Source organism: Metabacillus arenae, from assembly GCF_014773385.1.
In the GTDB taxonomy this organism is placed as follows: Bacteria; Bacillota; Bacilli; order Bacillales; family Bacillaceae; genus Metabacillus_D; species Metabacillus_D arenae.
The window spans coordinates 1-57,671 of the sequence record NZ_JACXAI010000032.1; the positions used below are offsets into that span (position 1 = coordinate 1).

The 57,671-nt window shown below is 37.5% G+C and carries 45 protein-coding genes, 1 pseudogene and 1 other annotated feature (1 of these 47 running past the window's edge); of the genes and pseudogenes, 36 read left to right on the forward strand and 10 right to left on the reverse strand.

Annotated elements, in window-relative coordinates; all coding sequences use genetic code 11:
• Positions 1-150: 150 nt before the first annotated feature.
• Positions 151-1,917, reverse strand: a complete 1,767-nt coding sequence (locus IC621_RS19950) for a sensor histidine kinase (RefSeq protein WP_191160716.1) — start codon at positions 1,915-1,917, stop codon at positions 151-153.
• Positions 1,918-1,919: 2 nt separating this feature from the next.
• Entirely contained in the window at positions 1,920-2,651 is a 732-nt protein-coding gene (locus IC621_RS19955; RefSeq protein ID WP_191160718.1) for a response regulator transcription factor, read from the reverse strand.
• Between the two features lie 265 nt (positions 2,652-2,916).
• On the opposite strand from IC621_RS19955, the gene IC621_RS19960 reads away from it, so the two are divergent.
• From IC621_RS19960 to IC621_RS20070, 23 genes and pseudogenes are all read left to right on the forward strand, one after another.
• Positions 2,917-3,858, forward strand: a complete 942-nt coding sequence (locus tag IC621_RS19960) for a carbohydrate ABC transporter permease (RefSeq protein ID WP_191160720.1) — start codon at positions 2,917-2,919, stop codon at positions 3,856-3,858.
• Positions 3,859-3,863: 5 nt separating this feature from the next.
• Complete coding sequence (locus IC621_RS19965; RefSeq protein ID WP_191160722.1) at positions 3,864-4,697, forward strand: carbohydrate ABC transporter permease; 834 nt, start codon at positions 3,864-3,866, stop codon at positions 4,695-4,697.
• A gap of 41 nt (positions 4,698-4,738) precedes the next feature.
• Positions 4,739-6,142: a family 4 glycosyl hydrolase gene (locus tag IC621_RS19970; protein ID WP_191160724.1), complete on the forward strand. Its 1,404-nt coding sequence runs from the start codon at positions 4,739-4,741 to the stop codon at positions 6,140-6,142.
• 807 nt (positions 6,143-6,949) lie between these two features.
• Entirely contained in the window at positions 6,950-7,837 is an 888-nt protein-coding gene (locus IC621_RS19975) for a nitrilase-related carbon-nitrogen hydrolase (protein WP_191160725.1), read from the forward strand.
• A 174-nt stretch (positions 7,838-8,011) separates the two neighbouring features.
• Entirely contained in the window at positions 8,012-9,385 is a 1,374-nt protein-coding gene (locus tag IC621_RS19980) for an NAD(P)-dependent oxidoreductase (RefSeq protein WP_191160727.1), read from the forward strand.
• Positions 9,386-9,433: 48 nt separating this feature from the next.
• Positions 9,434-10,720 carry an NAD-dependent dihydropyrimidine dehydrogenase subunit PreA gene (gene preA / locus IC621_RS19985; RefSeq protein ID WP_191160730.1) on the forward strand — a complete coding sequence of 429 codons (1,287 nt, stop codon included), beginning with the start codon at positions 9,434-9,436 and terminating at the stop codon, positions 10,718-10,720.
• Between the two features lie 47 nt (positions 10,721-10,767).
• Entirely contained in the window at positions 10,768-12,186 is a 1,419-nt protein-coding gene (hydA, locus tag IC621_RS19990) for a dihydropyrimidinase (RefSeq protein ID WP_191160732.1), read from the forward strand.
• 246 nt (positions 12,187-12,432) lie between these two features.
• The gene (locus tag IC621_RS19995) at positions 12,433-13,905 is read left to right on the forward strand and encodes an NCS1 family transporter (RefSeq protein WP_191160734.1); all 1,473 of its coding nucleotides are present in this window, start codon (positions 12,433-12,435) and stop codon (positions 13,903-13,905) included.
• A gap of 26 nt (positions 13,906-13,931) precedes the next feature.
• Positions 13,932-14,162, forward strand: a complete 231-nt coding sequence (locus IC621_RS20000) for a hypothetical protein (RefSeq protein ID WP_191160736.1) — start codon at positions 13,932-13,934, stop codon at positions 14,160-14,162.
• 459 nt (positions 14,163-14,621) lie between these two features.
• A complete protein-coding gene (locus IC621_RS20005) occupies positions 14,622-16,223 on the forward strand; it encodes a PucR family transcriptional regulator (RefSeq protein WP_191160812.1) in 1,602 nt (533 codons plus the stop codon).
• Between the two features lie 195 nt (positions 16,224-16,418).
• On the forward strand, positions 16,419-17,885 hold the full coding sequence (locus tag IC621_RS20010; protein ID WP_191160738.1) for a CoA-acylating methylmalonate-semialdehyde dehydrogenase: 1,467 nt from the start codon (positions 16,419-16,421) through the stop codon (positions 17,883-17,885).
• Between the two features lie 730 nt (positions 17,886-18,615).
• Positions 18,616-19,968: an aspartate aminotransferase family protein gene (locus IC621_RS20015; protein WP_191160740.1), complete on the forward strand. Its 1,353-nt coding sequence runs from the start codon at positions 18,616-18,618 to the stop codon at positions 19,966-19,968.
• A gap of 171 nt (positions 19,969-20,139) precedes the next feature.
• Complete coding sequence (locus IC621_RS20020) at positions 20,140-21,393, forward strand: M20 family metallo-hydrolase (RefSeq protein WP_396653083.1); 1,254 nt, start codon at positions 20,140-20,142, stop codon at positions 21,391-21,393.
• A gap of 38 nt (positions 21,394-21,431) precedes the next feature.
• Entirely contained in the window at positions 21,432-21,653 is a 222-nt protein-coding gene (locus IC621_RS20025) for a DUF3311 domain-containing protein (protein ID WP_191160744.1), read from the forward strand.
• Positions 21,653-23,119, forward strand: a complete 1,467-nt coding sequence (locus tag IC621_RS20030; protein WP_191160746.1) for a sodium:solute symporter family protein — start codon at positions 21,653-21,655, stop codon at positions 23,117-23,119. The genes IC621_RS20025 and IC621_RS20030 overlap by 1 nt, the downstream gene beginning before the upstream one ends.
• A gap of 326 nt (positions 23,120-23,445) precedes the next feature.
• Positions 23,446-25,116: an amidohydrolase gene (locus IC621_RS20035; RefSeq protein ID WP_191160748.1), complete on the forward strand. Its 1,671-nt coding sequence runs from the start codon at positions 23,446-23,448 to the stop codon at positions 25,114-25,116.
• Between the two features lie 251 nt (positions 25,117-25,367).
• A complete protein-coding gene (locus IC621_RS20040) occupies positions 25,368-25,748 on the forward strand; it encodes a DUF3255 family protein (protein ID WP_191160750.1) in 381 nt (126 codons plus the stop codon).
• 23 nt (positions 25,749-25,771) lie between these two features.
• Positions 25,772-26,218, forward strand: coding sequence for a hypothetical protein (locus IC621_RS20045; protein WP_191160752.1), 447 nt, complete (start codon positions 25,772-25,774; stop codon positions 26,216-26,218).
• A 1,058-nt stretch (positions 26,219-27,276) separates the two neighbouring features.
• Complete coding sequence (locus IC621_RS20050; RefSeq protein ID WP_191160754.1) at positions 27,277-28,746, forward strand: glycoside hydrolase family 68 protein; 1,470 nt, start codon at positions 27,277-27,279, stop codon at positions 28,744-28,746.
• A gap of 160 nt (positions 28,747-28,906) precedes the next feature.
• Positions 28,907-29,116 (forward strand): annotated as a pseudogene (locus IC621_RS27250) (RDD family protein); the annotation flags it as partial.
• 453 nt (positions 29,117-29,569) lie between these two features.
• A complete protein-coding gene (locus IC621_RS20060) occupies positions 29,570-31,390 on the forward strand; it encodes a LysM peptidoglycan-binding domain-containing protein (protein WP_191160756.1) in 1,821 nt (606 codons plus the stop codon).
• Between the two features lie 329 nt (positions 31,391-31,719).
• On the forward strand, positions 31,720-32,385 hold the full coding sequence (locus IC621_RS20065) for a 5-bromo-4-chloroindolyl phosphate hydrolysis family protein (RefSeq protein WP_191160758.1): 666 nt from the start codon (positions 31,720-31,722) through the stop codon (positions 32,383-32,385).
• Positions 32,372-33,547, forward strand: coding sequence for a toxic anion resistance protein (locus tag IC621_RS20070; RefSeq protein WP_191160760.1), 1,176 nt, complete (start codon positions 32,372-32,374; stop codon positions 33,545-33,547). Before IC621_RS20065 ends, IC621_RS20070 begins: the two co-directional genes overlap by 14 nt.
• A 96-nt stretch (positions 33,548-33,643) precedes the next feature.
• Here IC621_RS20070 and IC621_RS20075 read toward each other — a convergent pair whose 3' ends face one another.
• Together IC621_RS20075 and brnQ are read right to left on the reverse strand one after the other, a co-directional pair.
• On the reverse strand, positions 33,644-34,036 hold the full coding sequence (locus tag IC621_RS20075) for a hypothetical protein (protein WP_191160763.1): 393 nt from the start codon (positions 34,034-34,036) through the stop codon (positions 33,644-33,646).
• A 457-nt stretch (positions 34,037-34,493) separates the two neighbouring features.
• Positions 34,494-35,828, reverse strand: a complete 1,335-nt coding sequence (gene brnQ / locus IC621_RS20080; protein ID WP_191160765.1) for a branched-chain amino acid transport system II carrier protein — start codon at positions 35,826-35,828, stop codon at positions 34,494-34,496.
• A gap of 46 nt (positions 35,829-35,874) precedes the next feature.
• Positions 35,875-36,119, reverse strand: a binding site (T-box leader).
• Positions 36,120-36,391: 272 nt separating this feature from the next.
• Between brnQ and IC621_RS20085 the strand changes: the two genes are divergently transcribed.
• From IC621_RS20085 to IC621_RS20135, 12 genes are all read left to right on the forward strand, one after another.
• Positions 36,392-36,622: an excisionase family DNA-binding protein gene (locus IC621_RS20085; protein WP_191160767.1), complete on the forward strand. Its 231-nt coding sequence runs from the start codon at positions 36,392-36,394 to the stop codon at positions 36,620-36,622.
• A gap of 249 nt (positions 36,623-36,871) precedes the next feature.
• The gene (locus IC621_RS20090; protein WP_191160816.1) at positions 36,872-37,708 is read left to right on the forward strand and encodes an NAD(P)H-hydrate dehydratase; all 837 of its coding nucleotides are present in this window, start codon (positions 36,872-36,874) and stop codon (positions 37,706-37,708) included.
• Between the two features lie 678 nt (positions 37,709-38,386).
• Positions 38,387-39,493, forward strand: coding sequence for a GerAB/ArcD/ProY family transporter (locus tag IC621_RS20095; protein ID WP_191160769.1), 1,107 nt, complete (start codon positions 38,387-38,389; stop codon positions 39,491-39,493).
• Positions 39,494-39,584: 91 nt separating this feature from the next.
• A complete protein-coding gene (locus IC621_RS26630; RefSeq protein WP_224752679.1) occupies positions 39,585-40,004 on the forward strand; it encodes a GerAB/ArcD/ProY family transporter in 420 nt (139 codons plus the stop codon).
• Positions 39,989-40,318 (forward strand): GerAB/ArcD/ProY family transporter, encoded by a 330-nt coding sequence (locus IC621_RS26635; RefSeq protein ID WP_318153095.1) that lies wholly within the window; start codon positions 39,989-39,991, stop codon positions 40,316-40,318. Before IC621_RS26630 ends, IC621_RS26635 begins: the two co-directional genes overlap by 16 nt.
• 166 nt (positions 40,319-40,484) lie before the next feature.
• A complete protein-coding gene (locus IC621_RS20105) occupies positions 40,485-41,579 on the forward strand; it encodes a GerAB/ArcD/ProY family transporter (protein ID WP_191160771.1) in 1,095 nt (364 codons plus the stop codon).
• A 149-nt stretch (positions 41,580-41,728) separates the two neighbouring features.
• Entirely contained in the window at positions 41,729-42,835 is a 1,107-nt protein-coding gene (locus IC621_RS20110) for a GerAB/ArcD/ProY family transporter (RefSeq protein WP_191160773.1), read from the forward strand.
• A 156-nt stretch (positions 42,836-42,991) separates the two neighbouring features.
• A complete protein-coding gene (locus tag IC621_RS20115; RefSeq protein WP_191160775.1) occupies positions 42,992-44,560 on the forward strand; it encodes a spore germination protein in 1,569 nt (522 codons plus the stop codon).
• 31 nt (positions 44,561-44,591) lie between these two features.
• A complete protein-coding gene (locus IC621_RS20120) occupies positions 44,592-45,743 on the forward strand; it encodes a Ger(x)C family spore germination protein (RefSeq protein WP_191160777.1) in 1,152 nt (383 codons plus the stop codon).
• Between the two features lie 26 nt (positions 45,744-45,769).
• Positions 45,770-45,934, forward strand: coding sequence for a hypothetical protein (locus IC621_RS20125; RefSeq protein WP_191160779.1), 165 nt, complete (start codon positions 45,770-45,772; stop codon positions 45,932-45,934).
• A 294-nt stretch (positions 45,935-46,228) separates the two neighbouring features.
• On the forward strand, positions 46,229-47,611 hold the full coding sequence (locus IC621_RS20130) for a tetratricopeptide repeat protein (protein ID WP_191160781.1): 1,383 nt from the start codon (positions 46,229-46,231) through the stop codon (positions 47,609-47,611).
• Between the two features lie 864 nt (positions 47,612-48,475).
• On the forward strand, positions 48,476-49,633 hold the full coding sequence (locus IC621_RS20135; RefSeq protein WP_191160818.1) for an MFS transporter: 1,158 nt from the start codon (positions 48,476-48,478) through the stop codon (positions 49,631-49,633).
• 841 nt (positions 49,634-50,474) lie between these two features.
• Here IC621_RS20135 and arsC read toward each other — a convergent pair.
• From arsC to IC621_RS20150, 3 genes are read right to left on the reverse strand one after another with little or no spacing between them, the layout of a single operon-like run.
• Positions 50,475-50,894, reverse strand: coding sequence for an arsenate reductase (thioredoxin) (gene arsC / locus IC621_RS20140; protein WP_191160783.1), 420 nt, complete (start codon positions 50,892-50,894; stop codon positions 50,475-50,477).
• A 19-nt stretch (positions 50,895-50,913) separates the two neighbouring features.
• Complete coding sequence (locus IC621_RS20145; RefSeq protein WP_191160785.1) at positions 50,914-52,209, reverse strand: arsenic transporter; 1,296 nt, start codon at positions 52,207-52,209, stop codon at positions 50,914-50,916.
• Between the two features lie 15 nt (positions 52,210-52,224).
• Positions 52,225-52,575, reverse strand: coding sequence for an ArsR/SmtB family transcription factor (locus IC621_RS20150; protein WP_191160787.1), 351 nt, complete (start codon positions 52,573-52,575; stop codon positions 52,225-52,227).
• Positions 52,576-52,916: 341 nt separating this feature from the next.
• On the opposite strand from IC621_RS20150, the gene IC621_RS20155 reads away from it, so the two are divergent.
• Positions 52,917-53,363: a MarR family winged helix-turn-helix transcriptional regulator gene (locus IC621_RS20155; RefSeq protein WP_191160789.1), complete on the forward strand. Its 447-nt coding sequence runs from the start codon at positions 52,917-52,919 to the stop codon at positions 53,361-53,363.
• Between the two features lie 404 nt (positions 53,364-53,767).
• Here the strand turns inward: IC621_RS20155 and IC621_RS20160 are convergent, their stop codons facing one another.
• The 3 genes from IC621_RS20160 to IC621_RS20165 form a co-directional block, all read right to left on the reverse strand.
• Entirely contained in the window at positions 53,768-55,144 is a 1,377-nt protein-coding gene (locus IC621_RS20160; RefSeq protein WP_191160820.1) for an FAD-dependent oxidoreductase, read from the reverse strand.
• A gap of 473 nt (positions 55,145-55,617) precedes the next feature.
• Entirely contained in the window at positions 55,618-55,749 is a 132-nt protein-coding gene (locus IC621_RS26915; protein ID WP_263576002.1) for a hypothetical protein, read from the reverse strand.
• 292 nt (positions 55,750-56,041) lie between these two features.
• On the reverse strand, positions 56,042-57,671 hold the 3' portion of the coding sequence (locus IC621_RS20165) for a pyruvate oxidase (RefSeq protein ID WP_191160791.1). Its footprint extends 71 nt past the window's final position; the window shows 1,630 of its 1,701 coding nt (coding positions 72-1,701); its start codon lies off the right edge, out of view; the stop codon is at positions 56,042-56,044.

Below are 57,671 nucleotides of genomic sequence, written 5' to 3' on the forward strand. Positions count from 1 at the left end.
TATCCATTATAAAGGACTTTTTCTTTGCACAAAATAATAAAATTGAACATTTTGAGTATTCTTAATAGTGAAAATTAATTAATGCAACACTAGTGAAACTTCTTAACTAATAAAAAAACCGTGACTGTTTAAAATGGTCACGGCTTTTTCCTATTTTGGAAGAATTGGATATTTAATTTTTACAGTTGTTCCCCAGCCTGGTTTACTCAATATTTGAAAGTGACTATTTGAGTCATACGTCAATTGGAGCCGTCTATAGGTATTCGATAAACCAATATGATTTGGATCGTTAGAGGAATCAATAATGTTTTTTTGAATGTCAGCTAAAGTGCTTTTATTCATACCTACCCCATTATCAGTTATTGATAAAACAATAAAATGATCCTTGCTTCGGATTTTAATCTTAATTAGTCCTTTTTCTTTTTTTGGAATTAACCCATGGCCAATACTATTTTCAATAATCGGCTGCAACAATAGTTTTAAAATACAATAATCATGGATTGTTTCTTCATAATCCCAAATGACATAGAATTTTTCTTTATATCTTACCTTCATTATTTCGAGATAATTTTTAGTATGATAGATTTCATCCTTTATACGAACTGTTTTACCTTCGATTCTAAGTGAATAATTCAGAATACCGGATAAGTTTTCAAGCATTGCAGTTGCTTCATTGGCTTTTCCGGTTAAACCGAATGTCTTCCAATAGATTGTTGCCAGCGTATTTGAGAGAAAATGAGGATTCATTTGACTTTGTAAGGCTAAAAGCTCAGCGGTTTGCAGCTCGAATTTCTTTTCTGTTAATTGATTTTTTAGCTGATTTTGCTCCACAAACGATTTAATAATATTTTCAATAATATAACGATATTCATCTTCTTTAAATGAAATATTTTGAGGGAGGGCAAAATCCCCCCTCTTGCCGGATTTGATGATCGAAATGATATTACTAACATGATTTATGTTTCTCTTTGTTAAATAAAAGATGATCACAACACCGATGAAAAAAGACAAAGATGCAAATAAAAAGGTTAATCTTTTTAACATAATCGGTACTTTGTAAAGACTTTTTGTTTGAGTAATAGAAATATATTTCCAGCCATGTGCTTCTGAGAATAGATGATTCGCTGAATATAAGGTGTCTTTATAAGTAAACTGAAATTCTGTATTGCTGCTGCTTTTAAGATTCTCAAGTTGAAGCTCTTTAAAAAGTTCAGCGTTTTGGTTTCCGAAGAGCAGGTTATTATTGCTGTCAAGGACCAAGATCGCTTGGTTTTCATACGTATTTAGGTTGTTAAGAATATTTTCAAAATAACTTTTATGAATATTAAGGGTTATAAGTCCTTGCGGTTCAATCGTATTTGACCAAAAAATATTACGATACAAAGTAATCACTTCCTCAGGGCTGCTGAAGGAGTATTCTTTAATCGAGCGATTTTGTACCCAAATCGTATGATTGGTATTATTCGTATTAAAATGTTCGTACCAATCCTTATCGAAAAAATGATTCAGCCGAACCATGCCTTTGTTTGAAGTTATAAATTGTTTGTTATCATTCTCATAATAAATGTAGATTGAGTGGATATAGGGCCTGGCTGTTGCTTGGGTGGTTAAATAGCTGGTTGTAAAGTTTAGATCAGAGCTTTGTTGGTAGTTAAAATTATTGGACCGTAGTAAATTTTTTAATGTTAAAATAATTTCTGAGTTGGTGCTGTAATCCAGATTTAAAGACTGCATTTCATTAAAGGCTAGATCAACATGCTGATCAATTTGTTTCAGGATATTGTTATTATTTATCGTAATGGCTTCTTTTACATGATTTTCCGAGATTGAGTATGCGAGTGCACCAAGTAAAGTTAACGGAATTAATAAGGGACACACAAAAAAGAGAACATTTTTTAGGAAAAATTTTTTACTCATATTTATCCACTTCGAAATTCTCTCGGACTTTTACCATGATATTTTTTAAACATTCTGGTGAAATTTTTTGCATTGCTATAACCGACCATTGTACTCACTTCATAAGTTTTATACCGATAATCTGATAGGAGCTCAGCAGCTTTTTCCATTTTAACCATGCTTACATAATCTGAAAAATTTTGTCCCGTTTTCTCTTTGAAATAAGTGCTGATGTAATTTGCACTCATATGAACCAGGCTTGCAACATCTTCAAGATTAACACTGTCATAATGCTCTTTTACATAAGCTTTTATAGTGGAAATAATATTATCACTATAAGTAAAAACCGTTTCTTCCTCACTATTCTTATTAGTCCTCTCTTGATCTAAATCTTTTTTCAGCCTGGTAAACAAAGTTTGAAGTTCCTCGTATTTACTGGGCTTTACAACATAATCATATACCCCAAAATTGATTGCTTTTTTAGCGTAATCAAATTCCCTGTATGCACTAAGAAAAACAATTTTTATTGGCAGTTCACGTTTTACAATTTCCTCCGCTAATTCTATTCCTGTCATCACCGGCATTCTAATATCACTAAATAGAACATCTACCGAGTTCGTATTAATAATATCTATGGCTTCTTTTCCATTTTGACATTCAAATGCGATCTCAAACCCCAATGTGTTCCATGGAAAATAGTTTATTAACCCGTACCGAATCTCATATTCATCATCAACAAGTAAAACTTTATACATGAAACTCCCTCCATTATAAAAAGTGGAATCATTAAGCGAAAAAAGTCACCCTATTTAAAGAGAAAAAGACACCTTCTTTTGAAAGCGCTTAATTACTGAGGTGTTTTAAAAGGTTAGGTCCCTATTTAATAGGTCCTTCTTTTTTTATGATAGAGAAAGAGAGTGTAAGTTCATTTTACTAAAGGGAGGGAAAAATAACAATTTTATTTTTTTGATAAACAATAAGATTCTGAATAGTCGATATATTAGTGAGGGGGAGGAATTTATGAGTTTAGTCAGGAGAGAAACTTCCGTCAATGCTTTCTTGAAAGTAAAAGAAAAGAAAGCGATGAAAAGAAAATACAATTATATGGGGTATGTGTTTATTTTACCTTGGCTAATAGGTCTTTTCCTATTCGAGCTTTATCCTTTAATTTATTCGTTTTATTTATCATTTACGGAGTATGATGTATTTAATCCTCCTAAATTTGTCGGTTTTGAGAATTACATTTATATGTTTACTAGAGACCCAGAATTTTATAATTCCTTAAAAGTAACGTTGATCTATGTTTTCATCGCTGTACCGTTAAAAGTAGTTTTCGCATTAATTGTAGCGCTCCTATTAAATTTAAATTTAAAAGGGATGAGCATATACAGGACCATTTTTTATCTGCCTTCCATATTAGGCGGAAGCGTAGCTGTAGCTATATTGTGGAGATTCCTATTTACTGAAAACGGTTTAATAAATGGAATTTTAAGCTTTTTAAATTTACCTACCGAGAATTGGCTCGGTAATCCAAATTTTTCATTGTTAACAATTAGTCTGCTTACAGTTTGGCAGTTTGGATCATCAATGGTTTTATTTCTAGCGGGGTTAAAGCAAGTCCCTAAGGATTTATATGAAGCGGCGAGGGTAGATGGTGCATCGAATTTAAGAGTGTTCTTTTCTGTAACTCTTCCAATCCTTACACCAATTGTTCTCTTCAACCTTGTCATGCAAACCATTAATGCTTTTCAAGAATTCACGGCAGCCTTTGTCATTACAAACGGAGGTCCTTTGAAATCCACATATTTATACGGAATCATGCTCTATGAAAATGCTTTTTCTTTTTTGAAGATGGGATATGCTTCAGCGCTGTCGTGGGTTTTATTTATCATCATTTTACTATTTACATCTTTACTGTTCCTTTCTTCTAAGCACTGGATTCATTATCAGGATGAGGAGTGAACCAAATGAAAAAAAGACAGAAGGTTATATTATATAGTTTTTTAACATTGTTTAGTTTGGTAATGTTTTACCCATTCCTACACATGCTGTCAGCCACATTTAAATCAAATGAAGAGATATTCTCAGGCATAGGGTTAATTCCGAATGAATTCTCATTTAGTGGATTTATTAATGGCTGGGCGGGGATGGGTGATAATACATTTGGTGTTTTTCTAATGAATTCTTTCAAATTGGTCATTCCCACGGTTATTTTTACGATTATATCAAGCGTTGTGGTTGCTTACGGTTTTGCGAGGTTCAACTTCCCGCTCAAAAAATTATTATTTACGATCATGCTTGCTACCTTAATGCTGCCGCAGGCCGTTGTCATTGTACCTCGGTATTTACTATTTAATAAGTTAGGCTGGCTTGATACGTACCTCCCTTTTTATATGCCGGCGATATTTGCAACCTTTCCATTTTTCACTTATATGTTAATTCAATTTATTAGAGGAATCCCTAAGGAATTGGATGAAGCGGCAACTCTTGATGGCTGCAATTCATTTACCATTTTAACGAGAATTCATTTGCCGCTATTAAAGCCTGCCATGTTTTCTGTAGGAATCTTTCAATTCATATGGGTATGGAATGACTTTTTTAATCCTTTAATTTATATAAATAGTGTGGATAAATACCCGCTTGCATTAGGACTGCGTCTATTCATGGATGCTGAAGGTTCAATAGTTTGGAATGAAGTAATGGCGATGTCTATAGTTACGATTATCCCTTGTGTGCTTCTCTTCTTCTTTGCTCAACGATATTTTGTTGAAGGCATTTCTTCTAGTGGATTGAAAGGATAGACAGATCATACAAATGAATTTATTGGAGGACTGGATTCTAAATGAGCCAAAAAACAGTAAACGATGTTCAAATAGCTTATATCGGCGGAGGGTCCCAAGGCTGGGCTTGGGGCTTGATGAGTGACCTTGCAATGGAGAAACAGATTTCGGGAAAGGTTAAATTGTATGATATTCATTATGATGCAGCTTATCAAAACGAGGTCATTGGAAATCAACTAAATGAACGAAGTGATGTTGTTGGAAAATGGAGATATGAAGCTGTAAGAAAGTTAGAGGATGCATTAGAGGGAGCAAATTTTGTCATTATTTCGATTCTTCCTGGAACATTTGAGGAAATGAAGTCAGATGTTCATCTGCCGGAAAAGTATGGTATCTATCAATCTGTTGGAGATACTGTAGGACCTGGAGGATTGATTAGAGCTCTGCGGACAATCCCTCTATTTGTAAAAATTGCCGAACACATACAAAAATACGCTCCAAAATCGTGGGTGATCAATTATACCAATCCAATGAGTCTATGTACGAGGGCTTTGTATCATACTTTCCCCGAAATAAAGGCAATTGGCTGCTGTCACGAGGTGTTTGGCACACAAAAGCTGCTTGCTCAGATGGTAGAGCTTCTGTGTGGGATTGAAAAGGTCAGTCGTGAAGAAATCGAAGTAAATGTATTAGGCATTAACCATTTTACATGGATAGATCAGGCATCATATACAGGAAAGGATTTACTTCCATTATATAGAGAGTTTGTTGATAAATATTATGAAACGGGATATGAAGGATCAGAAGAAGGACATTGGATGAACAATCATTTTGCATCGGCAGAAAGAGTAAAGTTTGATTTATTTAAAAGATTTAAAGTTATCGCAGCTGCGGGGGATCGGCATTTAGCTGAATTTATGCCGAATACGTGGTATTTGGAGAATCCTCAAAAAGTGAAGGAATGGAAATTTGGCTTAACTCCGGTACAATGGCGTATTGAAAATAAAAAAAGATTAGTAGAAAAAGGCTATCGCTTATCTAAGGGAGAAGAGTCATTTCAAATTGATCCTACCGGTGAAGAGGGTGTGGAAATAATAAAATCTTTACTCGGATTAAGGAAGATGATATCGAACGTGAATATTCCCAACACTGGTCAAATGAAAGATGTCCCGCTAGATTCGATCGTAGAAACAAATGCAATCGTTAGCTATAACAGCGTAAGGCCTGTTTTAGCAGGAAAGCTGCCTGCTCCTGTCCATAAAATGATTATCGAACATATTTATAATCAAGAGACTATTCTCCAGGCCGCTCTTACGAAGGATAAGGAAATAGCTTTACAAGCCTTTTTGCAAGACCCATTAGTTAGCAGCAATTCGCCAGAGCAGAATGCCGAGTTGTTTGAAGAGATGCTGTCTCATACAAAAAACTATCTTGAAGGGTGGAATATTCACCAAAAGGTTAATTAAAGACATATCCTAAATTAGGAAAAAAGTAATCATAAAGAGATCACTTTTATATGTATTCTGGGCTGCCGAAATCATTTCGGCAGCCTATTTTAAAATATATTTCACCCTGCCACAGATCTTGAAATTGTGGTATTTTTCGTGTAGTTACAATGGAAGGTTTAACTAATAATGTATCAAGTGAAAAAAAGTCTCGACTGTCCAATGTGTGGGTATTACTATAACAAGTTAAACGAAAAAAGGAAATATACCCAAAAATTCCAAAAAGGTTTTTAAGAATGATTCCGATGGGTATTAATTCACAAAAAAATTTAAAATTCTATTTACTAATAATAATTTACCTTTTATAATAGCTATAAATTACAATAATGTAATAAAATATAACATATCGCGATAAGATTTGTTTTTCCTAATTGTATGAACCACAGATCTAAACTCTTCTAAAAAAACCTACCTGAAATAACAGCTTTAATCAAAGAATTGCTTCATAGATTACTTTCACTATGCACTCCTATCACCTATACACATCGATCTATACACATTAATAATGTTACATAATGCATAACAAACACCTTACAACTTTTAACAAAATGTATAATGCAATCAGAAAAAGAAAAAAGTAAAATTAACTTAAACTTCTGATAATTCTGCATATTATATGTATACATATTTAGAAAATTGAGGTGTAGGTAACTAATAGATTAAGGCTTTACGAATTGACATTCAATCCAGCAATTTTTTGAAGACGGTAATAAAGAGCCATATAGTCATTTGCAGGATGGCTCTTTTAAATAATAAGGAGGTTTGCTTATGTCAGATAACGTAACAATTGGCCTTATTCAAGCTTCAAATGATGTAGATGGAAATCAACCAGTAGAGATTCACAAGCAAAAAGCAATTGAAAAACATATTAGCCTTATTAAGGAAGCGAAAGATAAAGGTGCACAAATAATCTGTTTACAAGAGATTTTTTATGGACCTTATTTTTGTTCTGAGCAAAACACAAAATGGTATGATGCAGCTGAAGAAATACCAAATGGTCCGACGACAAAACAATTTCAAGACTTAGCTAAAGAACTCGGTGTCGTAATTGTTTTGCCTATTTATGAGAGGGAAGGTATTGCAACCTACTATAATACGGCCGCAGTCATAGATGCGGATGGATCTTACTTAGGAAAATACCGTAAAACACATATTCCGCATGTAGGAGCAGGGGATCAAGGGTACGGATTCTGGGAGAAATTTTATTTTAAACCAGGGAACCTTGGATATCCAGTGTTTGACACAGCTTTTGCAAAAGTAGGGGTGTACATTTGCTATGACAGGCATTTTCCGGAAGGAGCCAGATTACTAGGATTAAAAGGTGCAGAAATTGTTTTAAATCCTTCTGCTACAGTTGCTGGAACCTCTGAATACTTATGGAAGCTCGAACAACCTGCGCATGCGGTTGCTAATGGATACTATGTTGGTGCGATTAACAGAGTTGGAACAGAGGGACCTTGGAATATGGGGGAATTTTACGGCCAATCTTATCTAGTAGATCCAAGAGGTAACTTTGTCACGATAGGAAGCCGGGATCGTGATGAAGTGATCGTTGGGGAAATGAATAAAAGACTAATTAGAGAGGTTCGTGATGCATGGCAATTTTACCGGGATCGAAGACCGGAAACCTATGAAGAAATGGTTTCATTACTATAAAGAATTATAGAAAGCTCCTTCATGAGGGGCCTAAGCAAAACAAAATCAAAGTCTAAAACTATTTTTCCTGCGAGAGCTTTACATAACAATTTGTATTGAAGCTCTTTTTTTATTATTTGGGTTATTTTTAGGTATGTAGTCTTTTATCATCTTCCCTTAAGGAGGTTTTTGATTTTGGGTAATGTAAATCCTTCAAGAATATCAATCGAAAACTTAAATGAAAATTTCCAGGAGGTAGATCCTGGATTAACGAGGCAGGAAGCAGTAGAAGAATCGAATCGCTGCCTCTATTGTTACGATGCTCCTTGTATCACCGCATGTCCAACTGGAATTGATATTCCATCATTCATCAAAAAAATTGCTTCTGGCAATGTAAAAGGATCGGCCAAGACTATTATGACAGCTAATCCCATTGGAGCCAGCTGTGCTCGCGTATGTCCAACCGAGGAATTATGTGAAGGAGCCTGTGTCCTTAACCATTCGACAAAACCAATCATGATCGGAAACCTGCAAAGATACGCAACAGACTGGGCCATCAAGAATGAGCAGCTGTTATTTGAACCAGGAAAGAGAAATGGTAAATCAGTTGCCATTATCGGTGGAGGACCTGCTGGTTTATCTGCTGCCAGGGAACTTGGGCTTTTAGGCTATAAGGTTACGATTTTTGAAGCTGAAAAGAAGGCGGGAGGACTTAACACATATGGGATTGTTTCCTTCAGGCTTCCTCAAGAAATTTCTTATTGGGAAGTGAAGCAAGTAGAGAGCCTGGATGTAGAAATTCGGACAAATACGAGGGTAGGCAACGATATATCGGCAGATGAAATTATGAATAGCTATGACTCGACCCTGCTGGCAATTGGAATGTCACATGTACCGGAATTAGGAATTCGTGGTGAGAATTTAGATGGAGTATTTGATGCTATCGAATTTGTTAAGGAAACAAAAACAAAACCGCTGTCGAATAAGTTTCTTGGAAAACGAGTAGTGGTGATAGGGGCTGGAAATACGGCTATTGATGGAGCCACTTGTTCCGTTCGCTTAGGTGCAGAAAATGTAAAGATCCTATACAGACGTACTGTAGAAGAAATGACAGCTTATGAGTTTGAATATGAATTCGCTAAGCAAGATGGGGTTGAATTTAGATGGCTTACTGCTCCAAAACAGATTATTGGAGATGATCAAGGATGCGTAACGGCTATCGTATGTATCAAAATGAAGTTAGGTGAACCTGGAGAAGATGGCCGCCGTCGTCCTGTCCCAATTGAAGGATCGGAATTCACTCTGAAAGTCGATGCTGTCATAAAAGCAATAGGTCAATCTAGATATATTGAGCTCATTGAACAATTTGGGTTAGAACATAATGGAGGAGTCGTAAAAATTGATCCGAAAACCTACCAAACATCAAATCAACAGGTGTTTGCGTGCGGGGATGTCATTTTTGGAAAAGGACAAGGAGAAGCAATGGTTGTATCTGCTGCACAGCAAGGAAAAGAGAGTGCACATGCCATTCATCAACTACTGTCCAATTCTATTGTCAAACCAGCATAAAGCTAATCCGAAAAGTTTTCAAGAGAGAAATAACAGGGAGGCAGGATGATGGCAAATTTACGAGTTAATTTAGCAGGAATTGAATCACCTAACCCATTTTGGTTAGCTTCTGCTCCTCCAACAAACTCAGGGTATCAAGTCCAGCGAGCATTTGAGGCTGGTTGGGGAGGGGCTGTTTGGAAGACATTAGGAGACCCGATCTTGAATGTTTCATCAAGATTTGCAGCAGTTAGCATTAACGGCCAAAAAGTAGCCGGATTTAACAATATCGAATTAATCACAGATCGTCCTTTAGAAGTGAATTTGAAGGAAATTTATGAAACGAAAAAGCGTTTCCCCAACCATGCAATCATCGCTTCGTTAATGGTTGAGCCGAAGCAGGAAAAATGGCAGGAGATTGTCAAAAAAGTAGAAAACGCGGGGATAGATGGTTTAGAGCTCAACTTTGGTTGTCCTCATGGAATGGCTGAAAGAGGAATGGGGTCGGCTTCAGGGCAGGTGCCAGAATTAGTTGAAAAACAAACGTATTGGGTAAAGGAAGCAGCGAATACCCCGGTGATCGTAAAGCTTACACCAAATATAACAGATATTACTGTAACGGCTGAAGCGGCTGCAAGAGGCGGGGCTGATGCGATTAGTATGATAAATACGATTAACAGTTTGGCAGGTGTTGATCTTGATACTTGGAACACGATTCCCCATGTGGCTGGAAAAGGAGCACATGGCGGTTACTGTGGTCCAGCTGTAAAACCAATTGCTCTTCATATGGTGGGAGAGTGTGCAAGAAATTCGAGAATAAATATCCCAATCTCCGGAATTGGCGGCATATCAAACTGGCAAAATGCTGTTGAATTTATGTTAATGGGCGCAACAGGCGTACAAGTGTGTACAGCGGCTATGCATCATGGTTTTAGAATTGTTGAGGACATGATTGAAGGATTAACGAACTATTTGGATGAAAAGGGAATTTCCTCTGCGATGGATTTGGTTGGAAAATCTGTTCCTAAATATTCTAATTGGGGTGACCTTGATCTCAACTATAACATCGTTGCTCGAATTAACAATGATGTATGTATTAATTGTAATAAATGCCATATTGCTTGTGAGGATACATCACACCAATGCATCGATATGTTGAAAGACGGAAGCGGAAATAGCATCTTAAAAGTAAGAGAAGAGGATTGTGTTGGTTGTAATTTATGTTCGATTGTTTGTCCAGTCGATGGTGCAATTGACATGGTAGAAATACCGAGTGAACTTCCGCCAATGACATGGAATGAACGCCAAGCAGCGCTCGGGGCAGCTACTTGCTCAGTGGATATTGTAAATAAATAAGTCGGAATATTTATTATAATTCGAAAATTAAAGCTGGAGGTATTAACATGAAAAAAGTGATAAAAAACGGAATCATTGTTACAGCAACGGATACCTATCATGCAGATGTATTCATTGAAAATGGAGTCATTAGCCAAATTGGAGAAAATCTTTCTATAGATGGGGCAGAAGCTATTGATGCAAAAGGATGTTATTTGTTCCCAGGTGGCATTGATCCACATACTCATTTGGAAATGCCGTTTGGCGGGACAGTAACGAAGGATGATTTTGAAACGGGTACAATTGCAGCAGCCTTTGGCGGTACAACAACTATCATTGATTTTTGCATGACAAATAAAGGGGAACCGCTGAAGGGCGCAATTGAAACGTGGCATGAAAAATCAAAGGGAAAAGCCGTCATTGATTACGGATTCCATCTTATGATTGGAGAAATGAACGATTCTGTATTAAACGAGCTTCCTTCCGTTATAGGCGACGAAGGTATTACATCCTTTAAAGTGTTCATGGCTTATAAGAACGTGCTCCAAGCAGACGATGAAACATTATTCCAAACATTAATCGCTGCAAAAAATCTTGGTGCACTTGTCATGGTTCATGCGGAAAATGGTGATGTGATCGATTATCTAACCAAAAAAGCCTTAACAGAAGGGAATACAGATCCGATCTACCATGCCTTAACAAGGCCGCCGGAAATTGAGGGGGAAGCAACTGGAAGAGCAGCGACCTTTACAGGTCTTGCAAATTCTCAGCTTTATGTCGTACATGTCTCCTGTGCAGATGCAGCTAGAAAGATTGCTGAGGCAAGAAATAGCGGCATCGACATATGGGGTGAAACCTGTCCGCAGTATTTAGTGCTAGATCAAACCTATCTAGAAAAACCAAATTTTGAAGGGGCAAAATATGTATGGTCACCACCTTTACGTGAAAAATGGAACCAAGAAGTGTTATGGAATGCACTAAAAACCGGACAGCTGCAAGCGGTAGGCTCTGATCAATGCTCTTTTGATTTTATTGGACAAAAGGATCTTGGGAAAGATGATTTTTCAAAAATTCCTAATGGGGGGCCGATCATTGAGGACCGAGTGAGTATTCTTTTCTCAGAAGGTGTAAAAAAAGGAAGAGTCACTTTAAATCAGTTTGTTGACATTATTTCAACAAAAGCTGCCAAATTGTTCGGGCTGTATCCAAAAAAAGGAACGATCGCGGTTGGGGTTGATGCTGACATTGTCATCTTTGATCCTTCAGTAGAAAGGACTATTTCAGCAGAAACTCACCATATGGCAGTAGATTATAATGCGTTTGAAGGCATGAAAGTTACAGGAGAACCTGTTTCTGTCTTATCCCGGGGAGAATTTGTCATCCGTGATAAAAAGTTTGTAGGCAAATTAGGTGCAGGGCAGTATTTAAAACGGGCCAAGTATGGAGAAAATCAACAAAATAATGAAAATAAAACACTAGTAATTTAAAAGGTTAACCTTTCAGAAGAGATTAATAGCTGAGGGAGGAGATCATTTGGATCCTTCCCATCAACTTTTGAGTTAGTTTTTGCTATTAAAAAAATGGAATTGGCGAATCGCCAATTCCTTCTAATTCCCACCTCCAACCTCTCACCTCAAGCGCTCAGACGTCTCTTAAAATCATCATTTTGTTTTAACAGCAACAAGCAACAATGCATGCGAAAACAGAAAAAAAATCAACAAAGGGGTGTTTTAATGAATAAGGGCGGCAATTATTTGAAGTCTCCAGATTTACTTCCAATTGCTCATAGCGACAGAAATATAGGGACTCTAGGGTTTGCAGTTATTTGGATAGGAATGGCAGTTGTTTTAGCTGCATTTGCCATTGGCGGGGCTGGGGTGCAAAGCTTACCCTTAGGATGGGTAATCGTTGCAACGATTATCGGATCTGTTGCAATTGGATTTTTCATGACCATTATCGGTGATATCGGGGTGGAGCATGGGCTTTCCTTTCCTGTTTATATGAGAGCTCCGTTTGGAACCATTGGTACTCATATTCCATCTTTGGTGCGTGGTATAACAGCAGCCTGTTGGTTTGGCCTTAATACGTTTTTCGGAGCAACGGCGATAAATGGAATCTTAAATTTACTATTTGATTTTGATGGCTGGTTCATTTGCTTCCTCTTATTTGCTACCTTACAATTAGTTAATACAGCACTTGGGATCAAGGCAATTGAACGGTTTGCCGATTTGGCTGCACCGATCATTATTCTAATATCTGCATGGATGTACATCTCCCTCTCTGATAGAGCAGCGGAGCAAGGGAAGGAAATTTGGACATGGGTGGAAAGCCCGGTAACAGGAGGTGCTGCGTTTACAGCATTTATGGTTGTAGTCATGAGCAATATGGGCTTTTGGGCAACGCTTGCAGCTGATATGCCATCTTTATCCAGGTTTTTTAAAGCACCAAAAAACGAGAGAAACTGGTTTAAGCGGAATAAATCGCAAATAGTCGGCAGTATCATCGTCATGCCATTGGTGAACACTTTTATAGTCGCCATTGGTGCTGTTTCTTATATTGCTGTTTCTAATAGCGACCCTGTTGTCGCCCTTCAAGAGGCTGCCAGTGGTTTTATCCTTGGAATTCTTTTATTAATGATTGTTCTTGCACAGTGGTCTACGAATACTTCAGCAAATGTCATTCCAGCGGCAACGATTTTCTCAAATGTAGGCGGTCCAAAGGTCCCTTTTTGGGTTGGTGTTATCGTTGCAGGAATCATAGGGATAATCGTTCAGCCATGGAGCTTATTTGGTATCATTGTGCCGGCACTGCTTGTAATTGGAGGTATTTTATCTGCCATTGTTGGAATTTTATTTACAGACTATTATTTGCTTCGGAAAAGACGAGTAAATGTTTACGAATTATATGAAGATAATGGCCAATTCAAATATTTGCATGGATTTAACATGGCTGGGATGATTGCTTGGGCTATTGGAGGTTTTGCAGCCTACCTGTTATCAGCCTATTCCTTTTTCGTTGGTTTTGGTGTAGGTGCTGTTGTTTACTATTTTTTAGCAAAATATTGGTGGTTTAAGAAATACAAACAAGCAGAGATCGAACACCCTAGTGATGAAAAATATTTGGGAATTACAGTCGGACGTGATTGGGGTATTGTTGACGAGGACGAAGCTGTAGTCGTACCTGAAACGGTAAATGAACAGATATAAGCCATCATTTGAAGGAGTGGGAGAAAATGTCGGAATACAATCAATTCTTGCAAGAGAGAGAGCGAATCGACTTTCTATTACAAAAGGGATACAAAATAAAAAATATTACAGAGAACCTAAGCGGTGCGTTTGTTGAATTTGAAAAAATTGAGGAACCTCACGAAGAAAATGAAACCTTACACATTTTAACTCCTGATGCACGAAAATACTTTTCTGTCGTTTTGATAAAACAACAAAGAGGTGGAATTATAAATTGAGGCATCGTACGGCGATAATATGACTCTCCTAATCAATGATTAATTCAGATAAGATTCTTAAGTTTAAGTTCTAAAAGGTAAATGGCGCCAATTTAACCTTTAACAAGACAATATCACTCTTGTCTAGACAATAATTTTTCTAATCGGCAAATAAAAATTCGCTTCCAGACAATAAATCTTCAGAATCGGAAAGTAAATATGGAGATAAGGCTCGAATAAGGGGAGTTTCAGACAATAAAACTTGCATGAAGACAATAATATAAGTGGACCTCTCACGTTAGCTCCAACCAGATCAATTAAAGGAGGATAGAATTGAGGTAATTAATTAGGCTGGTATTTAGTAATTTGATTACCAGCCTATTGTTTTAATATTCTAAAAAAATAGAAAATTCCCTTACAAACTCCATTTTAATCCCTATAATAGAAGTAATACTTAAATTCAATATTAGGGGAGCTTCTATCTTGAGATCTTATATAACTGTAAGAGACATTTTACAAAGAAAGCATTTTGAAAGGATCAAGGTAATAGCAGGCAATCAAGGGCTCACTCGTTTAGTGAAATGGGTTCATATTGTCGAAGTAACCAATATTCGTAATCTATTAAAAGGGCACGAATTAATCTTGTCAACTGGAGTTGCTTGGAAAGAGAAAGAAATATTCATTTCTTTGTTAGAGCAATTAATTGACTCTCAAGCAGCAGGACTATGCATTGAAATAGGCACATATACCTCTTCGATCCCTGAAGAAATAATTGATATTGCCAACAGGTCACAGTTTCCTATTATCCTATTTCTAAAAGAGGTGCCTTTTGTAGAAATAACCCAAGACATCCATGCCCTTTTAATTAATCGGCAATATCAAATGATTTCAAGCTTAGAGAGTTATTCACAAGTATTAAATAAAAAACTTCTAACCATCGAAAACTACGGCGAAATTCTTAAATATATTCAAGAATATTTACATATCCAGGTGATTATTTTATTTAACAGTAAAGAAATTCAATTTTTCCCGGAAGCAGCTGAATATGAACGAAAAGCACTATTAAATGTAATTGAGAGAAGTGAAAAGGTTTCATCAAGCAGCTCGATTGCTAGGATTCCTATTGATTTGCTAGGTGATAACTATGCAGAATTAATCATTATTTCTAATGACAGGTCTTTAACTGAATTTGATCAGCTCATTCTGGACAGAACGGCAACGGCTCTTGCCCAATTCTTTTTACGGGAACTATACGTAGCAGAAAAACGAAAAGTAGAAGAAACAGAGTGGATTTCCAGTTGGTTAGACGGTGATCAAAGTGAGGATTCGATCTCCGAGTATCTGTCTTTTCATATGCCTGCCATTAAGCCCAAAGGCGGTTTCGTATGCCTGTGTAAATTAGATTCCTTTGAGGAGTATTCAGATTTAGATTTAACCTATTTCAAGCTGTATTTCAGAGCAAATTTAGAGCAACGAGGCTTTTCTCTTTTTGCGATTGAGAAGAGAAATACCATCATATTTATCATTCTTAATGAAAGAAGTGTTAGTACTTGGAAAAATAGGATGAAAGAAGGGATTGAAGGTCTCTTAGGGTCTGAAGTAAAGATTGGAGAAAATAAATTAAATCCCTTAATAGGGGTGGGAAGGTATGTAGAAGATTTAGTAAATATACATTTTAGCTATCAAACGTCAATTGAAACGATTCGGATAAAAGATCGGCTATCCTCCACTCAAACTGAGAGTTATTTTTATGATGATTTACATATTTTTCGTTTAATCTCCCTATTAAATCGCCATTTAGACTTAAAAGAAATTGTTCTTGAATATCTAGAGCCCGTTATTATTTATGACAATAAGTATAATGGAAAGCTGTTGGAAACTTTAAAAACATATTTATCCTGCAATGGTTCAAAACAAGAGACAGCTGATCGCCTGCACATTGTTAGACAAACTCTTTATCACAGATTGCAAAAATTGGAGACATTACTTGGTCATGACTTTATGAACCATGAGAAAAGATTAGCGATTGAATTTATGATTTTGTCAAATGAATTTCTGATTTCTTCAAAGCATATCAAATAAAGGAGCATATTTATTATAAAGATCTTACATGAATTACTCTGATAATCTCCGCGGCTTACAATAGATCAAAATGTAGTATTAAGTCAAACAGTTATTTTACGAAATGTCTAATGAAAAGCGCCTCAAAATAAGTGATACTATATATGTGGGAATATTCTAATAATTTAGAAAAGGGAATGAGGAGGTTGCGTATTCATGACCGTGATCAAAGAAGAAACAGTTTTACTAAAGAACTATATTGATGGTGAATGGGTAGATGCACGGGGTACGGAAACTCTAGAGGTACCAAACCCGGCTACTGGTGAACTACTAGCGAGGGTTCCAATTTCCTCGAAGGAGGATGTAGATCTAGCTGTTAGCGCCGCTAAGACAGCATTTAAAGCTTGGAAATACACCCCTGTTCCAAAACGAGCGAGAATCCTCTATAAGTACCATCACTTATTATCAGAAAATCATGAGAAACTAGCAAAATTAGTTGTCAAAGAAAATGGTAAAGCATATAAAGAAGCCTATGGAGAAGTCCAAAGAGGAATTGAGTGTGTTGAATTTGCAGCAGGCGCTCCAACTCTAATGATGGGTGAAACCTTATCAAATATTGCAGAGGATATTGATTCTGAGATGTTCCGCTATCCCCATGGTGTAGTTGGCGGGATTACACCATTTAACTTTCCTATGATGGTCCCTTTATGGATGTTTCCTTTAGCAATTGCATGCGGGAATACATTTGTGTTAAAGCCTTCTGAACGCACTCCAATTTTAGCAAATGAACTTGCCCGATTATTTACACAAGCAGGTGCTCCAAATGGGGTCCTAAATATCGTCCATGGGGCTCACGATGTTGTGAATGGCCTGCTTGAACATGAAGATGTAAAAGCGATTTCGTTTGTTGGTTCGAAGCCGGTTGCAAAATATGTTTATGAGCGAGCTGCTGCCAATGGAAAACGAGTTCAAGCGCTATCTGGTGCAAAAAATCATCATATCGTGATGCCTGATGCTGATATAGAAAAGGCAGTCTCCCATATTATCAGCTCTTCTTTTGGAAGCGCCGGCCAGCGGTGTATGGCGTGTAGTGCAGTAGTTGTTGTCGGGAACGGGGACGAATTTGTTCACACATTAAAGCAGAGGGCAGACGATCTCATTATGGGAAACGGTCTTGATGAGGATGTCCTTCTAACTCCACTCATAAGAGACTCACATCGGACAAAAGTATTAGAGTGTATCGAAAAAGGTCTTGAAGAAGGAGCTTCATTAGTAAGGGATGGCCGAAAAGAAATCGATCAATTAAAAGAAGGAAATTTCTTAGGTCCAACTATATTTGATCACGTTAATCCGGACATGATGATTGCAAAAGACGAAATTTTCGCTCCAGTGCTTAGTTTATTACGTGCAAAGAATTTAGATGAGGCACTCGAATATATTCATAAGTCACGCTATGGCAATGGTGCGACGATTTATACAAAGGATGCAAAGGCTGTAAGGCAATTTAGAGAAGAAGCTGATGCAGGAATGTTAGGGATCAATGTCGGTGTGCCGGCCACAATGGCTTTCTTCCCATTCTCTGGCTGGAAGGATTCCTTCTATGGAGATCTTCATGTGAATGGTAAAGACGGAGTTAACTTCTATACCCGTAAAAAGATGATTACTTCTAGGTATGACTATTAGTTTCTTTATTGTTTCAGAAAGTTTCAAAAAGTTTAAGTAGATTAAATATTAGAGCATTAAAGTTAGTAATAGTTGTCCAGCTGCAGCGCCTAGCCCGCCTGAGGTCACCAGCGAATCTCCAAATAAAAGGAAAAACGCCTTTCTGTGAAGCTCGCCCGAATGCTTGCCGCCGAAGGATTAGCGCCCCTGAGCTTTTCGTTCTAATATAAGAATTTATATAGTATCTCATTATTGGCGGTTTAATAACAATATATGTAATCTGTACACTACTTAGTTTTGATGATTTATGTCGAATAATCGATATTTTGAGATTTTCGAAGATAAGTCTGCCGATTTCGTAGATAAATTTCAGATTTCGAAGATATAAGGGGAAAAATCGAAGATAAGTAAACGATCGGTGGGTGATCAAGAGCAAAAAGCTAGAAATCTTTTGAAATATGGCCAAAAAGAAAAGAGCACCCTAAAGAACTAGTTAAAGAGTATAGAAAAAAATCAGCTCTTTCGCTGATTTCATCAAATTCCACCTCCGACCTAACACCTTCAGAAAGAAGCGTAGCGCTTCTTACTAGGAGGCCTTTAAATAAATGTTTCGGTGGAATCTCCGATTACTGCTAGTCTCTCAGGCTGATATCTCACTTCAAGAGATACATTACTTTTGAAATGAGAAACTTTGTTGCACTGCATCAAACATGCGAAAATGCAAATTAAATAAAGCGGAGGAGAGAGAAGAATGACAGAGATAAGAGAGAATGAAGACTTACTTACAAAGGATAGAGATTATGTTTGGCATTCAATGAAGCCTTATAGTCCTGACACAACCATAATTGTGGAAAAAGCAGAAGGGTCCTGGGTGACAGATCATAATGGAAAGCGATATTTAGATGCAATGGCCGGGCTATGGTGCGTCAACGCAGGGTACGGCAGAACAGAACTTGCTGAGGCTGCCTATGAGCAGTTAAAAGAAATGGCATATTTTCCGCTTACCCAAAGTCATACGCCAGCGATTAAACTCGCAGAGAAATTAAATGAGATGCTGGGAGAAGAATATGTCATATTTTTTTCCAATAGCGGATCAGAAGCAAATGAAATGGCATTTAAGCTTGTGAGGCAGTATCATCAACAAAAAGGTGATCATGCTCGTTATAAGTTTATATCAAGGTATCGCGCCTATCATGGGAATTCAATGGGATCCCTTGCTGCTACCGGGCAAGCACAGCGTAAATATAAATATGAGCCGCTCGCTCCAGGATTCATCCACGTTGCACCGCCAGATTCTTACCGTTCTTCAGACAATAAAGACTGCATGCCCCATGAATTGCAATCAGTAAAAGATATTGACCGTGTAATGACATGGGAATTAAGTGAAACAATTGCTGGTGTCATCATGGAACCGATTATTACTGGCGGCGGTATCTTAGTTCCGCCTGATGGATACATGATGGGTGTAAAAGAAGCTTGCGAAAAGCACGGTGCCCTGCTGATTGTTGATGAAGTTATTTGTGGATTTGGCCGGACAGGAGAACCATTTGGTTTTATGAATTACCATGTTAAACCTGATATTATTACGATGGCCAAAGGCATCACAAGTGCCTATTTACCATTATCAGTGACGGCTGTGAAAAAGGGAATTTATGAGGCATTTAAAGGAACGGAGGAATACGATTATTTCCGCCATATTAATACATTTGGGGGTAATCCAGCAGCATGTGCTCTAGCTTTGAAAAATCTTGAAATCTTGGAAAAAGAGCATTTATATGACCGATCAAAAAAATTAGGTGCACATTTAAAACAAAGCTTAACCTCGCTCCTAAGGGAGCACCCATGCGTCGGAGATGTAAGAGGTAAAGGGTTATTAGTTGGAATAGAACTTGTAAAGGATAAGACAACAAAAGAACCGCTTGAAACAGAAATTGTAAATAAAGTCATCGCAGGATGCAAACAAAAAGGGCTCATTATTGGGAAAAATGGCGCGACGGTAGCAGGGTTTAATAATGTGTTAACTCTAGCTCCCCCGTTAAATATTGAAGAAAATGACCTTGATTTTATAATTAAGACGTTAACAGAAGAGCTAAAAGCTATATAGAATTGGTAAACACTCGTAATCTCATAAATGTATTCATGAATTACGAGTGTTTTCAATCCTTTACCTAATCCAAATGCTGTTTTTGCAGGCTTTGGTGTTATTCCGACAAATTGGATCGTGTATGGTGGTTTTAAAATTATTAAAATCAAAAAAGTTAAAGGAGAAATGATAATGGTCATGAAAACTTTAACCATAAATATGAAAAGATTGGAACAAAGAATCAACGATCTATCACAAATAGGGAAAATTTCAGGAACAGGTGTTTGCCGGCTTGCTTTGTCAAGTGAGGATAGAGAAGCGGTTGAAACAGTAAAAAAGTGGATGGAAGAAGCAGGTTTAGCAACAAGAATTGATCATTTTGGAAATTTAATTGGCAGACTTGAAGGTGAAAATCCAGAAGCCCCGATCTTAATGCTTGGCTCACATATTGATTCCCAGCCATATGGCGGAAGGTTTGACGGTGTTATTGGTGTCCTGGGAGCGCTCGAAGTTGTCCAAACCATGAAAGAGCAAAACCTTATGCCAAGCATGCCAATCGAAGTGGTTTCTTTTTCAGATGAGGAAGGTTGTCGATTTAATAAGGGATTGTTCGGTGTAAGAGGTATTCTCGGAAAACTAGAGGACGGGGAATTAGACCGGACAGATAAAGATGGGATTACAAGGAGAGATGCACTAGTCCAATTTGGATGTGACCCAGCAAAATTCAAGGAATCCGAATATGCAGCAGGCAAAATCCGCGCATTTCTTGAAATGCATATTGAACAAGGACCAATTCTTGAAGCTAACGACACTCCAGTAGGAATTGTTACAGGTATTTCAGGGCCATTATGGTTAACTGTTGAATTAGAGGGCTTTGCTGGTCATGCCGGCTCAGTGCCTATGAACATGCGGCAGGACGCCCTTGTGGGAGCCGCTAAAATCATTACTCAGCTAAATGAATTAGCAGGACAAGATGTGAACGTCCCAACCGTTGGGACAGTAGGGAGCATGAAGATTTTCCCAGACTCGCGCAACATCATTCCAGAAAAGGTCAGCTTTACAATCGATTTAAGAGATATTGATATTGATAGACGAAATAAACTTGAGGACCAATTACGAACAAGAATAAAAGAAATTACGGATGAGCACCGATTAACGTGTACCATATCTGAAGATACAAATAGTGAACCACGCTATTGCTCCGAAACGATTATGAACGTCATGAGGAAGGAAAGTGAGGAAATGGGATTAAACTCAATTGAATTAATGAGTGGTCCGTTTCATGATTCCTTAGCTAGGTCATACGAGTGTGAATATGGAATGATTTTTGTACGCTGTAAGGATGGAATCAGCCATAATCCGAAAGAATTTTCAACCTTTGAAGACATCTCGTTAGGGACTGAGCTTTTGTATCGGACAACGGTTAAGATGGCGAAAGGTTTATAGCAATTAATCCCTAAAAAATACATAAAAGGAGAGGAAGCATGAGTAATCGTAAATTTAATACACTTTTTATTGTAATTGTATTAGTTCCCTTTTTGATGCTGGTTTTTCCGTTTTTTGAAATTGGAAATCGCGCTACCCCTATTATTATGGGTTTGCCATTTTCATTTTTTTGGGTCATCTTGTGGATTGTGATTACTTTTGCAGCTCTTCTAGCATTATATTACCTTGACCCAGAAAAAGAAGAAGAGGGGGATGTTTAATGCCAGGCTGGCAAATTGCTTTATTCATGATGATAGCTTACTTAGTCATCGCTTTAATTGTAGGAGTGCTGGCAGGTAGGGGGCGAGATGGCGGTTCTCTTGATGAATTTGCGGTTGCAGGCGGAAAACTTAGCTTATTTGTCATGTGGTTTCTAATGGGTGGAGCAGTATTTAGTGCCTTTTCATTTTTAGGTGCACCAGGCTGGGCTTTTTCGAAGGGTGCTCCTGCTTTATATATTATTACGTATACGGCATTTGCTATTTTGCCATGGTATATAATTGGTCCAAAGATCGGGAAAATTGGGAAAAAACATAGGCTATATACGGTTGCGGCTTTTCTTAAAGGGAGATTTAACAGCCCGGTATTAGCGGTTATTGTAGGTTTAATTGCATTGTTTGCCTCTATTCAATACTTGGCAACACAGATGTCTGGTATGGCGATTATTTTCAATATTATGACAGAAGGACGTATTCCGTTTTGGTTAGGTGCCCTTGTATCATACGGAATTGTGGTAATCTATGTTGCAACTGGCGGATTGCGGGCAGCTGCATGGTCTGATGTGTTTCAAGGTTTATTAATGATTATCGTATCCTGGGTTGTTGGTTTAGCTATTGTCTATCAATTACACGGCGGCACTGCAAATATGTTTGTCGATATTGTACAAGACCAACCGGAATTCCTGCAAATTGGTAAGGAAGGCTCAACAATGGGGACCATGGCTTATACAACAACGATCTTAGTATCCGTAATCGGCTTCTTAATGTGGCCGCATTTATTTTCAAAATCGTATGCCTCTAACTCTAAAACTATTAAAAAGACTGTTCTTGCCTACCCTGTTTTTGCATTGTTCCTTGTTCCGCTATTATTAGTAGGATTCGCAGCAATAGGTGTGGTAGATTCAGGACAACTTGAGAGCACTGATCAGGTGTTGCCTTATTTAATCACAACTGTAATGAATTTACCCGGATGGCTTTATGGACTTGTAGGTGCAGGCGCCCTTGCCGCAGCAATGTCGACGGCTGATGCCATTACTCATAGTGCTTCTTTAGAAGTAACTGATGGTGTGATTAAAAATATTTGGAAAAACCTTTCTGATAAAAAGACGTTATTAATTATGCGAATTGGTGTCTTTGTGATCGGTGCGTTAGCTTATTATATTACAGTTTTCGGTGGACAAGGGTTAATTGCTTTATTATTGGGAGCGTATGGATCAATTGTCCAATTTGCCCCTGGTGTATACAGTGCCCTATATTGGAGACGTGCAACTGCCCGAGGCGCTATTTCCGGGCTTGTTATTGGAACGATTGTGAATTATTATTATCAACTTGTTGCGAGCTCAACACCTTTTGAAATCCATGCAGGAATATTAGGATTAATAGCTAATACCGTAGTGATGGTTACGGTAAGTTATTTAACAAAACCGCAAGAAAAAGAGGATGTCAATAGATATGTTGATGTAGCTTAATTGAACAAAATTTTAATCGTCGGTCCCCACATACCTTCATGAGGCCGACGGTTATTTGTTTAACTAAATTAAAAAGATCGGGGACAAGAAACCAAAATGGAAAAACGGCCCCGTAAACGAACAATCTCGCTCAATTCCACCATCATTGGAGAGGGATTGGCTCAATAAAAATGTTAGTTGGCCCCTAACCATTGTTAGAACCTTTTACCCTGCAGATCACAATGCTCATTAAACGAGGTTTGTGAAAATTCATCTAAGAATCGGGCTTCTTCTGTTAATCTACTGACAGATTAATTTAGGCTAATTTTAATGAAAGGAAGTATTGTATGAAAGCAGATCTCGTATTTGTTAACGGTGAGGTTGTTACGATTGATCAAAAGAATAGAGTGGTAGAGAGTGTAGCTGTAAAAGAGAATCAGATCATCGCCGTCGGTTCAAATAGTGAGACTCGGCAATATATTTCAGATGAAACTGAGATCCTTGATCTTGCCGGAAAAACACTTCTGCCTGGCTTTATTGATGCCCATCTGCACCTAACTATTTATGGAACAAATTTATTAGGCGTAAGCTGTATTGCCCCTCATATACAATCATTAGAGGATATCTTCACTGATCTAAGAAAAAAGTGTCAGGATACCCCAAAGGGTCAATGGGTTCGCGCATGGGGATTTAAAGAAACTAAACTGGTAGAAAATCGTTTCCCAACTAAAGAAGAACTTGATGAAATTTCGACTGAACATCCAATTGTTATTATACGAACATGTAACCATACATCTATTGCAAATAGTAAGGCATTAGAAATAGCTAATATATCAGAAGCTGCGGATAATCCTGAAGGAGGTATCATCGAACGAAATCAGGATGGCAGCTTAACTGGAAAGTTGATCGAAAATGCTCACATGCAGCTTTTTCAATTTGCTAGTTATTCGAATGATGAATTAAGAAAGGGAATGCGATTGGCTTCGGATGAATTTATTAAAGCTGGAATAACCAGTGTACATGATGCCGGAGCTTATGGGGAAGGGGCGGAAACTTTTCGGGTTATGCAGGAGGCTGTAAAATCCAGCGATATTAAGGTGCGAGTTTTTGCAATCATTGGGTCTTTAACGAATTCGCATGATTTTGTCAAAAAAATGGTTGATGCTGGTCCCATATCAGGACTTGGTGATGATCGGTTTAGAATTGGTCCAGCAAAACTGTTTACAGATGGAAGCAGTGTTGGGCCGACGATTGCAACCCGAGAGCCCTACTCTCATAATCCAGAGGACTGCGGAATTATTTATTACAGCCAAGAAGAGTTAAATTTGATCTTAGGGGATGCTCATAAGAAAGGATTTCAAATTACTGCTCATGCACAAGGAGATCGCGCGATTGAAATGCTATTAAATTGTATTGAAAAGGCGTTAGCTGAACATCCGCGGGAGGACCATCGTCACAGAATCGAACATGCGGGAATTGCCTCGTTCGACTTACAAGAAAGAATGAAACAGCTTGGTGTAGTTGTTATTCCAAATCCAGTGTTTATGTATGTAAATGGAGACAGATATATTGAATACTATGGGGACCGGGTAAATGTGATGTACCCTGCTCGTGATTATATTAATAAGGGAATAATTGCTGCCTTTGGATCAGATGCACCAGTTACATTTCTTGACCCGCTGCTCGGTATCCATGCTGCTGTAAACAGGAAGTCATCAGATGGATATTCAGTAGGAGAAACTCAATGTATTGAGGTAATCGAAGCTATAAGAGCATACACCTGGAATGGTGCCTATGCTAGCTTTGAGGAAAATAGTAAGGGCAGTATTGAGGTTGGTAAATTAGCAGATCTTGTCGTATTAAACGATAGCATTTTAAGTGTTAATAAATCTGAAATAAAAAATATGAAGGTAGAATTAACAATGATAGATGGGGAAGTTTTATACGACACAAATCTCTTTTTAGAGAAGATGAAGATAGCTCTTCCCAGATTCCCGCAGAATCATACAAAAGAGTAAGTTGCCGATTTAGGCAACATTGATTTATGCTTTTTAATCATGAAAGAGCATTTGGACTTCTCTCAAATGCTCTTCTTCACATTCACATTTAACTCTTTAACTTTTAAAACTTCTTTCCCAAACAAAAACTGATAGAGACAAAACAGCTAATATTTGAAAAATATAACAGCTTAGTTTAATTAAAAAGTAATCTCTGATAAACTAGTGTTATTCTCTATATTTGGTAAAAATTTAAAAGAAAAGAGTTTAATATGATAAAAAAATTAACTATATTCGCAGGCTTATTAATGACAAGCTTCTTAGTAGGAGGATGCCAATCTAATGAGAAAAGGTTAGATGATACGCCCTTTTTTTATGGCACATGGGATGCGGGTTTTTTTGACGGGTACGAACCGTCCACAGTTACATTTGATGAAAACACTATCACTACCAAGCAATCGATTGATGGAAGACAAGTCGAACTGCCAAGAACTTACGAGATTGTTTCACAAAAATCAGATGGTTCAATTGAGATGATCTTTACAGGCCGTCCTAACCCTGTGACAAGCACCTTAATTAGAAACACCGATAATACTCTCACTTGGAACGTGTTTGGACAAACAAAAACAATGAAAAGGGTTGAACCAAAATAATGATCCATAAGGAGTAAAGATCTATGCAAAATAAAACTGCACAAAACCTGGTCTTAATAGGAATTGGTCTAAATATTATTCAGTGGGTCGTTGTTTTACTGGCGTTTCTCAAAATAAAAAGTCTTTTTGGGTCATATACAATAACGAACCCAAATGTGGTTAATGGTTCGATGCAATCTTTTTCATTTTGGCAAATGCTAGAATCAATGATTTATTCAGGAGCACCAATCAATATTATTGCTTTTACGGTTATCATTGTATGTATCTTCTATTTAGTGCTAAGTGCAATCTTTATCTTTTTAGAAATTATCGCGTATTTTAAAATCAGACAAAATAACGTTGCCTGGTCTACCTTTATTTTAGCCATGGGCTTTAAAAATATTTTGTTAGATATCTCAGGTGTGCCTTTTCTAGTTGCTGGTTTAATGATGTATAGAGGAAATAGAACGAAACAAATAGGGGAAGAGTAAACAGATTGGAATGCTCGATAAATTGTTTTCAAAGGTTTGAAAGTGATGTGCTTGAAGAAGTCTTGATTGCAATGGTGAAATATTGTTTGCAACCATTCTGCATTTTTTGGGAACAGATCCGATGAATCCGAAGGTGGAATTTAATACTATTTAAGAAGAGATGACTATTGGTTTCATCTTCTTTTTTTGTTCTTTACTACGATCGCATGCTGGAACAAAGAGGGAGGATGAAAGAAAACAGCAGGAGATGGATAATAAAAACAACTGTTTAAGAAACTTTGAGCCATTTTTACCCACTATTGGTCACATTTAGATTTCTTCGATTATTTATTACGATTTAAATAGGAAATTTGTTCCATTAATTTATAGAAACAGATTAACTTCAGCATGCTAAAAGTATCGTTATTGGCTTTTTTTTTATTTCAATCTTTTATCCTATATTCATTAATAGTCATGTAACAATTAAATATCTATGTAATATATGAAACGGCTCTATAGCAGGAATATAGGTATTTTCTTCCTCATATTCTACCAATATGATCCATTTATTATATAAATAGAACTTCAAAAATTGTTCATAAATAATGCATAGAAACTTATATTTAAACGTTTTCAAGCTATTAAATGAAGTTAAATAAACGATAACTTTATAAAAGTAAAAATTTAAATAAATAAGAAGGAGGGTATTCTTTACTTGTTTGAAAAAGTAAGGATAACTTAAGTCTTAGTTATATTTGGGCATAAAGGGGATGTTTATGTATCTGGTTCATTTGGCCTAGTTGACTTTAAATCATTCTTAAAGTAGTGTTGGTGTTGAAATTGGAACCGGTTCTCTTATTTCGAATTTTCGCTTTTTTTCATACGCAAATTATTTCAATAGATTTTTGAATGATTTGTTCGCTGAGTTTGATGCTTTGTCCAACTTAAGATTAAGGCAGTAGTTAACTCTCACTACTTCTTGGATTCTTCTAAGTTCGTGTAAACAGGGACAGAAGCTTTTTCAAAAATCAAACACTATTCATTTTAAAAAAAATATATCAAGGAAGAGGGAGAAAATTGTGAACTTCAAAAAAGTTGTAAAACAAGCAAGTGTGGTAACCTTTGCTACAACAATACTAGTAAGTGGCGGATTCCAAGCTTCTGCCAAAGAAAAGGACTTTAGAGATTACAATAAAAGCTATGGTATTTCACATATTACACGTGAAGATATGAGTGAAATGGCTTTACAACATGGCAATGAAAAATTTGAAGTGCCAAAATTTGATGAGAAAACAATAAAAAATATCCCTTCTGCAGAAGGATTAGATGTATGGGATACTTGGCCTCTGCAAAACGCTGATGGAACAGTAGCAGAATATAAAGGCTACCAAATCGTTTTTGGTCTGGCAGGAAACCCTAAAGACCCAAATGACACGTTTGTTTACATGTTTTACAAAAAAGAAGGCGACAATTCAATTAAAAACTGGAAAAATGCTGGTAAAGTATTTAAGGCTAGTGATAAATTCGGTCCAAATGATCCAATTCTAGACAAACAATCAGAAGAATGGTCAGGTTCTGCAACCTTAACATCTGATGGGGAAGTTCGCTTATTTTATACAAGCAGACAGAAAATGGAGCCAGAGGCAGGATATTATGGCAAACAAACCTTAACTACTGCTCAAGTCAACTTATCTCAACCAGATTCTACTACGCTGAAAGTTGAAGGTGTAGAAGATTACAAAACCATCTTTGATGGAGACGGAAAATACTATCAAACTGTTGATCAAGCTTTCGGTAACGGGGACTACTCTGATAATCATACATTAAGAGATCCTCACTATGTTGAAGAAAATGGTCGTAAATACCTTGTTTTTGAAGCAAACAGTGGAACGGAAGTTGGTTACCAAGGAGAGGAATCTCTGTATAATAAAGCATACTACAGTAAGAGCGAAGCTTTCTTCCAAGCAGAAAAAACTAAATTGCTGCAAAGTGATAAAAAGGACGCTGCTGAGTTAGCGAACGGTGTACTTGGGATTATTGAAATCAACGACGATTATTCGGTAAAAAAAGTAATGAAACCGTTGATTGGATCTAATACCGTAACAGATGAAATTGAAAGACCTAACATCTTTAAAAAAGATGGAAAATGGTACTTGTTCACTAGTTCAAGAGGATCTAAAATGACCATTGACGGGATTGATTCCAAAGATATTTACTTGTTAGGATACGTGTCAGATTCCTTATCTGAAGGATACAAACCTTTAAATAAAACGGGAATTGTGCTGCATCATGATCTAGATCCTTATGATGTTACTTGGAATTATGCACACTATGCGATTCCTCAAGAGTCAGGTGATAATGTAGTTGTCACAAGTTACATGACCAACAGAGGTTACTTTGAAGATCATAAATCTACCTTTGCTCCAAGCTTTTTACTTAACATTAAAGGATCCAAAACTTCTGTAGTGGAAGATAGTATCCTTGAACAAGGGCAAATATCAGTTAATGATGATGAAGATGATGACGAAGATGATGATGACAAAGAATAATAAAGTCTATCAAGCTGTTTAATTCCAAAAAATGTAATCTATATTTAAGAAGATAATTAAAAATTCATCCTCAGATTGAGGGAAAAGAAAATGGTGATAGTGTATCGCCATTTTCTTTTTTTACGCAATTTAAATGATGGAACAATGAACCCTTGGAAAAACAGCCCTCGGTCTAAAAATTACGGATGAAAATGGAAATCGAATTGGACTTTTGCGATCACTTGTAAAGTTTTTCAGCACATTTCTCAGCACTATCATTCTATTTATAGGGTACCTTATGGTAGCTTTTCATCCAGAAAAAAGAGCACTGCATGATTTGATCGCTGGTACCTATGTTATGAAAAGTTCAATAATAATTACTCGTACTTAGACTCCTTCCTTTAATTAAGCCTGACCTGAATTCTTTTAGGTTGGGCTTTTATTTATGAAAATTATATACCTGCAATCTTAAAGCCTATGCTTTTCTACTGCAAGTATTAACATGTTATAAAAAATTTATCTCGCGTAGTCACCATTCTCCATCTACTTCTTTAATATTTTTTGAAAAGCCTTCGCTTGAAAGGCAATTTTCTCGTACAGCTATTTCCATAAAGCAAAACAATAATTTAATTAGGAATCGACATAGGTTATGGTATTCTGACTATTTCCAAAGAAATAATTGTTGAAAAATCGATATTTGTAGAAAACTTTCTTGGAGTTTTATTAATTCAATGAATCTCAGACTTATACGAATAGTATATAGGTTTAGAAAGAGGTGCCATGTGTGAAAACAGGTCATCCTTTCTGGAGATTATTAATGGAATTTATATAAGGAAGTGGTAGGATGCAATTTTTTTATACAGTTCGTTCTGGTGATACGTTGTATCAGATTGCCAAGAGGTGGGAGCTTCCTGTAAGGTCGCTTATTGCTGCAAATAATTTACAGTCTCCTTACACAATTTTTGTTGGCCAGCAGTTGTCCATTCCACCAGGTGTAAATAAATACCGTGTGCAGGCTGGAGATTCAGTATTTCGGATTTCACAATTATTCGGGGTGCCTGTATCTGTGATTGTTGATGCTAACAAGCTTCAGATCCCCTATGTTATTCAGGTTGGCCAGCTGCTTGAAGTTCCACCTGGGGTTCCATATTATATTGTTCAACCAGGAGATACACTGTTTCAGATCGCCAGACGATATAATGTGATAACCGATGGAAATGCTAATCATGAGCTGATAAGGCAAGTAAACCGACTGCCCTCAGCTGATCTTTTCCCAGGAATGAAATTAATGATCCCTTATGCTCCTCCCGGTGATCATGGTTTGATTGCATATACTTCAGATCAGAGTGGCCATTACGATATATGGTTATATAACCCTAGAAATGGAGTAACGGTTCAACTGACAAATGAATTGGGAGAATCCTTTTCAGATCCGGAATGGTCACCAGACAGCACCAGAATCGCATTTATAGGAGAAAACAGAATTCTCTATGTCATTCATGTCCCAACAGGTTCCATCACCCGTATTGATCAATTGGAAGAAGAACCGGAATTTAGGTTAGATTGGTCACCTGGCAGCACATGGCTGGCTTATGTGAAGCGAGATCATATTGTCTTATATAATGTATTGACACACGAATCACAGAGCATCAATCAACCTGACGCATCAGATGTCAACTGGTTTCCAAACAGTTTAGAACTATTGTTTCAAGCACCAGATGCATCTGGCATTAGTCAACTGTTCAGGATTCGAACAGACGGAACTGGGAAGCAGCAAATAACAAGCAATACGGAAGGCCCTCTTCATAATGTTCATTTATCTTCAGATGGAACATTTGCCCTTTATACAACTCCAGGTGTCAGTATCTCAATTATTCATACAGTCGAGCTCGCAACAGGTAATATATTTGAGGTAAAAGGGGGACCGCTTGCTAAAAACTATTACCCTGAATGGTCCCCGGATTCATTGCGAATAGCCTATAGTGCAACTGCTTATGAAGAAAGAGGATATTTTTCTCAAATCAGAACTGTTAGAAGAAGAGGGGAAAATGACAGGGTATGGGCAATTTCTGATTGTTTTGCGACGCCTGTCACATGGTCGCCTGACGGAAGAAAAATTGCTTATCTATCGGGCTGTGAGGAACAAGAATTTGCTGATGAAATGTGGGTTATTGATCTAAATCATCCTGTACCAATTCGGCTAATAGAGGGAGTTACAATCATGGCTCTACAGTGGTCACCATCGCCGATCATTGAATTACCTAGAAAGCGATATACGAATCTTGTCTACAAGGTTAACTTTCAATATCCAGCATATTGGCAAAGAGTAAACAATGAACGATACGAAGGTGTTGACGGCTTTTTTCAAATTTCAGCTATTTCTGCAGATGAGAACATTCAAGAAGTGTGTCAAGCGGAAGCTTTTCATCAATTAATGCCTTATGGTTCAATGCCCCGAATAGTGAACACACAGATTCAAAACCAAGAGGCATGCTTCATTTTCCCATCCGCAGACCAGCCTGCAGAAATGAGGAAACAGGCAGCCCTGATTGCACGCTATCCAAAGCCTGTTGAAATACTAGAAACAGTTTACAATTACTTTATCTTATGGGCTGATCAGCCTCATATAAATGAAATCGCCTTGACACTCAATTTTATGGAATAACAAATGGAAGGGAAAAGTAGGAACCTTTTTAGGGCTTTCTGCTTTTTTTTGTAAGATCAAAATATTAAAGCACTAAAGGGTATATAGCTAATTCTTTCAATTGATTAAAAGTATCAACTGCCATAGAAAACCACCATTAACTCTTCAACAAAAACTACGACCTAAGCCCTAGAATATTTTACTTTCACAGTCTATAGAAAAAATAGCCATTTTCGTGTATTGTGAAAATAAGAAAGCCTATTTTCCCATACCTTTTGTTGAAAAACGAAACCTTAGGTCTATTCAATACGTAGTTTTAGAAAAGAGTTTATGTCAGGAGTCGATATACGATGAACTCACTTTTAACCTTTGTGGTTGGAATGATTATTGCTATCCCAACGGCAGTCTCTGTATGGCTGGTAAGCTATTTTGCTTTCGATCAAACCTTAATGCTTCCCGTTGCTCTTTCTTTTGGAGGAGGGATCCTTAGTTATGGATTAACCTCAGTTTTATTGAAGTACAATTTTTTGAAAAAACATCGTTTGACTAGAAGTGAATATCGCTATATAAAGAAAAATTTAGATGAAGCTAAGCCAAAAATTGATCGTTTAAATAAAGCCCTTTTCTCTATTTGGAATATCTCGTCATTAAAGCAAAGAGTTGATTTAATTAGAATTACAAGAAAAATCTACAGCTTGACTAAAAAAGAACCGAGGCGATTTTTCCAAGCAGAACGATTTTATTTTTCCCATTTGGATTCAGCAGTAGAGCTTACAGAAAAATTTGCTTTCCTATCCTCTCAACCGAAAAAAAGCCGTGAGCTTGATCAATCATTGCATGAAACAAACCAAACATTAAAGGAACTCCAACATACGATTGAACAAGATTTATATCAAGTTATTGAAGATGACATTAATCATTTGAATTTCGAAATCGATGTGGCCAAGCACACAATAAAATCATTAAAGGAGTCCCAATACCCAAAAAAGGCAGGAGATCTTAATGAACGAAAATAAACAAACTTCGTTTAATAATAAAAAAGATTCCGATTTAATGGATGATCTGCTTTCAAATCCATTTGGTGAAAATCAAAAAGCAGTGAATATTCAAACGGAGACCAACACACCAGTTAGACTTATTGACGTCATTCCAGAAGAAAATAAGGCCAAGGCTTATCAACTAGCAGAACAGATTGATCCAAAGAATCATCAAGCGATGATCACCTATGGTGCTCCTGCGCAAACGAAGCTATTGTCTTTCTCAAACACAATGCTTGAGCATGTCAAAAAGAAAGACATTGGTGAGGTAGGAACGATTATCAGCGACTTAATGAAGAAGCTGGATGATGTGAACCCAGATGAATTAAAAGCAGGAAAGCCATCCTTAATTGGACGCATGTTTGGGAAGATTACTGGTTCTGTCCAAGAAGTCCTCTCAAGATATCAAAAAACAGGGGCACAAATTGACAGAATTAGTGTGAAGCTTGATAGCAGTAAAGATGTCCTATTATCAGATATCGTTATGCTTGAAAAGCTTTATGAAAACAACAAACAATATTTTCAAGCTTTAAACGTATACATTGCAGCAGGTGAATTAAAGCTGGAGGAATTGAATGGAAAGACGATTCCAGAGCTTAAACAGGCAGCAGAGTTAGCAAATGACCAAATGAAGGTGCAAGAAGTAAATGATATGGTTCAATTTGCTGAACGATTGGACAAACGTCTCCATGACCTAAAGCTGAGCCGGGAGATTACCATTCAAAGTGCGCCGCAAATTCGACTTATTCAAAACACAAACCAGGCGCTTGTTGAAAAAATTCAATCTTCCATCATGACAGCTATCCCGCTGTGGAAAAATCAGGTGGCGATTGCACTGACACTAATCAGGCAACGCCATGCAGTTGAAGCCCAAAAACAGGTTTCCAAAACAACGAATGAATTATTATTAAAAAATGCCGAAATGCTAAAAACAAATACAATTGAAACGGCAAAAGAAAATGAACGCGGCTTAATCGACATTGAAACATTGAAGAAAACGCAAGAAAATTTACTTTCGACATTGGAAGAAACATTAAGAATTCAAGAGGATGGGCGTAACAAACGCCGTCAGGCCGAGAATGAACTAGCTTTAATGGAAACTGGTTTAAGACAGAAGTTGCTGGAGGTTAAGGGGAAATAAAGTAAGATATTCCTTCAGAGAATTAAACTTATGAATTCAAAATAAAAAAAGCAGCAGAGTCCTTGAGGCTCCTGCTGCTTTTCATTTTCCAAGGAATTAAAAGCCATCTTCTCCGCCTGAAAACGAAATGTTAAGTCTGTTTTCTACTGTACGTAATCTTTGATTTAATCTGTTTAGACGGCGTGTATGGCGCTCATCATTTTGATTTAGTCGGTTAACCTCTTGGTTAAGCCTTGTTATTTCTCGATTCAATCGAGTAATTTCCTGGTTTTGACGGTTATTTTCTCTGTCTAGTCTATTAATTTCCCTTGCTTGCTGCTCATGTTGCCTTTCAAGCGTCCTAACCCTTCTTTCAAGTGCCTGAGTTTGGGGCTGCTGTCTATCCGGAGTATATTGCTCTTGTTGATGGATATAAGGATTATAGTGATATTGCATATATGGTTGAGTTTGTTGTTTGATATTTTCATGGTAATAATTATATGGATACATTTGACCAACTCTCCTCAATTTTTTGTTGGGATAAATACCCTATAACTTATGTAAAAAACCCTATAGTGACAGGGCAGACGCCTAAAAACCTCTCCAAAAGTATATTTGGAAATTAAGATGCCATTATAGTTCAGTGAAGAGAGTTTTAGGGAAGTCTTTTACATGAACTTATACCAGCTTTAGATAGGAATAGACACATAGCTTCAATATTGTAAAATTATTGCTGATTTCCCGAGAAATAATTGTAGAAATATCAATATTTGTAAAGATGTTTGTTGTAGTTATATTGATTTATTGAAATTCTGCTGTTATTTGACAAGGTTTTTATACAATTAAAAAGTAGAGCGCAAAAAAGTCGAATTAGCTTTGAATGTCACCCATTGAGCTCACTGTTGTGTAAAGGAGGATAGGGGATGCAGCAATCCCCCAAGTAGATCCCAAGTCTATTAGTAGCTATCTATGAAACTTTAGCATCCACTTCTTCGACTTCATCTGGTTTCTTGCTGAAATGGCTTAAAGCCATTCCAATCCCAGTACCAACAATCGCCGGGACAACCCATTCCAACCCAACGGAGGAAAGGGGAAGGACATTTCGCACTGTTTGAAGTGGTCCAAGATTGAAGCCGAATGCATTTAACCCTCCGATGACAGCAAAGACCCCCGTGAATCCAATCGCACAGCCATAAACATTTTTAGAATTCTTAAAGAAATGATTAAAAAGTGTAAGTGTAATAAGCACAATTGTTATCGGATATGCTGTAACAAGAAATGGTACAGATACCTTCAAAATCTCAGCTAGACCTAAATTTGAAAGTGTAAATCCGATAAGTGTGACGGCTAGGACAATGGTTTTGTAGCTTGCTTTTGGAATAAGCTTTGAGAAGTATTGGCCGCAGGCCGTTGTTAAGCCGACTACTGTTGTAAAGCAGGCCAATGTAAAAATAAAGCCGAGCAAGGTTTTTCCGCCTGCACCTAATAATAGAGTAGACGCTGAAGTCAAGATTCTCGTACCACTGTCAAAAGAACCTTCTGCTGCCATTTTTCCGCCAATTAATCCTAGACTGATATAAACCAATGATAGTAATACGCCAGCAATCATACTTGCTTTCAGTGTAAAGCTTGTTAACTGTTTTCGGTCTGTTACGCCTCTTTTTTGAATGGATGTGAGAATAACAATACCGAAGGCTAAGGCAGCGAGTGCGTCCATAGTAGAATAGCCTTCAATAAAACCTTTGAAAAAAGCTCCGTTTTCATAGTCTGCTGATGGCGATTGGTATGGCGCATCCAGCTTTATAAAGCCTGATACACATAAGACAATAATGGATAAAAGCAAAACCGGAGTTATCCAGCGTCCCATGTATTTCTCCATTTTGGACGGGTTTAAGCTGATCACATAAACAAGTAGAAAGAAAATAGCAGAATATAAAAGTAAGGTGATAGGTGAGTTCCAAGTTTCATTTATAAATGGCTTTACACCCATTTCATATGCTACATTTGCATTTCTGGGAATTGCGAGAAAGGGACCAATCGATAAATAAACGATCACTATAAACACTGTACTGAAAAGGGGATGGACACGATTTCCAATCGTTTGCGCCCCGCCTTTCACAAGTGAAACAGCAAACAAAACAGCAAAGGGCAGCCCAACCCCGGTGAGAATAAAGCCTAAGATGGAAAGCCAGAAGGATGTGCCAGATTGGACTCCTAAGTAAGGAGGGAAGATTAGGTTTCCTGCTCCAAAAAACATAGAAAATAACATGAATCCAATAAATAAAGTGTCTAATTTCTTCATTGTAATCTCTCCTTGTATAGTAAGAAAATAAAAAACCCGTCCCTAAAAAAGGGACGAGTTTGTGCTCGCGTTACCACCCATTTTCTAGCAGTGTCAAAATACACTGCAGCTCTCAGTCAACGTACATTCATACGTAGTCCATTGTAACGGCGGAACCCCGTCAAAGCTTACTATTTTCAGCTTTGCATCTCAGAGATGACTTTCGGACAAGTTCTGATCACGGCTCTCACCAAACGCCGATTCTCTGTAAAAACAGATTTCTTATCTTACTCTTCTCGTCATTAATTTTTATTATTATAAAATAATTTAATCAGAAGGAAATAAATGTGTCAATTCATTTTTTATCACTTCTGATAAATCCTCTATTCTTTGCACTAGAGCATCTTTTGCAAACACGTCATCTCATCCATGTTTCTACTACATTCAGCCTTAAAATATAAAAAACCGCTTTCTTTGTAAGTTGAACAAATTGAGAGGAGAGCGGATAATGAGAATATCAAATCTAATTTTCTTATTAGCTCATAAAACCGTTAGTCATAAATTTTATAAAGGAATGATCTGAATTGTACCTTACTATAAAAGAAGCCGCCGAGTACTTGGATCTCTCAGAATCCAATATTGAGAACCTTATATTGCAGCGAAAAGTCCGGGCTGTTCATGATGGGGACCAGTATCTAGTTTTCAAGGACCAATTCAAAAGTCATCTAGAACAGGTAGAAAAATATAAGAAGCTGGTAGAAGAGGTTTTAAATGAACCAATCCCTGAGGATATAGATGTGAAGGATGAAGACTGATATAGAGATATAATGAAAAGAAAGCGTTTTCATGTTAACATTATCTGATTTAAAGTAATTAAATATTAATATATCCATGTTTATGTCCCTGTTCAATCAAAGAGCCTAACCTGATCTGAAGGGCTCTACCTAGATGGACACACCTTGGACTTTTTGTTCATTTTATAGGGGGCTTTTTTATGTAGTCGTTTAAAACATCTCATTAATTGGAATATGAAAAGTAAGTAGAAAGGAGGGGCCATAATCTTGATAGAGAACAAAGCACAATATTGGACAAACGAACACGTTCATTCTACTCTGCCAAAAAGAGAGGAATCCAGTCATAAAGGAACTTATGGAACAGGGCTGTTACTAGCAGGAAGTGATGATATGCCAGGTGCAGCGTTATTGTCCGGGCTGGCAGCGATGCGGAGCGGGATTGGCAAGCTTGTCATTGGCACAACAGAAAGAGTCATTCCTATGGTTGTTCCTGCGTTGCCTGAAGCGACATATTGGTGTGACGGCTTTACAAAAGCTGCAGATGAAGAATCTTCCTTTGAAGACTATCGGGCAATCGCTGTCGGTCCTGGATTAGCCGCCGATAGGAAGATGGAAAATACGGTCCAGCAATTATTAAAAGCAGGTTGTCCAGTCGTTCTGGATGCTGGAGCACTGTCTAATCGATCCTACCCTAAAAGGGAGGACCCTACAATCCTAACTCCTCATCCTGGTGAGTTTGCAAGAATTACTGGGGTAGAGGTCGCCGACTTTCAGCAAAAAAGAACCTATAATGCTTCCAAGTGGGCTAGAAAACTTGGAGTAACAATCGTGCTTAAAGGAAATGAAACAGTTATTGCTTTTCCAGATGGAGAAGCTTGGAGAAATCCAACTGGAGGCAGTGCGCTCGCAAAGGGAGGTACTGGTGACACCTTAACGGGAATGATTCTTGGCATGCTTTGCTGCCATGAAAACTGGAAACATGCTGTCTTAAATGCCATTTATCTACATGGAGCATGTGCGGATGAATGGACGAAAAGTCGATCAAGTCATACACTTTTAGCGCATGAGCTTTCAGACCTATTGCCTGAAGTTTGGGGAAAGTACTGATAAAATTTAAGCCCAACTAAACAGCAAGTTTGTAGTTGGGCTTTTTAAGTGATTTTCAATTTCTTCACATCCAATCTCTAGTTGTCAGGCTTTTGTTCTTTTGTTTCGATGACTGACTGCTTTTAAAATAAATAATTTGTCCTGTTTAGTCAGCATTCGCCAGCTTCTTACTCGAATTCTCATCGCAGTTTCCTCCTCCTTCTATGTCTATTATTTTGACTCTTTTCTTATCTATACCGCTTTTTCCTCTCAATAAAACAAATAACCTTTCTGCATAATGTTTATATTTTCGATTTTTTCTTAGTAATTTAGAGAGAATTCTTTGTATTTGTTGCCAAATTTTGTATAAAGCACAAATTTTGTTGAATTCTTTTTTGATTAAATCAAAAATATCCTCGTTCCAACAGATGCGGATTAGAGGGACAATTCAAGATCCAGCTTCTAACTCGATACTGAAGGTCTCAATCCTTTTCGTCCCCAAGGAGCTTCTAAAGCTTTTCGTGACTCGGCCTATTTATAAAGAATGCAAACTCAGCTTGAATAACAACTCTTTATCGGGAAACAATAACCAAAAGTTAAATGTTTATAAAAAAATGCCAATGATTATTTTTTTTACCGAGCCGGAAATTCACTAATTCTATGTTTACTTAGTGATGCTGACTAAGCAGGGAGCGGACCATGAAACAGTCAAAAATAAGTGCACTCCAACTTTTTTATGTCATGATTGGTTTTGAAATAGGAAATACGATGATTTTTGGAAGAGGACTTAAAGCAGGGCAGGATGCCTGGTTAACGACTTTGATAGGTATGTTATTCGGTTTGATTTTAATGTTTGTGTATATAAAATTAACTGAGTATTATCCAGGTGATACATTAATCCAGATGATTCCAAAGATTATTGGGAAATTTCTTTCATTCCCGCTGATTTTGATTTATATTTGTTATTTCACCTTGCTTGCTTCAACCGCTTGCCGAGACTTTGGGGAACTGATTGCCTCAACAATTTTAGTTCAAACTCCAATTGTTATCGTAATCGGGTCCTTTATGGTGTTAATGATTTATTGTCTGCGCGGTGGTGTTGAAGCCTTTGGCCGAATGGGGGAAGTGGTGTTTCCTATATACATTCTTTCTCTATTGGTGATTTGGATTCTTGTAATAAGTTCTGAGCCATTTAATTTAAAAAATATGACTCCTATATTAGGAGATGGTATAAAGCCAGTATTGGAAGAGGTATTTCCGGATGTCATCACTTTTCCATTTGGAGAAACAATTATCATTACAATGTTTTTTCCCGCGTTAAACAAGAATAAATATATCAAATTGGCAGGGTTGTCTGTCATCCTTATTGGAGGCATCATGCTAACTATTAATGCAATCCTTAACATTGCAGTTTTAGGGCCTGAAGTATACAGTAAATATCAATTCCCCCTCCTTTCGGCTACAAGGATCGTTTCGATTGCGGATTTTCTTGAACGGTTTGATGTCCTTATCATCCTAATGATTGTAGCTGGGGTGTTTTTTAAAGTTGGGGGTTGGACATATGGTGCTGTAGTCGGTATCTCCCAATTATTTAAACTAAAAAATCAACGCTCTGTCTTTCTAGGGATAGGAACCATTATCATCCCCTTTTCGTTAATTTACGCTTCGAACTTTGTTGAATTCACAGGAAATTTGCGGATTTTTATTACGAACTATTTACATGTGCCCCTGCAAATTGTCATACCGATTTTATTGTTATGCATTGCCTTTATTCGAAAAAAATTAAATTCTAGTAATTCCTCTTAACCCAAATAATTTATCATGCTGTCAAATACCACCAGGATAACAAATAAGTTTTTAAGAAAAAAGCGTTTATACATACCTACGGGGGATGATAATGAAACAGGCAAAAATAAGTACACTCCAGCTTCTCTATGTAATGGTAGGGTTTGAATTTGGAACTGTGATGATTTTGGGGGCAGGGGGAGAAGCAAAGCAAGATGCATGGGTTGTAATAGTGACGGCAATGATCTTCAGTTTGCTCTTAATGGGCATCTGCACAAAATTAGCCGCTTTTTATCCAGATGATACATTGGTTCAGATGATGTCTAAAATTATCGGGAAATTTTTTTCTTTCCCATTGATTTTGATTTATATTTTCTATTTTACATACCTTGCGGCAAGAGGATGCAGAGATTTTGGGGAATTAATCGTCTCAACAATTTTAGTTGATACTCCGATCGCTGTCGTGAACGGAAGCTTTATCGTGTTCCCCTTCTCTCCGCTACAAGGATTAATTCTATTGCCGATTTTCTAGAACGCTTTGATGTTCTAGTCTTCCTAATGATTTTAGCTGGTGTATTTTTTAAAGTTGGAAGCTGGACATTCGGAGCTGCTGTTGCCATCTCACAATTATACAATTTAAAACAAACTCGGTCTGTACTAATCGGCATTGGGTTAATTATTACTCCGCTATCACTAATAATAGCTAGTGATTTTGTTGAACACTTAGAGATTGGTTTGGAAATAATTATGTTATATCTCCATGTTCCCTTACAAATCCTTCTCCCCCTATTACTGTTATGCATCGGAATTATTCGTAATAAATTCCATCCACGAAAGAACTCTTAATTTGTAATTTTTTTCAAATTGCACAAATGACCTCTTCATTTAACTTTCAACTATTCAGAAATCATTTGTATAACAAATTCACCTATAGAAAATAGTAAACAGAAGAGAATGCTTCAAATGTGAAGTGATCAGAGGCTTTTTTACGCAGCATAAGGGAGAATAAATAGTGAAACAGGCTAAAATAAGTGGACTTCAACTTTTTTATGTCATTCTTGGATTTATGTTAGGAACCACAATGATTTTGGGATTAGGTGCAAAAGCAAAGCAGGATGCATGGTTGGTCATTTTGATTAGTATGCTGTGCGGTTTGATTTTGATGGGGATTTTTACGCAACTATCGGCCTATTATCCAGAAGATACACTTGTTGAAATGATCCCTAAAATTATCGGAAAATATCTTTCCTTTCCGTTAATTATAATGTATATCCTTTATTTTATTTATTCTGCTGCAAGGGCATGCAGAGATTTTGGGGAATTGATCGTCTCAACAATTTTAGTTGGTACTCCAACTGTTGTTGTGATCGGAGGCTTTATGGTGTTAATGATCTATTGCCTTCGAGGTGGAGTTGAGACGTTTGGAAGAATGGGAGAAGTGGTGTTTCCTACTTACATTTTCTCACTGGTTGCCGTTTGGATACTATTAATGGGTATTGAACAATTTGAACTTAAAAATCTTACTCCTGTATTAGGAAACGGAATAAAACCAATCGTAAAAGAAGTATTTCCTGGTGGGTTAAACTTTCCATTTGGTGAAACGGTTATCATCTTAATGTTTTTTCCTTTTTTAAACAAAATGCAAAATGTTAGAAAGGTGGGCATGTCCATCATTTTTGTTGGTGGGATATTGCTTGCAGTTAATTTGATTATGATACTGTCTGTTCTAGGGGCAGAAATTTTCACCAAGGATTTTTTTCCACTCCTCTCAGCTGCCCGGATGGTTTCCATAGCCGACTTTCTTGAACGATTTGACGCATTAATTATTTTAATGATGGTAACAGGAGTGTTTTTTAAGGTTGGTGGATGGACATTTGGGGCTGCTGTTGCCATCTCGCAAGTATTCAAGTTAAAACAAACTCGATCTCTATTTCTCGCCTTGGGTATCATTATTACTCCCTTATCACTTATAATTGGAAGCAATTTTGTTGAACATTTAGAAATTGGATTTGAATATTTTATTCCTTATTTCCTTCTTCCCTTACAAACAATTATTCCAATATTACTGCTATGCATTGCGTTTATTCGTAAAAAATTTAACCTCTGAAAATACTGTTAATTTGACCATTCTTAATAACAATTAGACACCTCTATGTATAACATGATTTCTTATGGAAAACAGTAACATAAGGGAATATTACCAAAAATGTAGTTTGTCCTTGAAAAAGCTTTTAAGCAGCTTAAGGAGATTTAATTGTGAAACAGACGAAAATAAGTGGGCTTCAACTTTTATATGTAATGGTTGGATACCAATTAGGGACCGCAATGATATTAGGCATTGGACCACAAGCAAAGCAGGATGCATGGGCAGTTGTAGTGATCGGTATGTTTTCCGGTCTGATCCTAATGGGTGTCTATGTAAAATTAGCAGCCCATTACCCTGACGATACATTGGTTCAGATTATACCTAGAATTATCGGAAAATACCTTTCGTATCCAATTATCATTATGTATATTTTTCATTTCACCTATTCTGCCGCAAGAGCCTGCCGAGAATTAGGAGATCTGCTCACCTCGTCCATATTGATTAGTACCCCAAATGTTGTCGTAATTGGATTCTTTATGGTGTTAATGCTCTATTGTCTTCATGGTGGAGTTGAGACTTTCGGACGAATGGGGGAGCTCGTGTTTCCTGTTTATATTTTTTCATTAATTGTCATTTGGATTCTTTTATTAACTATTGAACAATTCGATTTTAATAATCTTTCCCCCATATTAGGTAACGGTGTAAAACCGGTATTACAAGAGGCGTTTCCTCAAAACATAAATTTTCCATTTGGAGAAACAATTATATTCATGATGTTTTTTCCTTTTTTAAAAAGTAAGGGGAAAGTTATGCAATTAAGCATGACCGGAATTCTGATTGGAGGTATGTTGTTAACGGTAAACTCCATAATGATGATATCCACTTTGGGTCCGGAGATCTACAAGAAAGAATTTTTTCTACTATTATCAGCTGCCCGGATGGTTTCGATAGCAGACTTTCTTGAGCGTTTTGATGCACTTGTTATTTTATTGATGGTAACAGGGGTATTTTTAAAAGTAGGTGGTTTTACATTTGGAGCAGCGGTAGCTATCACTCAATTATTTAAGTTAACCAGTCCGATTGTGATCCTTCTCCCATTGTTCACAATTATTACTCCATTGGCGCTCATTAGCGGAACTAGCTATGTTGAACATTTAGAAATTGGAACAAAGATTTTTGTTCCCTATTTTCATACCGTATTACAAATCATTATCCCAGTATTACTGCTATGCATTGCGTTTATTCGTAAAAAATTCAACCTCGGAAATTCCCGTTAATTTGACCTTACTTAATAACAATTAAACACCTCTATGTATAACATGATTTCTAATGGAAAACAGTAAACAGAAGGGGATGTTTCCAAAGTTAGTTATTTTGTATTAATCAAAATACTTTTAAGCAGCTTTTAGGTAGTAATGGAGGATGTGGTATTATTGAAGATCTTAAAATTGCTAAAAAAATTAATGTCAACAAGTCAAAAACAAAATAGTGAAAAGGCTGCTCCTAAAATAGAAAAGGAATATTTAACTGGGATTTTGAATGAGGATTTTAACAAGGTAAATTTCCAATTTGGTGGGTCATCTGATTTCACCTATCGAAAGATCGATATAAATGAAGCTTGTTCGGTAATTATCCTCTATCTTGACGGGCTTGTTGATATGAAAAGAATGGAACTGAATATTATCAACCCGTTGACAGCATTTCATGCGGAAAAACCTATTTTATCAGTTAAGGAAATCGAAAATGAGCTTCATTCAGCTCAAGTAAAAAAAGGAGAAACGATTCAAGAGGTTGTTGATCATATTTTGTCAGGGGATACCGTTTTATTGGTTAGTGGTATTAATCAATCACTTTTTATTAGTGAACAGTCATGGGAGCAACGATCTGTTGATGAGCCTGCATCAGAAGCGGTTGTTATAGGACCAAGAGAAGGTTTTACTGAAAACATCCGGACAAATACAAGTATGATTCGAAGACGCTTAAAAACATCAAAGTTGAAAATGGAGAGTATAAAGGTAGGGAGCCTTTCAAATACAGAAGTGGTAATAACTTACATCGAAGGGGTTGCGCAAGAATCAATTATTAAGGAATTTAGAAACCGATTAAACCGAATTAATATAGATGCTATAGAGGACAGTGGGTACATATTGGAATTTTTAGAAGACAATCCTGCCTCAGTGTTTCCGCAAATATTGCAAACTGAACGACCAGATAGGGTTGTTGGGAGCCTATTGGAAGGCAGAGTGGGAATCATTGTCGAGAATAGTCCATTCGCTCTCGTTGCTCCTGTTACTTTTTTTATATTAATGAATTCGCCTGAAGATTACTATGGCAATTTTATCATCTCTACGTTTATTCGATGGTTACGGTATTTATTTTTATTCGTTGCTTTGTTGTTTCCATCCATTTATATTGCAGTGACAACATTCCATCAAGAAATTATACCGACAAACCTGTTGTTTAGTGTTGCAGCTTCTAGGGAGAAGGTACCATTTCCGGCAATTGTAGAAGCCTTGTTAATGGAGATCACCTTTGAAGCTTTACGTGAAGCAGGCTTGCGGCTCCCGCGCCCGATTGGATCTACTGTAAGTATTGTCGGTGCGTTAGTTATTGGTCAAGCAGCTGTAGAAGCTGGAATTGTATCAGCTCCATTAGTTATTGTCGTAGCAATTACAGGGATTGCATCATTTATGTTTACAAGCTATACCTTAACAGGAGCGATTCGTCTCCTTCGTTTTGCCATGATGCTTTTGGCTGCAACACTGGGTTTTTACGGAATTCTGTTAGGAGTATTTTTCATATTGGTTCATCTCGTACAGCTTCGTTCCTTTGGTGTTCCCTATTTGGCACCAATTGCTCCTTTTAATTTTAACAATCTAAAAGATGTAATCATTCGAGCTCCATGGTGGAAAATGGTCGAACGTCCAGAACAAACTTCTAAGAGGAATTTAAAGCGGATGAATAAAGTATTAAGACCTCACCCTCCAAAACCTAAAAACTAGGTTTCGTTTCAATAAGAATAGGATGATGCTCATGAAAACAATTAGAATACTGTTAATATGGGTAGTGGCCATTCCGGTGCTAACAGGTTGTTGGGACCGGATCGAGGTAAATGATATTGCCATTGTTACTGCTGCAGGGATAGATCTTGGAGAAGATAATCGTATTCGTTTATCACTTCAAGTGGCAATTCCTACCAAACTGGGGCCGACAAGTAGTGCAGGCGGCGCGACTGACAATAGTACATTTGTGGTTTCAGAAACTGGCGTAACGATTGCTGAGGCTTACAGGCATATTCAAGCAAAAATTTCGAGACGGATCTTTTTTTCTCATAGCAGGGTTTTACTAATTGGAGAGAAATTAGCAAAGAAAGGGGTATCTCATATCGTCGATTTTTATTCAAGATTTCATCAACCCCGTATGAATAGCTATATCATGTATACAAAAGGAGAAGCCTTCGAGGTAATCAAGAATAAACCACAATTAGAAAATGTTTCAGCAGAGGAAACTAGGGAACTTACGAAGCTTAACGTTGGTGTAAAAGTTAATATAAGTGAGTTTTTGGATATGCTGTTTACTGATGGTGTAGAGCCAGTGGCCCCCCAATTTGTATTAGAACCGTTAGAAGCTGGACTTGAAAATGAATCTCAGAGCGGACAAGCTATCAACGGGGCGGCTTTGTTTAAGAAAGACAAATTAATCGGATGGATGAATGATAAGGAAAGCAGAGGAATTTTATGGCTCCGAAATAACATGCAAATGGGGGTTATTACAGTCAACGTGGCTAAGGAAAAGGGCGGTGGTCATATCAGTTCGAATATCATTAGATCCAATACAGATATTGTCCCAGAACATAAACAGGGAAAACTAAAAGCTACTGTAAATTTAACAACTGAAATGGTCGTAATGGAGAATAGTTCAGATTTAAATCTCAATGATTCAAAAATAATCGAATATCTCCAAAAAGAATTAGAGACTGAGATTAAAGACCGGATCCAATTAACGTTAGGTAAAGCACAAAAGGAATATGAAACAGATATATTTGGGTTTGGAGAAGCAGTATACAAAAAATATCCTAAAGAATGGAATGAAAAATATAAAAAGGAATGGGATCAGGAGTTTCCAAATCTAGAGGTTTCAATAAAGCCGCAAGTTTTTGTAAGAAGAACTGGGTTAACGAAATAATCATTCTATAAAGAAGGTTATAAAGCATGTACAAGATTTTGTTGATCGTTATTATTTTTGCAGCTATCTTTGCTTGGGAAGTTCCACAGTTAATAAAAAGAAAAGAAAAAAAAGAATTAGCCGTCTTTTCACTTCTCGCAATAATAGGCTTTGCCCTGAGTATTATTGCAGTAGTTAAGTCGTTTATCTAATTATCCAGTTATAAATTAACATAACAAGTTGTCCACCGAACTTAGTGGTTTGGTCCATCTAATTTGGTCGGCTGTCCAAGGTACTTCGGGGATTTTCAACCAAATTGGCGATTTTTCCAGTCAATTTCGGAATTCTTTCAGCCAAAAATCTCATTCATTCCCGTTGGCCGGCCGATTTCAATAGTTAGGTGAGTGGGCAACCGGGAGGAGGAGATTTCACTTCATTTCCATCTTTCTTAAAGCAATGCTAAAATAGATAAGAAGATTAATCTTTTCAAAAGGCGGGGAGATAAAATGAGTGACCAATTACAAGCGATCACAATTATTTCGCATGGACAGACTCACCAAATAACGATTAAGAGAATGGCTATCTTCCATAGAATGAAAATTATAGAAGCGATAAGTAATAAGGATGAGGCTTATTATCTGTTTTTCTATAAAGACCAATTCATTACAGGAAAAAATACAAAAGTAAAAAGAAATTCTCTCTTACACAAAGCTTTTAATCAGGGGATTGTTTTCAATAGTCCACACCCTCTTATTGATGTTCTCCTTCCCGTCGAACAAACCTATCAACTTCTAACGATTAATCAAATCTATAAAGTATTACTAAAAAAATATTCACCACAAGAAACAGCTCTCATTTTATCCTTTTTTGATGCCTTTGTTCCAAAAGAAAAAATTATCGAGGTGATGAAAAAGTTTTATTATCATTTCCGAAGAAAGGGACAATACCGTTTTGCTTACCAGATATTGATAATCCTCCACAATTATGATCCAAATGAAAAATGGGCGGTTGAATTAGTCAATCATATTGATTTTTTGAAGTATAAGCTTATATACGATGAAAGAGGAAGGGAGCTTCAAGCAAAAGACCCTTTATATACAGAAATATTGTCTTTTACTAAAAGAGAGAAGGAGCCTTATTTTTCACACCTGGAAGCAGTGTTAACAAAAGAATCAAGATGGGCCGATTTAATTTCACTTTATATCCGCGAATCCACTAAAAGCGAGCAAAGATATGATCAGTTCCTTTCACTTATCACTAAGCATTTCTCCAAGAAAGACCGTATCTTCTTACTGCAAAATAATGCCGCACAAATGAAACAAGTTCCACAAGAATTACTCGATCTTTTAATAAATACAGAACAGAATGAAGAAGCCGTCAATTTATTAATTGAACAGCCAAGAGAAAATCTTGCCTTCTCTCAAGTTGAACAGCTGACTAACTTATTAGATAAGGATTCCTTATGTATAGAAAAGCTGCATTTAGAAAACCTCTGTTCTTACCTCACCTATGTAGAAAACGAAGAAACCATTGAAAAAATACTGCAAATGATGGTCCCTCAGCTTTTAAAAAAATTTGATCTTTTATATGTACATAAATGGTCGCAGCCTCTGCGGAAAATAAATCGAAGGATCCCCATTTTATCAATGATTCAAACAATGGTTGTCATTCAAGACGACCCAGATCAACAGTTTTATTTAGGAAAGCTTTACCACAAATTAAACCAATCAAAGAAAGCAATCGAATGCTTTAACTGGGAGATGGAATTAAATCCAAATGACCCTGAACCAGTTCAGTGGATAACGAAGGTTTATTTGGAGCTGGGTATGATTGAGGAATCGAATACTTATAAAAAAATCTATACGAGTATGCAGCGGGTATCTGGTTAGAGGAGAATCATTACATTAGCTCTCAATGGCTTGTTAGGAAATGGCTGGAAAAAACTAAAGTATTTCTCAGAATGTTTAAAAGTTATAAGTTTTCGGACGCCACGGAGTTCTGGTGCCCCAAGAAGAGACACGAAGAAGGAACCAACTTCATGGCTCTTCTTGTGCTTGTCACCGAAAGACATTCACCTAAGCTTTTGGTTTTCATAATTAGGAAATTGGATGCTTTCCTTTTTACTCTAAGCTGTGATAATATTTAGTAGGTCGAAATATTACTTTAGTGAACGAACCTGTGTACATGGATCTTCTAAAGAAGAAGGTTCTTTTTGTTTTTGAGATCAGATAGCAGTTTAAGTTAATTAAGGTATTAACGTATTAAGCCCGCTATCGATGTCCAGGGCAGGCATAAGGACGTGACGCCTTTGCCGGCCAAGAGCCATCGGCCCTTAGGTCTCAGGGCCAATACGCCCGAGAAGGTTAAAGAACAACCTTCCAGCCGGCTAGCCCGAATGCTTGTCGCCGAAGGACTAGCGCCCCCTGAGCTTTTCGTTCTATATTTTGCAAGAAAATGATTAGTTCAATAATTTTTAACGTACAAAGTGTGCGATCGTTGTCCAGCTGCAGCGCCTAGCCCGCCTTAGATCACAAGCCAAGCTTCAAAGAAAGGAAAAAACGCCTTTCTGTGAAGCTTGCCCGAGTGCTCCTCCTAGGCTGTACAAGGTTCTTCCGCTTTTCTATGTAGTCCAGTTGAGAGGGTTGACGTGCTGGGCAATGACGCCCTGAGCTTATTTGTTCGCAGGTTGACGAGGGAGTGTGAATGGGTTGAATTCAACAAGTAAAGATCCTTTATGGACGAAATCTTTCATTATGCTGATGGTTGGGAATCTGTTTGTGTTTATGTCGTTTCAAATGCTTCTTCCAACATTGCCTCCATATGTAAAATCAATAGGGGCATCAGGTCTTGAGATTGGTCTGGTTACAGCCCTCTTTTCAATTGGAGCAGTGCTTAGCCGGCCGTTTATTGGGTACTTACTTGAATATAAAGCGCGAAAGTCGTTAGTTTTAGTAGGAGCAGTCGCATTATTATTCATTACCATTTTATATCCATTATCACAGGTTGTAGTGATCTTTTTACTATTCCGCTTACTCCATGGTTTAGCATGGGGCTGGTCAACAACTGTAAACGGAACAGCTGCAGTTGACGTGGTGCCAAATTCCAGATTGGGTGAGGGAATGGGCTATTATGGCCTTTCTGTTACACTTGGGATGATCATTGCACCTAGTTTAGGGATCTTATTATACCAAGTGACTTCCTTTTCAAATTTAATTTATATCTCTAGTTTTCTAGGTTTAATTTCAGTTGGGCTTTTAGCAATCGTCCATTATCAAACACCTGAAGTGGTCAAGAATACGAAAAGGGAAGATCTCAAGTTCTCTTATTTCGGTTCTTTAGTTGAAAAATCCAGCTGGTATCCAGCATTTTTAACGTTTATAGTGACCTTTGGGTACGGTTCGATTGTGACATTTATCGTGATTTTTGGAGAAGAACGAGGAATCGACCAGATTTTCCTTTTCTATTTATTTAACGCAATAATGGCTTCACTTTCAAGGCCGATAGCTGGCAGATGGTTTGATCAGCATGGACCAAAAGGAATTGTGTTCCTATGCTCGACACTAACATTTATCGGAATGTGGGTTTTGTCCTTTGCACATTCAAGTATACTTATTGCTGTTGCCGGTGTTCTTTTTGGAATCGGGTTTGGTTCTCTCATTCCAACCTTACAATCTTGGACTCTATCGCAGACACCTGCTAACCGCCGGGGTGTTGCGAATGGCATGTATTTCTCATCAATTGATTTAGGAATTGGATTAAGCGGACTTGTGTTCGGTATCCTTGCCCAATATGTTGAGACAGGTAATTTGTTCCGCATATCAAGTGCTTTTCTATTAATTGCCATAGTCATGACATTTGTTCAAGGACGCCGCAGCAGAACAGTTAGTCGGAGGGAACGGGCAGTATCTTAAAATGAGTCTAATAAAGTTTGATTAACGCAGCCGATCATAGAGAAAATGCCTCCAATAAAGGAGGCATTTTTTGATATGTAAGATAGCATAAAATTTCACCCTACTACAGACCTTGATACGTTGGTGTTTTTCGTCTAAGGAGACAACATTTTTAAATGGATTTTTTAGGATGAGCATAGACGCCGGGAGAATATCGAGAAACTGCACGCAACGTGAAATCTCGCTCAAGCCACTATCATGAGGAAGGGATCTGCTCAAAAAAGCTGTATCTGGATCGTATAGAGAGTAATTGGATCATACAGCTCTTTTCAAATCGAACCTTCGCTCAAATTATTCAATCCTGGTTCAATCATAGTAGAAACAGGACCGAATAATTTAAGAACCGGACACCAAACTTTGTGACCTGGCCCGCAAACGTAAAATTTGGCTAAAATCACCTAGCATGAGGAAGGGATTCGCTTGTACCTGGCTAGTATAGAGAATAACTGGATCAAACAGCTCTATGAATCTTTCTCTCAAATTGTCTAATCCCTGACCCAATCTAAAAAAGACCAAGCGTTTTTTTTTCAGTTAAGAAAGTTTAAGTTAATTAAAGTATTAACGTGTTAATGAGTGTTATCATTGTCCAGCTCCGAGCGCCATCAGCTCGAGGTCACAAGTCAATCCGTCAAGAAGGTTAAAGAACAACCTTCTTGACGGATTGACTTGTGCTTGTCGCCGATAGGCGGGCGCTCTGCGCTTTTCGTTCGACGCGAGTTGATTGGTGGGAGTCTCGGTATACCGGCGAGCCGGTATTTTTCTATAGAAAGGCGTGATCCGTAAAAGCAGCAGCTAAGTGATGTTAATTACCAGTTTCAGAGAATCGTTTCATTCGGTCGCCAATTTCATCACGGACGAGTTGGAAAAATGCCCATTTTTCTTCTTCTGTTCCTTCTGCCTTAGCTGGATCATCAAAGCCCCAGTGTTCACGTTTCACATGGGGAGGTGTTACTGGACAATGGTCAGCTGCATGGCCGCATAACGTAACAATTAAGTCGGCATTGTTTAAAACTTCAGTGTTGATGACATCAGAGGTTTGGCCAGAAATATCAACACCGGCCTCCTTCATGGCTTTCACCGCATTTGGGTTTAGTCCATGCGCTTCAAGCCCAGCGCTTTTCACATCCCAATGTTCACTTAAATATTTTTTTGCCCAGCCTTCTGCCATTTGGCTTCTGCAAGAGTTACCAGTACATAAGAAGTAGAGTGTTTTTTTTGACATGTTGTAAACTCCTTTTTTGTTATATAATCAATAGCCATAAGTAAAGCCCTAAAAGGGTAATAAATAATGTTGGAATTGTTAAGATAATCCCCGTTTTAAAATACGTGCCCCAGGAAATTTTCACTCCCTTAAGGGAAAGAACGTGTAACCAAAGCAAGGTAGCTAGAGATCCGATTGGCGTAATTTTAGGCCCAAGATCTGAACCGATCACATTGGCATAAATTAAAGCTTCTCTCATTGTTCCTGTTGTATTTGTATCGACAATCGCTAAGGCATCAATCATAACTGTCGGCATGTTATTCATCAAGGATGAAAGAATTGCCGCGATAAAGCCCATCGAAATCGTTCCAATAAACAGCCCTTGATCGGCAGCTAAGTTGATCGTATCAGTCAATACATTTGTGAGGCCAACATTCCGTAATCCATACACAACCACATACATTCCAATCGAAAAGAACACGATCGCCCAAGGTGCCCCTTTTAATACCTGTTTTGTTGGAACAGCTGGGCTTCTTTTTGCCATCATTAAAAAGAAAATAGCGATGATACTAGCAACGATTGAGACAGGAATCCCAAGGAACTCACTGATAAAATACCCTGCTAATAAAATTCCTAATACGAACCATGAAAGCTTAAACATTTTTTCATCCTGGATGGTTTCTCTAGGAGCTTTTAAATCTTCCAAATCATAATTCTTAGGAATGCTTTTTCTGAAAAATAAGTAAAGAACAATGATGCTTGCGATCAAAGCGAAAAAGTTAGGAATAATCATACGTGACGCATACTCAATAAAACCAATTCCAAAGAAATCTGCTGATACAATGTTCACCAAGTTGCTGACCACTAATGGCAAGGAGGTTGTATCTGCGATAAATCCACTTGCGATAATAAATGGGAATACCATTTTTTCATTAAAATTTAAATTCCTCACCATAGCGAGAACGATCGGAGTTAAAATAAGGGCTGCTCCGTCATTTGCAAAAAATGCTGCAACCAACGCTCCCAAAATCGAGACATAGATAAACATGCGAATTCCATTTCCTTTCGCAGCTCTTGCCATGTGGAGAGCAGACCATTCAAAAAAACCGATCTCATCCAAGATGAGAGAGATGATAATAACAGCAATAAATGTTAAAGTTGCGTTCCAAACAATCGAGGTCACATCAATGACATCATGAAAATCAACGACCCCTGCAAGTAAGGCTAAAATGGCTCCTCCACAAGCGGACCAGCCAATTGACAAATTCCTTGGCTGCCAAATAACCAAGATAAGAGTTAAAAGAAAGATCAATGATGCTAAAATAATGGAAGTCAATTTCCTTTCTCCTCTCTATTCACAGGTGATACGCCGTCCCTGCTTTTCTAATTCTGCTAATTTCCCATATTGATCTGGTAAGAAGGCCAGAAGGCTTTCAACAAACTCATACGTTTCTGAATCTCGATTTAAAGAATAAAAGATCCACTGGCCCTTTCGATTTTCTTTTACTAGATCAGCGTCTCTTAATTTTCGAAGATGCTGGCTAATGGCTGGCTGGCTTGTTTTAAAAATTTCCACAAACTCACATACACAGCATTCATTTTTTTCTAGCAGCTTTATAATTGATAATCGTGTTTTATCACCTAATAACTTTAAAACCTGGCTCGCTTTTGCAATATCTATTACTTCAGGTTGAACTTTCACATTGCCCACCTCCAATTTACGTAAATGATTATATAACAATATACTTATATACACAATATTTTATTAGTATAACATCTCAAGGTTATTATTTGTATTTTACAACTAAGTGTTTATAATAAAATATAGAAAGAAATAAGAAAAATAACTGTAAAGAAACCTGGTAATTTGTCGGTTGATTATTGTCACTATTACTTTGAATTAACAATGAGATTAATGTAGAAGAAGTTAATTACTTCATTCTTCAACATTTTTTTAAGGAGATTCCTGATCACTTGGTGAAAAATCTTTACAAAGTTTTCAAACTTCTTCACTTTGCTTAAAGTAGAAAAAGAGGTGAGTAAATGGAAAACGTAAGAGAAATATTGCAAACAACGATGAGAGGCTTTGGTTTGTTAGATAAAAACTGTTGTTCTATCGGTTCAATTGAAATTTCTCTCATTCAAAGCCATATCTTGTATGAAATTGATCGAATGGATCATCCGTCCATGCAAGAGGTTGCAGACGTATTAGGAATCGATATTACAACGTTCAGCAGGCAAATACAAAACATGATCAAACGTGAATTAGTCGAAAAAAGACAGTCTTCACAAGATAAGAGAGTGTATGAACTCCAATTAACTGTGCAAGGAAAAGCAGTGGGCGCGTCCATTGATACCCAAATGAATCAATATCTGAACGAGGTCTTCTCTTATATGAATGATTTTGAAAAAGACACTGTTATCCGTTCCTTAAAATTACTCAATGAATCGATGGCGAAAAGCAAAATGTGCTGCAAGCCTGTTCAATAAGATGTTCTTTCTTGATTTCTTGTAATATACAACTAAACAATACCTATGCCAATTTAAAGCTAATATCAGAAAGATTCCGCTGCTTCCACAATAGAGATAAGTAAGGCCGTAAACGATTGTTATTAATAGGTGTCCTACAAAAGGACCTAACGCTGTACTTACATCTTGTACAATAGAGTATGTTGTGAGAAATGAGACAACATTGATGGATGACTTGGCGCTGCCTAGGGCAATGGTTTCAGTTAATGTTGTTAATGAGGCAGCTCCTGCCATGACGAAGAAGGTAAACTTAGATAAGTAATAATTGCCACAATCACAACCGGCTTTTGATGAATGAAACTTATTTGGGGAGCCAGCCCTACCAATTCTCTCCTTCTTTCCAAATGAAATTAGTTTGATGCCCTTTAGCAGCAAGAATTTGCGACAATAGATGGATCTTTAAGGTTTAAATTCACATTGCAAACTCCGGTTTCTGGTAAGTCTAATTCTACTTTCCTGGCTGCTTCATAATCAGCAACAAGATGGGCAACAACCGACCTGACTTGTTCATAACCTGTTGCCATTAGGAAGGTCGGTGCACGTCCATAACTTTTGGCGCCGACAATATAAAAATCCTTTTCAGGCTGGCGAAGTTCTTTCTCCCCGTGAGGACGAACAGTTCCGCAGCTATGAATATTCGGATCGATTAGCGGAGCCAATGCTTCCACACTTTCAGTTGCGGTATCAATTGATGTACGCACTTCTCTCAGCATTTCAAAATCCGGACGGCTTCCTGTATTGACAATGATCTCCTGCACTTCTGGGATTATCGTTTCTTCTCCATTGTAATTTCCCTTAATGGCGATCGTATCGCTTTTTTTCACTAAAGATTGAATTCGGTAGGGAGTATAGACCGTTAATTTCCCTTTATCCACAAGGTTATGCACACGACTGCCTAGTTCTCCCCTTGCAGCAAGAGCGTCTTTCTCTTCGCCTCCATATGCATCTTCTACTTGGTTTCTTCTCATGATCCACAGAATTTCAGTTTGAGGGTATTGGTCCGTTAGTTTGACTAACTCTAATAGTGCATTCATAGCAGAATGTCCGCTTCCTACTACAGCTAACCGTTTATTTGCATAACGCTTTTTTTCTTTTCCTAATACATCTGGAATACCATAATAAATTTGCTCTTGGAGGTTTTTTTCGTCTTTTAACCAAACACCATTTGAATGAGCAGGATTAGGATTCCCCCAGGTCCCTGTTGCATCAATAACAGCACGTGCCTCAATCTTTTGTAAATCTCCATCTGCTTCGGTGTAAAGGATAAAAGGGACGCGGTCGCGGTTTGCATTTTTCATTTTATCTATATCTTTTCGACTGATTGATAGAACTTTTGTATTTAAAACAAGATGAGGTTTAATCTCCTTGATTTTTGATAATGGATCTAAGTAATATTCAACCAACTCTTTTCCAGTAGGCAGTGCATCTAACTCTGGTGAAGACCAGCCCTGCTGTTTTAAAAGGTCTGCTGCCGTCTTATCCACATTATATTTCCATGGAGAAAACAATCGTACGTGTTCCCATTTTAATATATTTGCCCCGGCATGTGATCCTGCTTCTATCAGAATAAATGATTCACCACGTTTGGCAAGATGTGCTGCAGCTGCAAGTCCAACAGGCCCAGCTCCGATAATCGCTACAGGTAAAATATTTGTTTGTTTCGGATTTAATTCTTCTGGACGAACTTCATTTTTGGCCATGCAGCATCCTTGATCTTGTAAGGCGTTAGTAAATGTATTCATGTTCATGAAAAACCCTCCCTGAATTATTAAATCACAATTGGTTCTGATTAATTGTGCTTCTTAAGCATATCACTATACTTGTAATTTGCAAATAAAAATTTTATCCTATTTATAAAGTGGACCAAAACATTCTTTCGCGAACGACACTATTTAATACGACTTCTTAATAAAAAATGTTATTTCTCTACTGTTTACCTAAATTGAATCTACATGATTTTTGTTTATTACATTTTATTATATTTGTTTTTTGCAAATAATTTACGGGAGGAATTGTATAAGTGACTTGTTGGATACCATTGTGATCGGCGGAGGTCAAGCTGGCCTTGCTGCGGGGTATTTTATGCAAAAGAGAGGCCATACAGGAATGTTCACGAGGGGTGCCAGGCACCAAATTTAAACTTTGGTGCCTGGCACCCTATTTCATAAAAAAAAGCATCTAAATAAAAATAGATGCTTTTGATGTACCACTTTATTCACTTTTGTTGATTTTCTTCTCTTATTCGCTCTTCTTCTTCAATGACATTAATCTGCGTTATTTGCTCATTAAGAAAATGGTGCAAGTAATCAACTTTTTCATTGCATATGGGCTCGTTTTCTTTCTTCATTGTCTTGTTTTCCCTCTTTCTCTACTCTTATTCATGAGTTTAGCAGTTCAATACATGACCTCATTCCTCCTTAGCAAGAGTTTGGCCATTCAATGCACAATTTCACCACTTCTATATAAGTTTAGCTTATTAAAATTCAATCCTCTCGCATCTATATAATTGTTGCTTTTGAGGTATAAAAAACAGTTAAATAAAGAATTGGTGGTTCTCTAATTATTCAAGTCTCACAACCTGCCTCTCACCTCAGGGAGAGGCACAAGTTCGTAGTATAAATTTATAAAAACAGCCAATTTTAAAGAGGCGGCTTATGAATCTTCCCTTCTTGGAAAAATTCCTTCAGCATGTGGCGGGCATAGCCGGCAGCTTGTCCAAATGTAATTTTTGCAGGTAATGGTGCTTCATTCGCATCTACTACGACATCAATGATACATGGTTTTTTTTCAGAAACTGCTTTTTTCAGGGCTGGGAGAAGCTCTTCAGGCTGTTCCACTCTAAATCCAACTCCCCCGCAAATATCGGCATACTTTGCGAAATTTGGGTTTTGTAGATTGGTGCCGAATTCAGCGTTACCCATAACCTCCTGTTCGAATTTAATCATAGCGATTTTATGGTTGTTAAGAACAATAGCGACGAGTGGTAAATCATATTTTACAGCGGTGACAAAGTCATTCATCATCATTTGAAAGCCGCCATCGCCGCATATCGCGAATACTTGCTTATCTGGATAGGCAATACAACCGGCAATCGCCCCAGGCAGGCCGCAGCCTAAAGTAGCAAGCCAGCTTGAGATGACAAATTTTTGATTTGTCATGTTAAAGTGGCGGGCCATCCAAACGGTAACATTTCCGACATCTACTGAAAGAATGGCATCATCATCTGCTACTTCCTGAAGTGCGCGGATGACACGCTGAGGTTTGATAGGAGTAGAATGATCTTGTTCCTGCTCATATAATTTTGTTCGCCATTCTTTTAGGTTTTCCTGGCAACCCTCTAGGAAAGAACCATTATTGTCATTTTTGACTAATTCCATCAGGCTGTTTAAAGTCTGATGGGAATCACCGGCAAGTCCTACATCAACGGGATAACGCTTACCGATCTGGGAAGGATCCTTATCGATTTGAATGGTTTTTGCTTTTGCAGGAAGGAAGCCTGTAAATGGAAAGGAGGTACCGACCATTATTAGAGTATCAGCTTCTTCCATTGCAATCGTTGAAGGCTTTGTACCTAATAAACCAAGACCGCCTAAACAGTACGGGTGTTCATCAGGTATGATCCCTTTTCCCGGCAGACTAAGGACAATTGGTGCTTTCATTTTTTCGGCAAAAGCAAGAAGAGAGCTACTTGCTCCTCTGGCCCCTTTTCCAGCTAAGATGACAGGACGTTTTGCTTCATTTAAAATGTCGACAGCTTTTTTAATATCTTTTTCTTGCGGAAGGGCAGTAGACTGAACAAAGAACGAGCTTGTGATTCGAGCTTGCCGTTCTACTTCAAATTTTGGTATGTCATCAGGAATGATAAGAACAGAGACGCCTTTTTTATCATATGCGGCACGGATGGCCTGATTTAACACGGCAGGAAGCTGCTCAGCTGACATAACTGTCTGACTATATACAGCTACATCCTTAAAAAGATTGGCTAAATCAACCTCCTGAAAGAAATCTGTACCCATCAAATCTGTTTCAACCTGTCCAGCAATTGCTAACACTGGAGCTCTATCTAACTTTGCATCATAGAGACCATTTAATAAATGGATGGCACCAGGGCCTGCAATTCCCATGCAAACACCGAGCTTACCAGTCAATTTCGCATAAGCTGCTGCTGCCAAGGCTCCTGCTTCCTCATGTCTGACCTGGATAAACGTAAGTTGATCCTTTACTTTTCGAATCGACTCAATTAACGTATTGATGGAATCACCAGGCATT

Excerpts from the sequence above, each read along its gene's own strand:
- IC621_RS19950 (WP_191160716.1), bottom strand. The coding sequence starts at position 1,917 with ATGAGTAAAAAATTTTTCCTAAAAAATGTTCTCTTTTTTGTGTGTCCC.
- IC621_RS19955 (WP_191160718.1), bottom strand. The coding sequence starts at position 2,651 with ATGTATAAAGTTTTACTTGTTGATGATGAATATGAGATTCGGTACGGG.
- IC621_RS19960 (WP_191160720.1), top strand. The coding sequence starts at position 2,917 with ATGAGTTTAGTCAGGAGAGAAACTTCCGTCAATGCTTTCTTGAAAGTA.
- IC621_RS19965 (WP_191160722.1), top strand. The coding sequence starts at position 3,864 with ATGAAAAAAAGACAGAAGGTTATATTATATAGTTTTTTAACATTGTTT.
- IC621_RS19970 (WP_191160724.1), top strand. The coding sequence starts at position 4,739 with ATGAGCCAAAAAACAGTAAACGATGTTCAAATAGCTTATATCGGCGGA.
- IC621_RS19975 (WP_191160725.1), top strand. The coding sequence starts at position 6,950 with ATGTCAGATAACGTAACAATTGGCCTTATTCAAGCTTCAAATGATGTA.
- preA (WP_191160730.1), top strand. The coding sequence starts at position 9,434 with ATGGCAAATTTACGAGTTAATTTAGCAGGAATTGAATCACCTAACCCA.
- hydA (WP_191160732.1), top strand. The coding sequence starts at position 10,768 with ATGAAAAAAGTGATAAAAAACGGAATCATTGTTACAGCAACGGATACC.
- IC621_RS19995 (WP_191160734.1), top strand. The coding sequence starts at position 12,433 with ATGAATAAGGGCGGCAATTATTTGAAGTCTCCAGATTTACTTCCAATT.
- IC621_RS20000 (WP_191160736.1), top strand. The coding sequence starts at position 13,932 with ATGTCGGAATACAATCAATTCTTGCAAGAGAGAGAGCGAATCGACTTT.
- IC621_RS20010 (WP_191160738.1), top strand. The coding sequence starts at position 16,419 with ATGACCGTGATCAAAGAAGAAACAGTTTTACTAAAGAACTATATTGAT.
- IC621_RS20015 (WP_191160740.1), top strand. The coding sequence starts at position 18,616 with ATGACAGAGATAAGAGAGAATGAAGACTTACTTACAAAGGATAGAGAT.
- IC621_RS20020 (WP_396653083.1), top strand. The coding sequence starts at position 20,140 with ATGGTCATGAAAACTTTAACCATAAATATGAAAAGATTGGAACAAAGA.
- IC621_RS20025 (WP_191160744.1), top strand. The coding sequence starts at position 21,432 with ATGAGTAATCGTAAATTTAATACACTTTTTATTGTAATTGTATTAGTT.
- IC621_RS20030 (WP_191160746.1), top strand. The coding sequence starts at position 21,653 with ATGCCAGGCTGGCAAATTGCTTTATTCATGATGATAGCTTACTTAGTC.
- IC621_RS20035 (WP_191160748.1), top strand. The coding sequence starts at position 23,446 with ATGAAAGCAGATCTCGTATTTGTTAACGGTGAGGTTGTTACGATTGAT.
- IC621_RS20040 (WP_191160750.1), top strand. The coding sequence starts at position 25,368 with ATGATAAAAAAATTAACTATATTCGCAGGCTTATTAATGACAAGCTTC.
- IC621_RS20045 (WP_191160752.1), top strand. The coding sequence starts at position 25,772 with ATGCAAAATAAAACTGCACAAAACCTGGTCTTAATAGGAATTGGTCTA.
- IC621_RS20060 (WP_191160756.1), top strand. The coding sequence starts at position 29,570 with ATGCAATTTTTTTATACAGTTCGTTCTGGTGATACGTTGTATCAGATT.
- IC621_RS20065 (WP_191160758.1), top strand. The coding sequence starts at position 31,720 with ATGAACTCACTTTTAACCTTTGTGGTTGGAATGATTATTGCTATCCCA.
- IC621_RS20070 (WP_191160760.1), top strand. The coding sequence starts at position 32,372 with ATGAACGAAAATAAACAAACTTCGTTTAATAATAAAAAAGATTCCGAT.
- IC621_RS20075 (WP_191160763.1), bottom strand. The coding sequence starts at position 34,036 with ATGTATCCATATAATTATTACCATGAAAATATCAAACAACAAACTCAA.
- brnQ (WP_191160765.1), bottom strand. The coding sequence starts at position 35,828 with ATGAAGAAATTAGACACTTTATTTATTGGATTCATGTTATTTTCTATG.
- IC621_RS20095 (WP_191160769.1), top strand. The coding sequence starts at position 38,387 with ATGAAACAGTCAAAAATAAGTGCACTCCAACTTTTTTATGTCATGATT.
- IC621_RS26630 (WP_224752679.1), top strand. The coding sequence starts at position 39,585 with ATGAAACAGGCAAAAATAAGTACACTCCAGCTTCTCTATGTAATGGTA.
- IC621_RS20120 (WP_191160777.1), top strand. The coding sequence starts at position 44,592 with ATGAAAACAATTAGAATACTGTTAATATGGGTAGTGGCCATTCCGGTG.
- IC621_RS20125 (WP_191160779.1), top strand. The coding sequence starts at position 45,770 with ATGTACAAGATTTTGTTGATCGTTATTATTTTTGCAGCTATCTTTGCT.
- IC621_RS20130 (WP_191160781.1), top strand. The coding sequence starts at position 46,229 with ATGAGTGACCAATTACAAGCGATCACAATTATTTCGCATGGACAGACT.
- IC621_RS20135 (WP_191160818.1), top strand. The coding sequence starts at position 48,476 with ATGCTGATGGTTGGGAATCTGTTTGTGTTTATGTCGTTTCAAATGCTT.
- arsC (WP_191160783.1), bottom strand. The coding sequence starts at position 50,894 with ATGTCAAAAAAAACACTCTACTTCTTATGTACTGGTAACTCTTGCAGA.
- IC621_RS20155 (WP_191160789.1), top strand. The coding sequence starts at position 52,917 with ATGGAAAACGTAAGAGAAATATTGCAAACAACGATGAGAGGCTTTGGT.
- IC621_RS20160 (WP_191160820.1), bottom strand. The coding sequence starts at position 55,144 with ATGAATACATTTACTAACGCCTTACAAGATCAAGGATGCTGCATGGCC.
- IC621_RS26915 (WP_263576002.1), bottom strand. The coding sequence starts at position 55,749 with ATGAAGAAAGAAAACGAGCCCATATGCAATGAAAAAGTTGATTACTTG.